The organism is Leptotrichia sp. oral taxon 498, assembly GCF_002240055.1.
Classification (GTDB): Bacteria; Fusobacteriota; Fusobacteriia; order Fusobacteriales; family Leptotrichiaceae; genus Leptotrichia; species Leptotrichia rugosa.
The window spans coordinates 1441786-1495543 of record NZ_CP016753.1; the positions used below are offsets into that span (position 1 = coordinate 1441786).

Genomic DNA, 53758 nt, shown 5'->3' on the forward strand with positions numbered 1-53758 from the left:
TTTTTCATAAGTTTTAAGAGTATCAATGAGTATTTCGATATCAGCATTTGCCTTTTTCTGTATTTTCTTTCTCTCATCACTTATTTTCTTCTCAAGTTTATTTAATTTAGTTCTTTCTGATTTAGCTATATCAATATCATCTTCAGTAACGATCCAGCCTTCGTATTTCTGCTTAACAATTTTCATAAAGCTTTTCAAGTCATCAATATTACTTGAAACTTTAGCTGGCACAAGTTCTGTCACTTCAAACTCAATTACTTGTAATTCCTGTGTTCCCATTTTTCCTCCTATATTACTAATCTTCTTTTTGATGGTGGCTCGATATCATTAAGTATAAACGAATTGAACCATATCTCTTTTTTTATAATTTCTTTTATATCTTCCTCATCACGTTCAATAAAATATTGTTTGATTTCATGTTTATTATTTGCAAAAGCTAATTTTATATCAGCATATAATATTGCATATTTCCAACCAGTTACGTATAGATAATGTTGAATTTGTAAATAATATTCAATTGGAATATCATTTTGCCATTTATCCTTGTAAATTTGATATGAATGGCATGTTGTCGTCTTAATTTCTAGAACTCCCATTTCTCCCTGTTCGTTTTTCAATGTTCCGTCAAGATTGGCACTCATAAAACCAAATTTAAGGCTCTCAAGCGTTTTTTCGAGTTTATCCACAGTATAATTAGGGTTGTTGATTTTAAAGTGTTCTATAAGTAAATTTTCACTTAATTTTCCACGTTGTATTGCCTTGTTATCGCTCAGATCTTCCTGTTCACGCCTGCCTGTTTTTTCTTCCCATAAAGTTACAAGATTTTTATATTCATTGTACCCCATTATAACACTTACATCGCTTCCGCCAATGTGCTTTTGCCTTATGTTATGCCATTCATTTTCATTTCTGTAACTTATTTCTTTGCATTTCATATTTCTCCTTTCCCCCGCCTATTTACAAGACCCTTTCATTTCTTTCAATTTTTTTATTAAATTATTTAATTTTTCAACACAATCGTCTTTGTCTAAATATAAATAACTTTCATTCATTTTTTTTCTTCCTTCTTCAGTTTTTATCCAGTGTTCCCACCCGCTTTCATAAGCGTGAACACAAATTTCATTTGTATGACCAGAAAACTCAACAAAAATTGTATTTTTTTCTCTTGAGTTTATTTCAAGAGCTAAATCCATTATTTTCATCACTTTTTCCTTAATTTCTTTTTTCATCTTATCCGCTAATCCTTTCGTATTTTTTTCTAGCTTTTAATGCTTCTTTTCTGCTATATCCTACCCATTTAATTTTGATTCCAGCTTCTTCAAAAGCTAGTAGGCTTAACGCTTCTTTTTCAAAGTCAATTTCCCCACTTTCTACGATGACCTCTTCCATTTCTTTGATTTTTTTATCTGTTTTTGTTATCAAAGTTTTGATATACATTCTATTTTTTTTATCAAAATCTTTTATTTTGTTGCAAATTTGTGCTTTAAATATGTTATAGTATGCAAATATTACAAGTATCTGTTTTAGCGCATTTTCTGTTTCTTTGTATCTAGTTTTTAGATATTTATCAAATTTAATTTTTAAATTTATTAATTCTTTTTGATAAATTTTTGAAAATTCGACGACTACAAATTCATTTTTAAAGTCTTTTATTTTTCGCTGATTTGGATTTTGCAAATCTTCATAATCATATTCCTCTATGAGTCTTGTCAATGTCCTGAAACTTCGTTGTATGATGTCCTCAAGTTCAAAGCTGCACCATAAAGTTTGTTCTTCCGACAGTTTTGATATTTTAGTATCACCTTTTACAAGATTTTTGTCTGTGATGTTTGGAATACTGAAGTAGTTTCTATAATATTTACACAAATTTGACAACGCCATCATCGAGAAAACTTTTGTCTTTTCGTTTTCATCTAGCACAAATTTTGTGTAATCCATTGCTTTTTCAGTTATTTCCTCTTTAAACTTTTTCTTTTTAATTTTTCTCAAACTGCTCATAATTTTCTCCTACTTTCTCAACATTTCTTTAACCATTGAAGGCAAAAGCCAAAACAGCATTCCGCACAGCGCTGGAATAAAAGTTTCTCCACCGCCAATCACTCCTAAAAAATACCCTCTTTCTATCGCAGCATATCTATAAGCTGCACTAGTTAATGCAATAGTTAAAATCACTTTTACAGTATTTTTAAATATTATCTTTTTCATTTTTCCTCCTAAATATATTTTTTGATTTCGTCAATTACATTATCGTAATATCTAAAACTTTCCACCTGCTTGTTGCTATATTTTGCTTTGTCGTAAGCCCAAAATCCAAATTCTTCTGTCTTTAAATTATGCTTTTTAGCTATGCTTCCGACTTTCATTGATGTAATTCCTAGCTTGTTGCCGACTTCTGTTGCTGTGTAGCTTTTCTTTTTAACAGCTGGAAGTTCTAAAATTGGTTCATCATAAAGAGCATTCGCACTATATATTTCCAAAGTTTGTTTATATTTGTCATTTGAAATACTTTGAGATAATTCTTTTAGAATTTTACTTTTTTCTAGTCTGATTTTGTCTTTTTCAATGTCGATTAAATCATTTTTAAATATATTTTCTTTAGTTTTAATAGTTTCTTTTTTTGTTACTTTCTCAATCAATTTGTATCTGACATCAGCACTATATCTTGCTCCGAGTTGTAAAACTCCTTGTATATTTGCGATAAACATTGGTCTATTTTGATTGTTTTTGTCTTTGTATTCGCCGCCCTGAAAAATTAGTGCGGCTCTTTCTGTACCTAATTTCTTAATTTCATCTCGTATATCTGCCAAAATATTATAATGTTCCTTACCTGTAATTTCTGCAATTTCCAATGATGTCATTGTTCCTTTTGATTCTAATAATTGCAATTCTTTCATTTTGCCTCCTGTTTTCCTTTATTTTCTATCAAATCAGTTCTTAGCTTCATTAATACAAAAAATGCTTCCACCTTAGTTTTAAAATAATTTCCTTCTTCTTTTCGCTCTTTATCTGATGTTCTGTCTTTATCCACAGTTGAAGAAATAACAAATCTGTTTTTGTGAAGATTAATAAACCAGTAAAGATTTTTATAGTCTTCTGAATAAACAAGGCTTAATTTATCATCTAAAATAATACGTATAATGCCTAGCATGCCATGTAAATTTTGCGATTCAGGATCTTTAAAAGTTTTTCCTTGTCTCATTAACAAATCAACTTCTCTGTGCAGTATTTCTTCCATTTCTCTAATTTGTTCTTCTGTTTTCATAAATTCCTCCTATTTTTTTATCTCAAACCAGCAATTCTAGACTTGCTTAATTGTTTAATTGATAAGTGCTTTTGTTACTCAGACATGTTATTTATGCTGATTTTAAGATATATTTTGTATTGACTTAATTGTGGTGCCTGCGAAAAATTGTAATAAAATATAATAAAATAACATATAACGGAGAATATAACTAATATAACTATATACCAGAAAGGAAACGCCTTGTGCGGTGTATATAGTCAAAAACAAGCACCACGATTAAATCAATACCGATATTTAGGTATAAAAAAATCACAGATATAAAATCTGTGATTAACAATCGTTATTCATCTTTTTTAGATTTGATATAGATTCCAAAACCTGTACCGCCAAGAAAACCTACAAATATTTTTAAAATATCAATCAGTATTTCTTTGTTACCAGTAAGCAAACACAGCGCAACTAGTATCAAGAAAAATATCATACTTAAGATAGAAACAATAAATATTTTTTTATCTCTATCTCTTGTGATTTCAGTTGAATTTTTTATCATCAAAAGTTCTTTTTGGTAATCTTTTGCTTCCTGATCAATATAATTATTGATAAGTTTCTCTTTATCTTCCTTTGATAAATTTCTTAATACTTCTTGCGGTAAAGGACCTGAAAATTCACTACGGCTCATTTGTGTCTGAGTTAATTGCGCCATTATCTCAGGGATGTTTTCAGGAATGCTTTCTGTCTCTTTTTTATTGGCTATATTCTTTTTATTATCTGACATTATTTAGCACCTCTTTAAAGGTATTTTGAAATTTGTTTCTAGTTCTATTTTCATATTTGTTCACAACTTTTAAAGTAGAAGTTTCAATGTCAACAATAACTTTAAATACAGAGAAACCAATTTTTTTGTTTAATTTTCTTGTCAATTCACTAACTCTAATGTACTCATCTAAAAAAGATTTTGTGTATAACCGTACTTTTCGTTCATAAATTGCCATTTTCTTTCCTCCATATATGCTACATAATAATTATACCAAAAAAGAGTATGAAAAACAATTATTAATCACAAATTATTTTATTGCCATTGTCCAAGATAACTAATATCTTATCCAAACTCACTAACTATCGCTAATGAGCTTGGTAAAACATCAATTACTTTTTAAATAATTTTTTTATTCTGTTCACTAACTTTTTGCTGTTTTCTTTTCTCACTTTACTGCTGTTATCATTTACTATTTTTAATGCTTCAAATTTCATCTCTCTACCTCTATTCTATAATTATTTTTCTTTGCTTCTTTTATTACTTCTTTTGTGCTTATCTCAAAAACACTTTTCATTCCTAGAGCTTTCAAGAGAAGCACTCTTAAAGGATAAAAATGTTTTCTTTGCATTACGAATTTATTATCTTTGTATAAAGTGAAGTTCATTTTACTTGCCTCCTACTTTCTTCATCTCGAAATAATTTATTCTAGTTTCCCCTGTGTCATACCAGTCAATTCCACCATTGCAGTCTTTATAAGGTACGCTGACTTCCTCTTCCTCTTCAAAGCTGTAATTCTTGAAACATTCTTTTATAACTTTCTGTTCTTCCGAATCCCATCCATTTTCCGCAAATTCTTGCAGAGTTTCTTCTAATTGCTCATCAGTAAATTCAATTGTACCTTCGTCGTAATTTTTGACGAGAACGCCATCTGTGATTTGTCTCTGTATCTCATCAGAGACAATGTTTTTTATTTCTTTTTTCGTCATTTTTATCATCTCCTATCGTTCACTTTTGTACCTTTTTTATTCTACAATTCATAGTACCATAAATAAGATACAATGTCAATAAAAATTTTTCTTTTTTAAAAAAATATTGTATAATATATTAAATACATTTATGGGAAGGTGATTTTTATGAGCTTTGGACAAACATTAAAAGAAATTAGAACTGCAAATGGAGATTCGCTAAGAGGCTTGGCAGAAAAATCAGGAATTTTTTTTACTTTTATAGATAAAGTTGAAAAAGGGAAAAGTGTGCCTTCCGAAACTATGATTGAAGGTTTATTTAAAGTGTACCCGTTATATAAAAAACGATTGTCAATAGAATATTGTAAAGCTAAGTTGCCGAATAGTATCTTGAGAGAATTAAATTTTGATGATATTACTGAAGATTTTTTAGATAGTATATTAGGATTAGTAAAAACTTTAGATACGAACGAACAAAAGAATATTTTGAATTTGATTATTGAAAAAATTGAATATATGAGTTTTAAAAATGGACATTATGACGAAGTAAAAGAAATGATTAGCGAAGCAAAAGATAAAATAAAAGAATTATAATATTTTAGAGAATGGAGGATTTTTGTGAAAGAAAATAAGGAAAAAGTTTTAGTATTTTATGTGAAAGGCTCTGGAAAAAAGCCTTATAGAGTTGCTTTTTGGAAGGAAGAAAATTCTAGAGATATACATAGTGGCTGCGGTTGCCCCGCAGGCAAAAGAATGCAATATTGTAAACACAGATTTCAACTAATTGAAGGTGATTTGACTAATTTAGATGATTCAACTGAAAATGCAAAAGAAAAACTAGAAATTTTGTATAATTGGCTTGAAGATAGTGATATTGGAGATTTTTTTGAAGAATTTATAATGGCTAAGACTGGTGAAAAAATACAAAATTTAGCAAATAAAGTCAACTTTATATACTCTAAAGACATGCTCAAGCGTGTAGAATATAAACATGCAATTCAAAAAAAATTATACACATTTGATCCGATTGAATTATCCTTAAAAAAGTTTTTAGAATTTTTAGAAAATGGATATTTAATAATTGAATCAAAAAATCATTACAATGTTTTTGATGTAAATGATGAGCTTTATTATGGCAGTTTTAAGGGTGATTTCGACTTATCTAAAAACACTAATCGTTTAAAATTAAATACTTATACTTGCTCCGAGTATTTGACGGAAGCATTTAATTATTTTAACATGATTAATATATCAGAAATTAATCAAAGAATGAAAGAAATCATGAAATAGCAGAAATGTGGTTCAAAAAGGATATTTTGATACTACAAGATGTTGATTTTAAAAAATATATGAAGATGATAACAAAAAATATTGATACATAATAAATCTAAGTAGGGTTAATTTTGGTTTCAAAATATAAAAAGACGGAGGAATCAAAATGAAAAAATTATTTGTAATTTTAACATTAGCATTTGTTAGTGCTAACACATTCACAGAAACATTACATTTTAAAAATTGTAAGGAAGCTAGATCGAAAGGGTATAAAAACATCAAAAAGGGTGAGCCTGGATATGCAAGACATTTAGATAGGGACAGAGATGGAATTGCTTGTGAAAGCAAATAAATTTTAATAAAGAGTTATTCAAAAAATTGGAATAGCTCTTTTTTTTGTAAAAAAAATCTTGACTTAGTAGATTAAATAAGGTACAATTAGTTGAAAAAATTTTAAATTTAAAGTATGCTAAATAAGGTACAAAAGGAGGAAAATAATGAATACTGGAAATGTGTATGAAATTTTAGATAACGAAATAAGGTTGAAGTATAATTCCAGAGCTGAATTTGGTAGAAAAGTTGGAATGACAAGACAAGGTGTAAAAGTATTTATGGATATTCTAAAAAATAACAACTCTGGAAATAGTTTCAATAAAATCTCAAGAATACTTGAAAAAGCTGGTTACAAAATTGAAATAAAAAAAATTATTTGATTGTTTTGATAATTTTTTTCATTAAATCAAATAATTCATCTATTTTTTTATCATTATTTTCCATAATAATTACTCCTTTCACTAAAGATGTAATTATTTTAATAATGATTGAATTACAATTCAAAAGAAAAGAGAGGAGGTGTGAGATGAAAATAAAAAAACTATGGATAAAGATTATATCCATAGTGGCTGAATTTTGGATTAATATATTGCTGTTTCATATACCTGTAAGATTTAAGAAGTTTTTCTTTGTAAATATCTACAAAATAGTGATAGCGAGTATATTAATCATTTTAGGAATTATATCGTTTTTTATTTTAAAATTCCTATTATAAATCCAAATAATGCTGAAGTACCTTGGTCAACAAGGAATTTAGCGAATTCTTCAGGATCTTGGAATTCATAATATTTTTGAATAGAGAGTTTCAAAACAGAACTTCCACACTTGTAAATGTATTTTGAAAATTGATTCAGGAAGACAACTAATTCTTCAGAATTAATCATAAAAATTACTGGGTATATTTTAATAAAAATATAACTCGAAATTGCTAATCGGAATGCGATTTCAATATTAATGCCTTGTTCGACATAAAACATAACAATTTCTTTTATCGTAGGTTTAATAATACTTACAGGAATATTTTCAATAACAACTTCAAATTCTTCTTCTTGAGTAGAATTGTAAGCACCAATAGCGGAATTTATAACATTATTCCAATGATTGTAATTTTTTAAATAAACTTCGGACAAAATTTTAATATTTGAACTTATAGACTCAAATTGTCTGTGAATATCAGGAAAATTAATTTGTTTTGCCTGGATGTTTAGATTATTTAAATTAACAAGATTTGTTTGTTGGTTGATTACATAAGCATTTCGAAATGCTGAATTATTAACAGCTTCTTGTAATTTTTGAACATTATTCATTGCTGATTGGATTCTTTGAATATTAGGATTATCCAGCAATCTTTGAGCAGCTTCCATAGAAGCAAACAAATTTTTAGGAATAAGCATAATAACACCTCCTTTCAGTTGTAAGATGTTTGGCGATATTATTATAACTCAAAAGGGGGTAAAAATGAAATAAAGGAGGTGGGAGAAATGGATAAGCTAAGTAAATGTCTAAAAGCAAAAGATAAAATAGAAAATGACAAAGCATTAAAAGGAGTTTGTGTTTTTATAGTTGATCCACAAGGAAATAAGATAGGTTATATCATGGTCAATGAAAAATTAGAAGTTATGGATAGATTAGAAAAAGGATACAAGGTAAACGGGGAATAGTTCTCCCCGTAAATTATTAAAGTTTTATTATAGAAACACTAGCTTTTACATTGCCGTTTGTTACTATTACGTACCAATGGTCATGATGTGGAATAGGAATTTTAACTGGAGACTGTTTATAATGTCCACCATAATATTTTACACTTCTTCTATTTTTATAATTTGATAGATTGGTGTAATTGACAAGCATAACATCACATTCTGTTCCTATTAGTCTGACTTCTACAATATTACCTTGAGATAAGTGTTTTAAATCAAAAAGTAAATATTTCAAAAGAATCTACTCCTTTCTGAATTATATATTTTAGAAGATACTGGCAAGTAAAACTGAAAATATATAATTTCAAATTTAATTTATTATACTTTGTTAGCACTCTTTAATATTTGTTGCTAACATAATTAGTGTATCACAATATTTGGTGTTTTTCAAGGAGAAAAAAATGTTTAAAGAATTTTTAGAAAAATGTCTAAGATATGGAAATTTGTATATCTTAGAAGAAACAGGGGACAGGAAAAAGGTTAAGAGAATTAGCAAGAGGCACGGTAAAGTAACTGAAGCAAGTGTACTGCTATTTGATTCAGGAACAAAAAGGACTACGGTAAATGAAATATATCTTAACAGTCAAGGATATTTTATAATTCGAGATCAGAAAAGATTGAAATTGGAAAGATTTAAGTAACAAAAAAGCACTCCAAAGAGTGCTAACAAAAATTTATAAAATACTACATCTTGTATTAATTATAACATAAATTGTTAAAAAACACAAGATGTAGGGAGAGGAAAAAAGATGAGGGATATAAGAAAAAAAGGCTGGTTCTGGGTTGAGAATGAACTAATAGATAGAACTGACTTGTCATTTGAAGTCAAATCAATGTATATGATTTTAGCAAGGTTTGCGGACGCAGAAGGAAAATGCTTTCCGAGCGTTGAGAAATTGGCTGAAATTATAGGAAAAGATAAAAGAACAGTAATAAGATATATGAAAAAGCTGGAAGAAAAAGGATTAATTGAGAAAAAGAGAAGATTCAATCAAACAAACATTTATTATCTAAAAAATGTTGCTCTTAATAGTGACAAAATTGATAATGACAAAAATGATAGTGACATAGTTGTCACTTCCCTAGATGACACAGGTGTCACTTCCGATAGTGACAAAAATGTAAATCTAAAAAAACACAATGAAAAAAACACAATTAAAAATACCCAATATAATATAAAAGAAAAAAGTAAAAAAGAAAAGACAAAAAGTAAAATTGAAGACTTTGTAAATAAACTTGAAAAATCAGATGAATACAAAGCCTTGATTTTAGAATACATAAAATATCGCAAAGAAATAAAAAAAACACTAAAGACAATAGCTCCTATTAGCAAATTATTGAAAGATTTTCCTGATTCCAAACGGCTTTCGGAAGCAATAGAAATCGCTAAAGAAAGAGAATGGACAGGATTAGAGCCTGAATGGGTAGAGAACTATAAAAATACAAAAAACGGAGGAAATAGCAATGCAAAAGGTGTCAGATATAATAAAACAGAGGGTAGAAAGAATAAAGCTGGAGAAAGAAAACCAAACTACGACATTGAGTTTTAGCAGTTTCCCATCATTTTCCGATGTTGACATGGCGGAAAACAAGAAAAAAGGAGAAATAAAATATTTTAAAAGATTATCGAGTTTGCCTAAAAAAATTAATAATTGCACTTTTGAAAAAGCAATTGTAAAAAGTGACAAAGAGAAAAAAATAAAAGTTATGCTTGAAAAATACTGCAAAAACTTTGAAATGGCTCTCAAGAACGGAATAGGACTGTATTTTTACGGTGTAAGAGGGACAGGCAAGACTTTTTATAGCTTGTGCATTTATAACAAATTATGCAAGAATTACAGAGTTTACCGCACAAGCTTGATGAACATTTACAAAAGAATAAAAAAAACTTGGAAAATGCAAGATCAGGATGAAGAAGATGTGCTTAATGACTTATTAAAAGCAGACTTGATAATTCTTGATGACTTAGGTAAAGAGTATTTAAGTCAAGAGTGGGGAAAAGAAAAACTGTTTGATATATTTAATATGCTTTACGAAAAAGAAAAATGCTTAATAATCTCAACAACGTTAGATCCTGAGCAGATGTCGGAATATTTAAGCATAAATGGCAGCGATGATGTTCTTGACAGGTTAAAAGAGAACTGCAAAGGTCTAGCATTTAATTGGGAAAGCAGAAGAAAAGAAGTGAAAAAAGAAATTTTTGAAGAAATTTTTGGGTAGGAGAATAAATGGAGAAAATACAAAGTGAAATAAAAAAACTGGAAACTGAAAACAAAAAGATGAGAACAGCTAACAAGAGAATGCAGAAAACGATAAATGAGAAAACAAAAGCAATTAACGAGAATGGAATTTTGATTGAAAAAAATAATCAGAAAATCAGTAAGCTGGTTAAGTTGCTGGAAAAGAGAGCGGAGAAATGATAAAACTCGAATTGTCAGTAATGCCGCCATCTGTAAATTCATTGTGGGTAAACAAACCAAATGGGAGATACAAGTCTAAAAAGGGCAAGATATTCGAGGAAACGGCTCGTAGTGAACTTAAAAAGCAATTTAGGTGTAAACCTTTGGCTAATGGTTTAAAAGTCCGTATACGGCTTTATTTCAAGGATAAAAGAAAAAGAGATATAGACAACTACAATAAGGCTATTTTGGATTCGATGACTAAAATTATTTATGAAGATGATTCGCAGATTGAAGAACTAAATGTGAAAAAGTTAGTTGGCTGTGGATTTGATAAAGTGGAAATAGAAGTGGAGGGAATTAAATAATGGATAAAATATTATATCTTGTATCATTTAAATATGGAGATAGATTTGGTGATACAAATTCTGGAAATTGCACGGTTTTTATTAAAAAAGGGGACTATTCGGAAAGCGAAGTTCTCGAAATGTTCATCAAGGGTATAAAAACAAGTTTTAGCTTTAGAAACGAACAAATAGTAATAACAAACATAATTAATTTAACAAAAATAAGAAGGGAACTGGAAGAATAATGGAACAATGGAATAAATTAGTTGAATTAGTAAAAGAATTTTATATTGTATTCGGACAGCAGGAATTTTTAGAAAAAGAAATGACTGACGAGAGAATGGGATTAAGAGAAAAATTATTTGATGAAGAATTGAAAGAATATGAAGTAGCAGAAAAAAATAATAACAAGGTTGAAATGCTAGATGCTGTTTGTGACATGTACTACATCTACATTGGAACGTTATTAGAACTTCATAAAGGCAATATTGGAGATGTTGCTTCAAGGATATTTTTTCTATCAGATGAAAAAACGGATTTTCTTTTTAAACTGGAAACGAAAAACGGATTTGATAAAATTTTATCTGAAGCATTCGAGGAAGTCCACAGAAGCAATATGTCAAAACTGGAAAATGGGAAAGCAATTTTCAGGGAAGATGGAAAAATATTGAAAGGTAAAAATTATTTTAGACCAAATCTGGAAAATTTTTTTTAATAACTTATGTATACACAAGTTAAAGTGCATAAGAAAAAATTAGGAGGAATATTAATGAATGAATTAATGAACATAGAAAGCAGAAACACATTGACAAGTTTGGAAGTGGCACAAATAGTAGGAAAAGAACATAAAAATATTTTAGCTGATATTAGAGATGAAATCAGTAAATTAGGAGAGGAAAGAGGTCGGCTAATTTTTCAGCCAACCACCTATATAGATAATTTTAACAGAAGTCAACCGATGTTTCTTTTGAATTACAAAGGAGTGCTACAACTTGGGGCAAGATATAATGCTGAAACAAGATTTAGACTTATTGAAAAGATTGAACAACTTCAAAAACCAATGACAATAGAAGATATGATCATATTGCAGGCAAATGAAATGAAGAGTGTTAAACATAGAATTGACGTTGTAGAAAACAAAGTTGACAATGAGATAAGAATAGACCATACGGAACAAAGAAAATTGCAGAAAACAATAGCAACAAGAGTTTATCAAAGACTAGATGTGATAGATGCTGACAGAAATTTAATGTTTCCAGCAATTTACAGAGATTTAAAGGACAGGTTTGGAGTTGCAAGTTATCGTGATATTAAGAGAAAGGACTTAACTGAAGCATTAGCATATGTGCAGAACTGGATAGAAAAAGCAGAATTGAGAAATTGAAATAGAAGAAATTGATTGGATTAATAAAAGGACAATGACAACTGAATAATAACTGTGATTTGTAATATTTTACTTTACAATGTCAAAAAAACTCTAAATTTTTGTTGCACTTTTGCTACTTTTAAGATATAATTTAATTGTCAAATGATAACAAGAGGAGGGTGGCAATATGGAAAAAATAATAAATGTTGCTCAATATATTTTTAATGAATATAAAAGAGTGACAGGAGAAATTATTGATGAAATGAAATTACAGAAGTTGCTGTATTTTTCCCAAAGGGAAACAATTGCTATTTTAAATGAACCTCTTTTTAATGAGATGTTTGAAGGCTGGAAGTATGGACCTGTATCAAGAGAGGTACGAACTTCTTACACAACAGATGGAATAAACTATGAAACAGAAGACATAAAAAGTGAAAGTAAATACATAATAAACAATGTAATTCAAGAATACGGAGCATTAGCATCGTGGAAGTTAAGTGCATTAACACATAAGGAAATTTCTTGGCTCAATTCTCGAAAAGGGCTTAAAAAAGAAGAAAACGGAAGGATTAAAATTCAAACTGAAGATATAAGAGAAGACGCAAAGAAAGTAAGACCTTATGATTATGTGTGGGATATGTACTATGATGAATTTGACGACTATGAAGCGGTGGTTTGATGGTAGGAAAAATAGTTAGATGTTTAACTCAATATTACGATACAAGATTACATAGAAATTCAATAAAATCAAGACCTGCTTTAGTATTAAGAAGTCCTGGAAATGATGATTATGTAGTTCTTCCTATTTCAACTATTCCAAACAGAATAAATGTAAATCCAGTATATGATATAGAAATAGATCCGTCAAAATTTCCTAAAATAAACTTGACTAGATTATCGTATATTAGGACACATAGAATGGTTTCGATACCAATGCAGCAGATAGATACAAGTGTTATAATAGGAGATTTGAAATCAGATTACGAAGAACTATTTTTGAAAATAGCGGAAAAAGTAGAGCAGTTTCATAATGAAGTTATGGAAGGGTTGTTAGAATAGCAATTAAAAATATTTAAAATCACAGTTATTAATTTAGCTGTGATTTTTTTATGCAAATAGTAAATAAAATATAAAAATAGCAAAAATTATATGATAGTATAAATTAAAACATATATAAAATATAAAAAATGATAAAATTATGTTTTAAAAATAGAGGATGGAGAAAAAGTGGATGAGAATGTATTAGAAAGAATGAAGTCAAGACTTTTAAATGGAATAAAAGTAAATGACAGCGATTTTAATTTTATGAAGTTAAATGCTAATTTGTTCAAGAATATTAAATTTATTAAGAGAAGGAAGGCTAAGAGAAAATGTCTAAAAGAATGAGCAGAGAAAACCAAAAACTAATTTACTGGTTTATAGACTGCTACGCCTACAAGCTAAAAGGAGTAGATATAAATTGGCAGACTAGCAAGCAAAAGCCTGCCATTTCAGATTATTTTTTATACAAGGCAAAGGAGGACTTGAAAAAACTTTATATCAGGCACAGCGGAATTAATTTGAAAGGTTACAAGCCTTTTAAAAATATAGAAGAAAAATTAAGAATCAGATTGAATGAAGTTTTGGATAAGAATTATACAAAGGAAACTAAGATAAATATTGTAACAAATGATTTAATAGATTTTGTCCGGGAAGAAATGCAAAGATTTTTATTAACTCTTACAGGCACATTTAGCCTAAAACTTGATATAATGAGCAATAAGGGGGCAATATCATTTACTAATTATTTATTTGATTATTTTCTTCAGAACGATATTGATATGTGGCAAGAGATACACGAACTATACAGACAACAGGAAAACAGGAACTGGGTGTACTGGATGTTAAAAAAGAAAATATGTGTTATTACAGGAAAGCCAAATGCACAATTAGCACATATTTCAAAAAGTGCTGGAGCATTAGGAGGCTACAAATATGACAAAGGGATAGGAAACAGTTATTTGCCTTTGTCAGCAGAGTGGCATATAGGAGTGGATCATGGAGTTGGTGGCGGCAGAAACAAATTAATGTCAAAACTGAAAGAGCTGAATATAGAGCCTTTTGAGATAAGGACTGAGGAAGAAGTCAAGGAATTAAAGAGAATATATAAAGGACATTTTAAAGGATTTAAGGAGAGATAAAATGGCAGAATTAAAAGAAGGTATTTTGAAACTTTTTAAGGAACATTATGGGATGACAGATGAAGAAGCTCAAGAATATTACAAGGAACAATTTGAAATAGTAAAGAAAACAGCAGTAAAAGAAGAAGTGGAAGGGTTAAGGCGAGAATGTATGGATGTACTGGATGAAGTAAACAAAACAGGGAAAGTTCCTGAACTTATATTTTAAAGTTCAGTCGCAGAAAGTCGTTTTAATTAGAAAAAAAATTAGGAGGATAAAATGAAAACACATGATTTAAAAATAGAAAAGAAATACTTTAACGATGTTATAGCAGAAAGAAAAAAATTTGAAGTAAGAAAAAATGATAGAGATTACCAAGTAAATGATATTTTATCTTTAAATGAATATGATAAAGATAAACAAGTATATACTGGTAGACATATTTCAGTCAAAGTATTGTATATTTTAGATGATAGCGCTTTTTTAAAAGAAGGATACGTTGTCCTTTCTATAGCTATTATAAAATAGATAATTATGGAGAGGATTTGGAATGAAAAAAATATTATTAGCAGGACTTTTAGTGATAACTATAAGTTGTAGTACATATTACGAGAAATTTCAACAAGAATGCAGGCAATATAAAGTTGTTAAAAAGTTAAAATCTAAAACAAGTAAAAAAATATATCTGAAATTTGAGAACGGAAGCATACATGAAGTGTCGCCGATATTGAAATATGAGGATATAGAAGAAAATCGTAAATTGGAGAAATGTGATTTTTAGAAAAAGTTTTAGAAATTAGGACAATGACAGTTGAATATTTTTGGTCTTGAGGTATAATATATATTATATTTTAGGAGGAAAAATAATTTATGTGGAAATTCTTAGGGACTCCAACTGTTCAAGGAGCAATTTCAGGAGCTATTGTTGCTTTAGTTGGAACTATTTTAAATAATTATATAAATGTAAAGAATAATAATAAAATTATAAAGAGTAATTTGGAAAATTTAGAAAAAACATTAAACCATAATAAAGAAAATTTAGAAAAAGAGCAAAAATTCAAAGAAAAAATTGAAGAAAAGAAGTTTTTGAGAGAGAAATTAGAAATTATAGCTGAAGAAATTGTAAAAGATCACAATAAAATAGGTGAAATTTTTGGACAATTAGCTAAAGGTGTTGACATTGAAAAAGTAAAAGAAAAATGTGAATATAAAAAAGAAATCGAAAACGCTTTTTTGTTAAGTTTATTATATTTTGAGGAATTGCAGAGGTTATTAAAACATTATAATTACAGAACGATAAAGATATACAAGTTAATGAACAACAAATTTTCAAAAGAGGAAGATGAAAAACTTTTAGTAGAAGTATATGAAGAGGAGTATCACGAGACGAGTGTTGAATTTAACTATCCTATTATAAAAAAAGGAAGACAAGGAGTATATGACAAAATACTAAAACAGTTAAAAATAGAAGCTAAAAAATTAACAGAATAATTTAAAGAGTCCAATTTTATTTGGACTTTTTTCGTGAGAAAATGAATAAAAGTAGAAAGGAAAATAGAAATAAATGAACGAAAAAGATATAGACAGAATAGCAGACAAAATAATAGAAAGAATGAAAAATGATAAAGAAATAAAAACAGAGAAACAATTAACACCATTTCAAAAGACAGAAAAGTTATTATCTGAATTATCACTATTGAAAGGTGCTATTGATTCTAAAAATATGCTTATAGAGGATTTGAAGAAAGAGGGAATATCAATTCATAAAAAGGAAACGGGTGTTAATGTACAAACTAGTAAGGTGTATCTATCTGAACTAGAAAAGGTTGAAAATAGGATTGAAAAATTACAGGAAGAAATCGTAAGAATAGAAAACGTTGTTAATATGGTTGAAAGAGCATTAGATACTATTAAAAATAATAAATATTACGATATAATAGAAATGAAGTATTTTGATGATTTAACATTTGAGTACATAGCAGAAAAATTGGATATAAGCGAAAGAACAGCTAAAAGACACAAAAATTATATGATTAGGCAATTACAGCTTATTATTTTTTCAGATGATGTATTAAAAAGCATATTGAATTAAAAATTGTCACTTTTTTGTCCTTGTATATAATTTTTAATATGTTATAATATGTCAAGATGAAAGAGTATGAGTTGAGTACTTGTTATTGAATCCTTGATTTTATATAAGGACAAGACAGTTTAAAAGCTGCCTTTTTTAATAAATACTTTTTGTATATCGCCTTGTGATTCGGCAGCCGCTTAGGATTGCAAGGTATTTTTATTTTTGAGGAGGCGGTAGCATTGAAATTAAATGCAAGGCAGAAAGCTTTTTGTGAATATTATGTAGCTTGTGGAAATGCTACTGAATCCGCAATAAAGGCTGGGTATAGTGAAAAATATACAAATAAAAATGTTAGTAAAATACGGCAAAATACGGCAGTACAGGAATACATAAAAGAATTACAAGAAAAAGCAAAAACGAGTAGAATAATGACAGCTGTTGAAAGACGAGAGTTTTTAACAGAAGTTATTAAAAACGGAAATGAAAAGGTACAGGATAGATTAAAGGCATTAGATATTTTGAATAAAATGGATGGTGAATATATTGAGAAAATGCAGCTGTCAGGACAGTTAAATACCAATCCTTTTTCTGGACTTACTATCAAAGAGCTAAGAGCGTTAGCTGGTGGTAAGGGTGGATAAGATGGAAGTGATACGGCTGGAAGCAACTAAGGAGCTTTCACGACGGAATTTGCGAGATTTCCTTATTTTTGATGGGAATGGAAGATATAAAAATTCTAGGCATATACAGTTTTTGAGTGATAAGGCCCAGCAGTTTTTGGAAGATGTGAAAGCTGGTAAAAGTCCAAGACTTTATATTTGTATGCCGCCACGACATTCTAAATCGGAAACTATGACGAAGAAATTTCCTGCTTGGATAATTGGGAATAATCCTGACTATGAGATTATAATTGCGAGTTATTCAATGGATTTGGCTAGAGATTTTGGGAAAATAGCGAGAGATACTTATAGGGAACACAGTAGAAATGGGACTGGGATTTTTAATAATATCATTGACAGGGATAAGAGTGCCGGTGATAACTGGGGAATTTCAGAACATCGTGGTGCTGTTGTGAGTACAGGTGTTGGAGGAAGTGCAACAGGTAAGGGGGCGCATATTGCGATTATTGATGATCCGTTTAAAAATAGGGAAGACGCTAACAGTAAACTTCAAAGAGACAAGGTCTGGGCCTGGTATCAGTCAACTATTCGGACAAGATTGGCACCTGGTGGCGGGATTATAATTATTCAAACCAGGTGGCATGAGGATGACTTGGTCGGTAGAATTTCTAAAGAGATGGAAAGCGGTACAGGAGAAGTTTTTGATGGTATTGTGCTTCCAGCGATTGCCGAAGAAAATGATATTTTAGGAAGAAATGTTGGAGAGGCGTTATGGGAAGAACGGTACGGATTGAAAGAACTTAAAAATATTAAAAAGGCGATAGGTAGCCGTGAATTTGCGGCACTTTATCAGCAGAGACCCCAAATTGAAGACGGCGGACTTTTTAAACGGCAGTACTTTAAATATTTCGATATTGATAATGACTTCATCAAAACTGCTGATAAAAATGTAAATGTGAAAGATTGCTTCTATTTTCAAACAATAGATACCGCTATGAGTACTCGAAAGAATAGTGATTATACGGCAATTGCCACTTTTATGTGCGACAGGGAATGGAACTTGTATTTAGTTGATTTAATGCTTGAAAGATTGGAAGTTCCTGACCAATGGAATGTGATTAAGGAATTTAGGAATAGATATAAATTGAGATTTCAAGCTATTGAGAGCAAAAGTAGCGGTATTGGGATAATTCAGCAGGCGAACAGAGAGGGAATGCCCTTAAAGGAGTTGAAAGCCGATACAGATAAAATGACAAGGGCCTTGAACATATCAGTTATGTTTGAAAATGGGAAAGTTTATTTCAATAAAAATTTAGATAAACTTTTTGAGCTTGAAGAGGAACTTTTGAAATTTCCAAATGCTTTGCATGATGACGCTGTTGATGTGTGCAGTTATGCGGGCATTGTTATAAATGATTTGATTCAAAATTCAAAAAGATATATTAGAAAATTTATAAGTGTATAGAAAGGAGGAAATGTGAGTATCAGGGAAAATGTAGTAAGTGCTTTGGTAAAAGAAATAATATCACTTGGTTCTGTTTCTTATAGCGGAGATATTGACGATGAAACATTGCAGAAGATGTTGGCTGATGTCGATGTGGCACAGGCTATACAGCTTATGACGCAAAGTGTAACATCTAAAGAGTGGAAAATTGAGACAGATGTTCCTGAGTATCTGGAAACGGCTGAAAGCATTCAAGAAAGATTTAATAATTTTAATATGGTTAAACTTTTGGAAAATGTGCTGAGAGCGGAAATATATAAGAAATCTATATTTGAGATTATTTATGGCAAAGATGATACAGGAGGGACAGTGATTGATGATTTGGTACTGTTGCCAAATAAATATATAAAATATAACAAGGATAACGGTTGGACGATTAAAACTCGTGATAGTGAGATTGTTATTGCGAAAGAACCCAACCGTTTTTTAGTTTGCGTTAATGAAGAAAGACTGGATAATTTACAGGGAAGTTCAGATTTGTTGCCTCTTGTTCCTGTATTCAAGGCTAAAGAGCATTTGGAGAGCAAGTTAAATGCGATTATAGAAAAATATGGGGACATTATAACAGTATTCGCTTATGAACCTGCTGTTGAAACAGATCCGCCAGAAGTTATTAAAGCTAGGCAAAAAGATGTGGAAGCGCAGGCTAAAGATTTAAAAAATGCTAAAGGTAAAGATGTGTTGGCAGTACCGAGTGCCGGGGAAAAATCGCTTGATGACTTCATAAAATTTATTAAATTAGATGACTTGAAACCTGAAATCTATCAGGAATTATTGAGTGAGAAGTCAAAAGCCGTGCAGAGATATTTACTTGGAAGTACATTAGTAGTTGGAGTGGATGGAAATAGCGGTAACAGGGCCTTGGGTGAAGTTCATAAGGAACAGCAAAATTATAAGATAGAATCTAAAGTCAAAAAGATTAGGGACTGGATTCAAAAACTTATCGAGCTGGATTCTGTCTTGTATGGGTACGACCCCAGCAAGTTTTATTTTAAGTTTGTCGAAGAGATTGACGAAAAAGAAACATTGGAGCTGGAAGATAAGAAAGCGAAAACTATGACTGAGAAAGTGAACTCTATAGTTAAAATTATGGAGAGCGGATATGCCTTTACTAAAGATAAGATAGCAGAAATGCTGGGTGTGGATGTGATTGACTTGGTGGAAGTAGAGAAGGCTGAAGTAAGTGAATTTGCTAAAGGTAAAAAAAAACTGAATATCAATAAAATAAATGAGAAACGAAAATTAATTGAAAGGAATCAGGCTAGATTTGACAGATTTGTTGAAAATAATTTTAAAAGATGGCAGAAGGATGTATTGAAAGCTGTACAAGAAAAGATAGAAAAAGCTAAAGATATTTCAGATTTCTATGACTTGAACTTTAACTATGAAAATATACTGGAAGACTTAATGCTGATGTCGACTTTGCAGGGATTTGACAATGCCGCTATGGTCGATAGCGGGGTAACAGAATTTGCAAATACTAGAACCAAGACAAAGAATGCCGCACTTGATAATTTCCTGAAAAAACATCCTGCCTTATACACTGATGTGGAAAAAGAAATGGATTATTCACGGCAAAAGTATTTTTGGATAAAGAAGGTTACAGATGTCAATGTGACAGAAAAAATATTTAAGCAGATGTCGAATACACTCGAGAATGGCGGAACATTTAAAGACTGGAAAAAAGATGTTGATAAAATACTGTCAGAGAGCGGATTAAAGCTAAATGAGGGATATTTAAAAACCGTATTCAGAACAAATATGAATCACGCCTATAACGCAGGTATTCATTTGAAAGTTGACAAGTACAAAGAGCGTTATCCATATTATCGCTACTGCGGTATTTTAGATGGAAGAGAACAGCAGCATACAAAGGAACTTGACGGGAAAATATTTAAAGTGGGAACGCCTGAAGCTGACAAATACTTTCCGCCAAATGGATTTAATTGCAGATGTTATACCGTATCCCTAACTGAAGATGAAGTAGATCCGAGTGAAGTTGTAAGCAGTGATGACATTGGTTTGGATGTGGGAAGTTTTGCGGATAATATAGGCGATGTTGGCTATATAGAAACACTTGAGAATAGTTATAGGCAAAAAGTTAAAATTGTTGAAGAAATTGAAAATGAAGTATTGCAAAAAGTTGAAAATAGAGTTAAAATTAATTATAAAGAAGCCGATGATAAAATTATTAAAAAATATGAGAATAAAACTTTTGAAGTCTTTGGATATAATCCAGGAGATGGAGAATTAACAAAGAAAGAAGTAGAGTCATTTAAAAGATACACAGGCGATGAATATACAAAAATAAATAAATATCTCCGTGGCGAAGTGAAAGATGACATGATTTACGATGAGTATTATGGAGATTACTATGGATTAGGTAATGTTACATCGGATATAAAGAGAGTTTTATCTAAACATAAACTAGAAGATGACTTAAAATTATATCGAGGTGTTAGTGAACCAGAATTTAACTATTTAAAAGAAAATAACACTTTTAATCAATTTATATCAACTTCATTTGATGAAAATATAGCAAATGATTTTATGGATGAAGTTGAAAATTCAAAAGCGTATAAAGTAATTGTAAATGCTCCAAAAGGGACTCAGGGTCTTTACATTAATGGTAAAGGTGCTTATGAGGATGAAAAAGAATTCATATTAAATGTTGGGCAAAAGTATAAGATTTTAAAATTTGAAGATGGTATTTTACATTTGGAAGTGATGAAAAATGAATGAAAAAACTAAATTGAAAAAGTTAAGAGAAAAATACAGTAATTTAGATCACCCACATTGGACAAAAGAGCAGTGGCTAAAAAAAATAGATGTTATCTTTAAAGAAGGTCATTGGAGTGAAAAATGGGATTTAAAAACACAGATTATAAGAGAGCTTGAAAAATGCTATACTGCACCTAGAAAGAGAGCTAAAGTATTAGAAAGTGAGTTAGCATATTTAGGGGATAAAGATGTTCAACGAAAAAGAGAAGTTGAGAGTATTTTAGAAAAGGAAAAGAAAAGCAGATGGAGCATTTTCAATAAAAGAGTAGATGATGCATTAAAATGGTACAACCAATTATAAAAAAGGTAAATTTATAGAAAGGTTGTGGAAAGAATGGAAGGAAAAAAATCATTAACCGAAGCTCTAAAAATATTTAAAGAAGGTATTTCTGATGACATGTTTGAACCTGAAGAAACTCAAGAAGAGAGAAATGCAAGATTTGCAAAAATGACGCCAAAAGAAAGAATAAAAGCAATAATTTCTGAGGCATTCGATTCGGCTAATGACGGTTTTTAACAGAGGAAGAAGAAAAAGAGTACGGGTACGAATAGCTACCGAAAACTGGTCACAGTTATTAATTTAGCTGTGATTTTTTTTATGAAAGGAAATATTATGAGAATTACTATAACAACCAATCTCGATAGTGTAGGTTCCAGTTTTAAGGAAAGACTTGGAAGCGTCAGTAAAGAAGAAATGTTTGACGAGATAGCGTTTTATATGGAAAATGAAATGCGAAAAAGGTTTGACAGCGGAACAGATTATCAGGGAAATGCGTGGGCCTCTTTGAAAATCAGAAAAGGGAAACCGCTTAATGACACAGGAATGCTTAAAGGCTCTTTGGGGACAGCTACGATAAAGGGAAACAGTATTTCAATATTCAGTAATTTAGTTTATGCAGGAATTCACGATAGAGGTGGAACTATAACGCCTAAGAATGCTAAAGTTCTGCATTTTAAAGTCGACGGTACTGATTACTTTGCCAAATCGGTAACTATTCCTAAGCGGCAGTTTAGCGGTATCAGTGATAAAAATAAAGAGGATTTGAAAAAAATTATTAATGATTATCTTGTTAATAAAAAATTATTTTTATAAATTATGATTCAGTTGTATGCTGAATTTTTTTTTATTATATAAATTTTTTAAAAGGAAAGGAGCAAAAAATATGTCTTTTGTGTTATTCAAAGCTGGAGATTATGGTAATAAAGGTAAATGGGATAACAAACATTTAGCTAATCTTATTAATAATAAAAAAGAGCTGGATATAATCCCTTATCATACAAGCGAGTTTACAAAACTTGGAGTATTGAGAAATGAAATTCCGGTTATTGGGAAGTTCAAAGATATAAATATTAAAGGCGATGAGATAGTTGCTGATAATGTTGAAATCTTTGACAGAAAAGAATTTAAGAACCGTAAGGTCGACAGGCTTTCTGTTGAGATTGAAAATGGGGAGATAACTCGTGTTGGCGCACTTCCTGTTGGGGTTGAACCTGCTGTCAGCAATAGCGGAAGTTTTGCTGAAGGAGAGTTTTCTCAAGGATTTGAGATGGATTGGATTAATCAAAATAATATAATTGAATTTAGCGACGGTGGAAGTGCCGAAGATAAAAATAATAATGGAGGAAAAGACGGAATGAATTTTGAAGAATTTTTGAAAAAATTGTTGGAAGCTGGAAGTGAAGACAAGATAAAAGCGGTCAATGAAGTATTGAAAACCTTGTCTGAAGAAGAATTGAAAAAAGTTGAGATTCCAAAAGACAAAGGGCCTGATAAAACTGAAGACGAAATTAGAGCGGAAGTTAAAAAAGAGTTTGCAAGGGAGCAGGAAATAAGAGAATTTATGTTAAAGAATTCTAACAAGATAACACCTGCCTTGAAAAAATTAGGGATCGAAGAGTTTATTAAACAATCTTTTGAAAATAATGACGGCGTTATTGAATTTTCTGTAAACGGCAATAATCAATCAGTTAAGTCGAGCGATATTTTATCTAAACTGTTTGAAAACTTGCCAAGTTTTGGTGGGCATAAGCCGCTGGAGTTTGGCGGCGATGATGATGAAGTTTCAAGACAGCAGCAAATGATAGCCGATGAAATAGCAGGATATAAAGCTAGAAACAATATTAAATAAGGAGTGGTGGATGTGAAAAATAGAGTTAAATTTTATGGTGAAGATAAGAAAAAGGATATTGTGCTAAATGAGTTTTTTCCAAGAAAAACGGTTACATTGGCACAAGGTGAAGTTATAAAATACGGTCAGGCATTAGTTTATGATACAACTACTGGGAAATATAAGAAATATGATTCCAGCACACCTGGAGGTAAGTTGCCAAAAACTTTTTATGTCGGTGCGGATGAAGATGTGGATGCGACAACTGAAGATGTTAAGATTCAAGTTGTAAGGGCTAGTGATATTGATGGAAAACTTGTTGTTGGTCTAACTGATACAGATTATGCGGCACTTGATAACCTGGATAAATACGGAATAAATGTAAGATTTGATAATATTGAAGCAAAATAACAGAGGAGATGATTATAGATGTTAAACGATATACAATTAAAATTAATGGCTTTATATGCGGTTGTAGAGCCAAAGGTGCAGACGCACTATCTGGACAGATTTGGAAATGCAAATCCTGAATATATGAGCGACAATGAAACTATTCTTTTAAAAGATTTGAATGATTACTTGGTTGAAGCAAGTATTATTGAGCGTGGGAGTGAAATTCCTTTCATAAAGGTAAATGGTATGGAAAGTATGGCAATTACGCCTGATATTGTGGCTGCTTCTTATGAATTAAAACCTATTATGAATGGTGGAACTGCTACCTTTATTAATGGTCAAATGGTTGATCCGCAAAAATATCAGGAAGACAGATTGCTTTTAAAATTGAAAAATGCGATGTTGAAAACTAAGGAAAAAATGGCTGCTAATGCTTTCTTGCAAGGGAAATATGTTCAAGCAAATTCTCAAACTGAAATTGATTTTAAATTCAATAACCCGATTGCAAAAGATGCCAAGAAAATTAATAACTGGGTTACTTTTTTCTTTGACATAATTGATGACTATGAGAAAAAAAATGGGGTAATGCCTGACAGAATTGAATTAGGGAGAACTTTATTTGATAAGTTAATCAAAAACAATGAATTCATTGAAGTTGCAAAAGCCTATTCCAATTCAATTGGATTATCTGCTGATGAAAAACAAGTTTATTTAGACTTGCTAGGACAAAGAATTTCTAAATTGAGAACAGCTCAAGACTTTAATGGCAGAGATATTGCAACTGACAATATGATTTATTTATCAAATGACAATGCTTTAGTTCCTGTATTTGCGGCACTTGAAGCGGTGGATGCGACAGGAAAACCTTTTGTATTTGTTGGACAGGAAATACTGGATGAAACAGCTGCCAATAAAGAGACTGCAAGAGCTAAAATGTTCTGCAAATCAGCATTTGCTCCAGTAGTTGCTATTAAAGATTTTATTGTCAGATATGAAATTTCTAATGTGGACAGCATCGCCATTGTTCCCAACTCAAAATAGGAAGTGATTGATTATGCTGGAAAAGGTGGGAGGGACTTCTGAAAATGGAGCTGCTCCTGAACTTGATGAAAAGTTGTTAGAAAAAATATCTTATATTCCTAAAGTCGTATCTATTGAAGTTTGCAGATATTCCAAAAGGACGGCTCAAGAATTCATTGATTATATAAATAATCAGCTTGTCCCAGATTGTAAAATTTTTGTAACGATTTTTATAGGCGATGAGAAATATAAATTTTTGGATTCCGAAACAAAAAGAGTATTAAATGAGCTTTATGTGGCTTGGAAAATATATGAAAGCCTAGAGAAAGAAAAAATTTCAGAAGATAAGAGAGATACACTCTATAAGCTGCTGGAAAGTTTGAAAGGGAGTTCTGAAGATAGCAGCGGTTCAAGTCTTTTGAACGACAATAGATATGGACGGATTTATAGATTTTAGGAGCTGATGTGATGTTTGACATAGTATTTAAAAAATTTAAGGAAGAGCTGGAAAAAGATTATCCTGATTATGCGTTTTATATAACAGATGACTTGGAAGCCGAGGATTTTGTGATAAATTCAGTAATTTGTGAAATAAACGGAATTATTGTGAAAAATGCTAAAGAATACAGTGCTATACTGAATTTTTATATTATAAAGCCTAAAGTACAGGATGACTTGGGGAACTTTATTTTACAGGCGCTGGATATTCAAAAGAAAATACAAGATTTAGATGAGAACAGGAGAATATTCTTTTCTGAAAAAATGAGTTTACAATTTGGAGAACTGAAATCGGTAGAAGCAAAAGAAACTTTGAGGATATGTCTTATAACTGGGACATTTGATACAAGTTTTCCAATAAAATATGCAATTGACAATATGAAGGAATATAGTCCAGCTAAGAATATATATTTAAGTAAAAGGAGTGATGAATAATGAACGGGAGTCCAAAATTTGTTTTGGAAATCGAAGAAAGAGCAGGAACTGCCATTGCCAGAAGTGAGCAAGGAGTCATAGGAGTAGTGCTGTTTGACAGTACAAAAGATGACAGGGATTACACTTTTAACAGCAGAGGGGATGTGCGACAGACAGACTGGAGTACTGAAAATTTTAACTTGTTAAAAGATTTGGCATTTGTTGGAAGCCCTTATAAAGTTATTGTTAAAAGAGTAAAGGAAGATGAAAGGGAATCAATAAAAATAACAGATGTTTTGAGCGATTTGGAAAATAGAGTTGACAGTATAGTTATACCAAGTGCAACAGAAAGCGAGACAGATAATTTAATAAGCTACGCTAAAAGTAGACATAACACAGAATTGGGGAAATTAGCACTGGATTTTGACCAGGCCCACTTTTTTGTATTTGTTGCTTCGGATAAAGTACCGGATCATCACGCAGTGGTAAATTGCGGCATAACAGGAGCAACTGTGAGCGGTCATACATATAGTGATAAAGAATTTGCGCTCGCTATTGCTAGTATGGAAGCGGGATGTCCTATTTCAAGAAGTATTACAAATATGAAAATGGGATTCTTGGAAAAATGTGATGTTCCAGCAGAACCGGGTAAAATAACTAAACAAGGAAAAATAGCGGTCAATGTTCAAAAAGATGACAGCGGAATCAGCTATTATGTGATTAATCGTGGAGTTACTTCATTTATAACGCCTGATACTACTAGACAGCGTAGATTCAGCAAGGTTAAAGTCGTAAGAAGTTTATTCACGATAATCGAGGATTTGAAAAAGTCTTGGAATGACTATAAAGGTGCAAGATTAAATGGCTATTTAAATAAAATAGCTTTTCTAAATGCGGTCAATGCCTACACTCAAAGTCTTATGAATCAAGGAATATTAGACCCTGATTATTCAAATTCTTTTGATATTGATGTGGAGCGGCACAAATTATATTTGATGACAGAAAAAGGTATATCGAAGGAAGAAGTGGATAAAATGAGTGAAGCTAAACTTCGTAGAATTAATACGGTTGATGTAGTTTATGCAAGATGTGATGAATTAATGCCGCTTGACTGTATGGAAGACTTTTTTGGAAAAGCTATAATTCAAAGTTAAGAAAGGAATGATAAGGAATGGATATATTTAAGGCGAATCAGGTAATCTCTGGATCACATGGAACACTTATGATTGATGGTGAAGTATTTGCGGAAGTATCTGAAGTGAAAATAGAGACTAAAATAGAGAGAAAAGAAGTTTGGCTTCCTGGAGGACAGAAAGGTAAAAAGATTGTCGGTGCTAGTGGGGAAGGCACTATTAAAAGATATAAGTTAAATTCAAACTGGTTTAAGAAATTTACAAAATTAGCTAAGGGAAATGAAGTGTATTTTGAATTATATTTCCAAGTTGACGACCCTGATGTTGCGGGTGCTGAAGCAATTAGAATTACTGACTGCTGGAATGAGGATGGGTTTTCTATAGAAGCTAAGCGTGGGGAAGAAATGGACGAGGAATTGAAAATTGGTTATCTTCCAAAAGATCTTAAAGCGGTTGAATTAATTTAGAAGGGAGAAGTGATTCAATATGAATTTAAAGGAATTATTGAAAAGGCGTGAGGAAGCGAATAAAATTCGTGAAGAAAAATCATTGGTAGAATTTACTTTAGAAAGCTACAAAGACACTGTCTTTAAATTAAAAGTTCCTGACTTTAAAGCCTTTATAGAGCTTTGCGGTAAAATTGGAATTACGGATTTTACTATTTCAAAAAAAGAAATAGAACGAATATTTGCCGAAAAAATTACAAAATCAAATGCTGTTATTTGCGATTATTTATTTGATACTTTCGTGGAACCTAATTTTACAGATTTGGCAGGGGAACTGATGGTGGAACTAAAAGCACAAAGCAGAGCAGGGATTATTAAAAGTTTTTTTACTGACAACGAAATTATGGAAATATTAATTTTAGTTATAAATAAACAGACCGCTCTTTTTGAAAGCAGTAAGAATCCAAATGTTGTAGAATTAAAAAAAAAATAAATCAAAATATTTTTGATTCTGAACTTAATGCAATTATTTACTATATGCAAAAGGGCTGGACACCTGCTGATTTTAATCAAATACATGACGGCTATATTTGGGATTATTACATAGCGGCTTATGAGATTTTACAGGAAAAAGAAAATGAGAGATTTTCCGAATACTCTAAAATGGGGGTGATGTTGTATGGCGGATAGTGGAAATGTCGTGGCTATGGAAGTCAAGGTTGACGGGATAGACGAAGCTATATCAAAATTCAGTTCACTTGCAAAAAGTTTCGGAGAATTGTCACAGGCGGCTGAAACGGGCTCAGCTAGTAATGAAAAATTAGGAGAAAGTTTATCAAAAGCGGCGGACAGTGCCAACTCTTCAGGAGAAAAAGTAAAAAAACTAGGGGATGACGCACAAAAGACCGCAACAGATACAGAAAAACTTTCCAGTAATTCTAAAAAGGCTTCCGATGATGTGAAAAAACTGGGGGACGAAGCGGGAAAAAGTGGAGAGCAAATCAAGAAAGTAAAACCTGCTGCCGAGGGAACAGGAAATTCACTAATGAAAGCTTTTGGTGGTAAAGTGGCTTCGCTTATAAGTGTGATAGGCGGAAAACTTAAATTTTTAATAGAACCTTTGAAAAAAATAGGAAGTCTTGGAAAAAAGGCTTTTTCTTTTTTGACTGGAAGTCTTGGTGGGAGTATAGGAAATTTTGCCACTAAATTAAAAAATATTGCGAAGGCATCGGCTGAAGCTGGTGCAAGTGGTGGTGGAGTAGGAGCATTAGGTTCTGCATTAAAAGGAATTGCAGGACTTGCAACTGGTCCTGTTGGAGCAACTGTTGTTGCGATTGGTGCTCTTACTGCCGCAACAGCAGGTTTTGCTGTAAAAGCTGTACAGGCTTCTGGAAATTTTCAAAAAGGAATGAACATGGTTTACACGATGTTGCCGAATGCTTCACAGCAAACTAAAGATAAATTAAGCAAAGATGTATTGGATTTATCTCAAAAGTATGGACAAGCGGCTGATAATATTTCCGCTTCGATGTATCAGGCTTTATCCGCTGGTGTTGCGGCTAATGATGTTAAGGGATTTTTGGATGTAGCACAGCAAGCAACTATAGCCTCTGGTCTGAATGATACAGCAATTGCTGTGGATGGTATAAGTTCGGTTGTAAACGCCTTTGGTGCTAAAAATATAAGTGCCAAAAAAGCAAGTGATTTAATGTTTACGGCGGTAAGAAAAGGTAAAACTACTTTTGGCGAAATGGCGAGCAGTATTGCCCAAGTTTCCCCTGTAGCAAGTAGCTTAGGGGTACAGTTTAGTGATTTGACTGCTGTAGTAGCAACTATGACAGCAAAAGGAACACCTACAAGTGAGACAATGACACAAATGAAGGCTGCATTTAGTGAATTTTCAAAAGGTTCATCAACAGCTTCTAAAGAATTTAAAGCCGCAACAGGTAAATCGTTTAAAGATTTTATAGCACAAGGCGGAAATTTGCAGACTGCTATGCAGGCATTGGATCAGCATGCACAAAAAAGTGGTAAGAATATTAATGAATTTTTTGGAAGTGTTGAAGCGGGGTCATTTGCCTTGTCTGTTACTGGAAAAAATGCTAAAGATTTTGCAGAAAATATGAAAGAAATGCAAAACTCTGATGGTGCAACTGAACAGGCGTATAAGCAAATGGACCAAGGAATAGGGCCTTCGATTAATCGGATGAAGGCTTCAATGGCAAAAGGAATGATAGAAGCAGGACAAGCGATAACTCCAATGGCGACACAAATGGTTCAAAGTTTTGAAGGAGCTCTTCCGGCAATAGGGACGGCTTTTTCGAGTATAGGTCAGTCCTTTATGCCGTTAATTAGCAGCTGGTCAGGTGTAATTGGTGGGTTTTTCCAAACAATTCAAGCAAATGCAAGTCAATTTGGGGCATCTTTTCAAGGGCTTGGAAGTGTATTAACGGCGGTATTTTCTGGAATTGGAGCTGGAATATCAATATTAGGAGCTGTTTTTAATGCAGTTTTTGCAGTTATCATTAATCTTTTTGGAAGTTTTGCAAGTGCAGCAGGACTTGCTGGAGCACAGGGGCAAACTTTTTCCGCCACTATATCAGGTGCCTTCAGCACAATAGCTAGTGTAGTTGGAGGAGCCTTGCAATTCATAATGCCTCTTTTAGTTGGTTTGGCACAAATAATTGGTACTGTACTTGGAGGTGCAGTAAAAGCGATTACACAAACTTTTTTATTTTTTGGGAATGTTATTTCTAAAGTTGGCGGCTTCTTTAAGAAGTTATTTGGAAAAGATGATGCACAAAAAGCTACTGAAGCAATAAATGAGGTCAAAAAGGGTATGGAGGACTTGAATAACGAAGCATCGAAACCCACTCAAAACAGGTCGATATAAATGCTCAAATTAACACCCAAATGGCGCAAATGGGTGCTAATGGTCAATTAGCAGGTATGCAGATGCCACAAATTCCACAGCAGCAACCCATGGCAAATACACAATTACAGACAGTAAAACTTGATCCAACAGCAAAGGTTCAAATCGACCCAATGTCGCTTTCAGGTACGCAAATGAAAATAGATCCCGCGGCTTTTAATAATTTGCAGCAGGCGGTAAGACAATTGAGTTCAGATATTAAAGGAAATCCGCTTGATACAACTAGAAACAGTATTCTGGGAGAAATCAAAGGTCAGATTAGCGCATTGAAAGGTGAAATCGCTTCCACTAGAAGTTCAATTGTTGGAAAGTTAGGAGAAGTTGTAGGAGCAGTAAGGGCTATTAAAATTAATGTTAATGTTCCAGCGGCTCCAAGCGGAGATGCGATAGCGAATAAAATTGCAGCAAGTTTGCAGAAAGGATAGGTTATGGGACTACTGGATTATAAAATATTTATTAAATTTGACGAGAATGTTGATTATAAGGAGCTGGAATTTTTAGGAAATAAATCATTTAACACAATGGATTTTTTATCTCAAAAACTTGGTGACAATAATTTCATTGAAAAAGCGAAAGGAATGTTGGCAGGTGGTCTGAATGATCTAAAAGGAAAAGTTGACAGTATAGCAGGCGGAAATGCCTTATTTTCACAGATAAATAATAAGCTATCAGAATTGAAAGAATTTTATCTTTTCCCAGTTCCGCCTAGTGAAATGAAATTTAAAAGTATCGGTGGATGGGAAAGTATAGATACCGTAAATGGCATATTAAAACTTAAAAATAAGAAGAAATTACAGTCTCTAGCTTTTAGTTCTTTTATTCCGGAACAAAAATATAAATTTGCGGCGCACCATTTGCTTGACCCGTTTACAACATTTTTATTATTTAAATCACTGGAAATATCTGATAAACCAATACGGGTTATTTTAGTAGGGAAATTAGGGAAAGGAACTCTTAGTTCTATTTTAAATCCTGTTGATTTGAATTTTCTTGCAACTGTGAATAAATTTGAGTGCAGTTTTGACGCTATCGGAACACTAAATTTTGATATTGAATTTGAAGAGTTTCCAGAGTTTTCGGATATAGAAGAAGTTGAGGCGACTGAAGAAAAATTATTTTACAAGGTAAGTGGTAAAGATGAAAATAATAGTAACTGATCCGGACAGTAAAAGATATGATTTGACAAGCATTGTAAAAGATAATATTCAGTTATCAAGCAGTATCGACAATATTACAGCACAAATGGAGTTTGAACTCGCTTACAATTATAGGGAAGATATGCCATATCACACAATTGATTTGGATGAAGGAGCTTATTTTGTGGAACTTTATGACAATATGGAAACTCTGATATTTCAAGGGATAATTCCTAAAATTAGTGTAAACAGCAAGGCTCCTAAATTTACAGCTTATGACCCCGCTTTTTATATTTCAAGAATATCTGAAATCTTTCAATTTGATAATTTAGAAGCGGACAAATGTGTAAAAAAGATGTTAAATGAATTTGATATGCCTGTTGGAACTATCGAACCCTGTAGTGTGAAAATTGATGAATATTATTACAAGGAAAGTATCGCCGATATTATTAAAAAAATAATAGAAACTATAAAAGAGGATTCCGAGGAAAATTGGTATTTTTATTTTGCAGATAATGCTTTTCATTTTGCTAAACGAAATAGCGACAAATATTTAGATGGCAAAATACAGCCCAAAGAATATAAAATTTCTATTGGTGATGGATTTGTAAATATTTTTAATTTTATAAAAGATCCTAATTATTCAGTAAGTTTTGAAAATATGAGAAATAGTGTCATTGTCGTAGACGGAGATGATGAAAAAATGAATAAAGTTGATACAGCGAGAGATGAAGAAAATATCAAAAAATATGGATTGCTACAATATATGGTTAAACAAGAGAAGAACAACCAGGATAAGTCAGCTAAAAAAGGTAGAGAAAAGACCAAAGGCAATAAAACTGATAAAAAAGAGAATAAGAAAAATAATAAAAAAGCTGAAAAAACTAGGGTTAAAACTTCTAAACGAAATAAAGTAAGGGGTAAGAAGTAATGGCTAAAAACACAAAAAGAAATAAAAAAAGTAGCAAAAGTTCTAGTAAAAAAGATAATAAAGCTAATAAAAAATCTGGTAAAAGTGCAAAAGATAGTAAAAAATCGAAAAAGAAGCAAAAAGAGAAAAAACCCATAAAAGCTGTAAATGTTTTAAAAGAAAAAAATAAACTTGAGAAAACATTTACTTTGACAGTTCCTGGAGTACCAGTTTTAAGAGCAGGAGATTTGGTTAAGGTTCCTAAAAATAGCACCGGTATTGCTGGAATTTTTGAAGTTAAAAGTGTGAATCATAATTTTAGTCAAAAATACAGTTTTTACGGAATGGGGATATATTTTATGAGCTTAACTTTAAATTTAATAGCAGAATTGGAAGAAAATGAAGAAGAAAGCGAGTGATTTTTATGGATAAAGAAATGTTGCAACCTGAAGAAGCAAAACATTCAGAACCTAATAAGGCATTTGATAATTTAGCTCGGATTTTAAGGAAAAATTTTGGCAATCCTGATTGGAATGGACCTTTTTTGGGAAAAGTTGTAAAAGCACCTCCAAATTTAGAAGTTCAAATTGATGAAAGAATAATATTAAAGGCGGATAGAATTGTTGTAGCTTTTGAAAAAGTAGCAGGATATACCAGAGAATTTGAAGTTGAAGGGAATATTGAAATAGATGTGACTGATAGTGAGAACAAGGATTCTGGCGGAAACACACATAATAAAATAGCAGCAAAAGGGACATATAAAGCTAGTGGAACAAATAAGTGGACTGATGAGTTAAAAGTTGGGGATGAAGTCATCTTAAATGAATTTAAAAATCAGAAAAAGTTTTATTTGGTAGACAAGGCTTATTATTATAAGGCAGGTGGATAAGATGTTACCTAATTCAGCGATTACAGCTCTTGATGTGTATTCTAGTACTAAAAATTTGGAATACGACAATTCTGAAGTTTATCTTGATTTGAAATGGGATTTTAAAAAAGGTGATTTTGTTTATGAAAAAGGAACCCCGGTTCTTTTAACAACAAAAAAGGAAATTGTCAAACAATGGGTTATTAAATGTTTGATTGTTACTAAAAATGCTTGGAGAGTGTACTATAAGGATATATTTCCATTTGGTGTAGGAATTAACAAGTACAAAGGCATAAATCCCCTGTATCAAGATTATGCTCAAAGTGAGATTAAAAGAGAGATAATATCTGCATTGAAAGAACACGATTATATAAAATCAATTATAAATTATTATTCTGAATTTAAAGAAGATAAACTAAGTTTTGAGTTCGATATAGTGTTAAAAGGCGGAGAAAAAGAAATGCTCAACATTTCTGAAACAATTGAATTTAAAGATTTTTAATCGGAAGAAGGTGAAGAAATGGTAACTAGAAAAGATATAGATATTTATGAAAATGATATAAACAGTTTAGTATCGGATATATTTAATGGTGAATTTATGATTAAGTATAGTGACACCGCTGGAAGTTTTACGGCAGATATTGTGAGAGCATTTTCAACAGAATTAATTGTGCAACAGAAATTATATAATGAAATGTCAAAGAACTACAATGCCGATACGGCTGAAGGCATTTATCTTGACAGTATTTGTAAAGAAGACTATATCTTTAGGAAAAAAGCAACTACGGCGACTGGAATAGTTAGAATTTATGGGACAAGTGGAGCATTGATTCAAAAAGGAATGCTAGTAGCAAGTAATAATTGCGTATACACTATTGCTGAATCGAAAATAGTAGCATACAAAGAAACTGGAACAGTTGGATATAGTGATGTTAATGTTGTTGCAAATATCGCTGGAATAATTGGAAATTGTGGAATCGGGGAAATAAATAAATTCCCTGAAAGTTATGTCGGACTTGAAAAAGTAGAAAATCTTAATATTATTTCGGATGGAACAGATGAAGAGAATGATGCAGAATTGCGAGAGAGAAGAAGAAAAATATTATCGGTCCCAAGTGTAAATTACAACACAAATATGATTAAAGAAATGATATTAAATAAATTTAAGAATGTGAAGAAATTAAGAGTAATTCCAAGATGGAATGGTAAAGGGACAGCTAAAATTATTGGAATTGGTGAAGCTGGGATGAAATTAAAAGATGAAGAGCTGAACGATATAAAAACATATTTGGATAATGAAATTATAACAGACGCGGAATTTACGGTAAAAACTATCAAAGAGAAAAGTATAAGTCTCACATTTGAAGCTATATTAAACAAAGAATACAATGAGCAAAGTGCGATTGAACTTACAAAAAATATTTTAAATCAAGTGTTTTTAGATAAATTGTTTGAAGAGAATAGAATTTATTATGCGGAAGTAATTGATAAGTTGTTAGAAATAAAAGCATTTAAGAAAATTTCAAATATAGATATTAATAACACTAAAGAGGATATTATATTGGAAGATGAAGATTTAATAAGTGTTTTAAATATAACACTGAAAACTTTAGATTAATTTTAGGAGGAAAAAATGAGCGGATTCACATTAGGGGCAAAAGCTAAAATATTGAATACACTGTTTGAAGGCAAAACATATTATGCTGGGCTTTTGACAGCAGTTACAACGGGAGAAAATGGAAAAGAAAATGCTACGGAGCTTGTTTCAGCTTCGTATACAAGAAGGGCTATAAATTTCGGGTCAACAACATCGAATGAAACAAGTAACTTGGCTTCAGTAAAATTTCCTGAAGCAAGGGAAGACTGGGGGCGTGTAATAGGAATTGGAATTTATGATTCAATAACTGATGGAAATTTAATAAATTATGCTACTTTTGACGCAAGAGATGAAGTTATAATTCATGCTTTAATGCAATATGAGATAGCCAAAAATTTTTATGTGATTGGATTTAGAAACTAATGGCAAAAAATGTACACCAAAAGTCAACTGAATATATTAAAGATAATTTTAATGAAAATGAATTATCAAATTTCTATGTGAGGGATTTTGTAAATGATGGTAGAGATAAAGAGGTTGCTACGATTAAAAGTAATCCCAAAACAGCTAATTTTGTTAAACATACTAAAAAATTATCTGAAATGACAGCGTTAGAGCTATTGAATTATACAGTAAGCGATTTTTCATTCTTTGTAGGATTAGATGACTATGTAAATTTCAAGCAAAAGATTACTGAAAAGCAATTCCCGGTACTCTTTGTATATGATGACGATTATGCGGATGTTATGTATAATCTTGCTAAAAATGATTATTATAACAGTATGATAAAATCGCTTCCAGGAGCACTCAGAAATTCATCTCTCATTCAGGATATATTTCATTTTGCAGATGTTGAGCTAAAATCATTGGAATTTAAAATAGGAACTTTAATAAAAAACAGAAGATTTACAACGGCAAGAAGCGAAATTTTGGAAAAATTAGAGGGAAAATATGGATTAGTCTCAAGTAAAAATTTGGCAACAATATTTAAAATAAACAGAATTATAGCAAAAAGAATTTTAAGGCGATCGACCACTCTAAAGTATTTTGAAGATACAATGAAGCTGTATTTTATTTTCAATGATAGTGTAACAATAACAAACGATAAGAATAATTTCCAATATGTAGTAAATTTCCATTCATCCGTTGTAGATAAAGAATATTTAGAATACTGGCTAGAATTGATTTATGAAGTCATTCCAGTTTGGTATGATGTAAAAATTGTGTATTAGTTGAAAGGAGATAAAATGAAACAAGCGACATTAGATTTAATAAAAAATGTAGATGAAAATACTTTTATACCGGCAAATACTAAAAACGAACTTTTTGAGCTATTTCAGTTAGACACGGTTGCTGATTTGAGAAAAGTATCAAGGAATTTTATGAAGTTGTATGAGATATTGGAACATCTCGATGATCAAACTTCGAGCGCAACAACAGAAAAAGCAGGAATTGTTAAATTCGGCATAGAAACAGGAGACGTGATAGATGCAGAAACTTGGAAACAAGCAATAGGACAATCTTTAGGTGGATATATAAGTAAAGTTGAAAGCAAAGAAGCTGGGAAATGGTACATAAATGATTTGACAGATGGGAAAATTTATAAATGTATCCAAAATCATACGAGTAAAAGTTTTGACATTACTAAATTTGTGGATATTACAAACGTTGGTATTTCGGACAAAGTAGAAAATTTGTTTGAATTTAAAAACGGACAGTTTAAAATTGGAAACATAATTTTTAAATTTGGAATTACAAATTATTATGCAAGAGACGGAATTAGAGCAACACCATTTTCTTACAGCGTGCCGTTTCCTAACGCCACTATTTTTCTTTCAGCAACAGATATAGGCGGTGGAGCAAATTCAGTAAGTCTTAAAAATGACGGAAACTTCGGATTCAGCTCGTGGGCAAAAAAAGATGGAATTTTTTCTGATACAACATTCTGGTGGCTTGCTATAGGATATTAAAATCCAACTGCCAGCCAGCGAAATCCAGTTTTCGTGTATTTTAAACTGCCAGGGTCTGTTCCAAATAGTCTGAAAACTTCATTGGTAACAGGAACTGTTCCAATTACATGTGTTCCGGGACCGTCATCAGACACAACAATCTGATAATCTGTTGACTCAAAAGGTGTGTTTAGATTTATTAAATCATTTCCATTCGGTGCTGTATTAGCTCCCCATTGTATCGTTAGCCCAAAAGGAAATTTTATCCAATTTTTTCCAAATGTGAATAAATTTTCTATTCTATAATATTAGTAAATATTATAGAGGAGATGATAAAAAATGGAATTGAAATTAATCAAAGGGAGAAATGCACAGATATATTTAGAGTATCTTAACAGTAGCATAGCAAAGAACGAAGCAACTAAAAACACGACTTACAAGACATATCTTAACAACATGAAACAGTTTGTTAAGTATATCAAGAAGTATGAAAACAATCGTTACTTGCTTAGTAAAGATACTTTGAAAATTATTGTGAGCGTATTGGAACGATATATTCGTTATTGCAGGGAAGTGAAAGGGAATAATGCTAGAACTATCAATAATAAGATAACAGCGATTAGTAGCTTTTACATTTGGTCAGTTAAGCGTGATTTAATAGCAACACATCCGTTTAGGGATAAATTGGATAGATTGAAGGTTACAGATGTGGAGAAACGGAGAAATAGTTATTATTTGAGCAATAAAGAGATTATTGAAATTAATGTCAAAATGGAAATGGATAAAAGATTTGATTTGCAAGACAGAATCATATTTAATTTGATTATTGACACGGCTTGTAGGATTTCGGCATTGCATTCGATAAAATTGGGAAATATTGACTTGGAGAATGGGATAATAAGTGGAATCGTGGAAAAGGAACAGAAGATTGTGGAGTTTGCAATATTCGAGGAAACAACAGAACTGATAAAGGAGTGGTTGAGATGTAGAAATGATAGTGTTGAATACTTACTAGTGACTAAATACAACGGAGTATTTAAGCAAATGAGCAAAAGCACAATAAGAGATAGAGTTAGAAAAATTGGAAAGTTAGTCGGAATAGATAATTTATATCCGCACTCACTAAGAAAAACAAGCATTAATCTTATTGCAAAAACAGCTGGGATTGACCTAGCCAGTGAATTTGCAAATCATAGCGGAACAGATGTAACTAAAAAGCACTATGTTAAGAAAACAAGTGCGAGAGATAGAAAAAACAAACTATTAGAAATTCGCAAAAAAGCAGGATTTTAACAGTAAAAAGTAAATAAATTTATGAATTTGTGCAGAATTTTAAAAAATATTTATTGATTTTATTGACTTTATGCATATTTTAGATTTTAATAATTTAATAAAAATGCATGCAAGCATAAATTAAAATCATTTCAAAGTCTTTAAAAATCAGTATTTGTATTTTTAAATTTCGTGCAAATTCATAAGTTAGCACAAAATAAAATTAAAGAAATGGAGTGATAAGAATGGAAGGATTTAGAATATATTTATACGATAAAAATGGGAATATAATAGGTATATTTCTAGCACCATCACAGAAAGAATTTGAGGTTGATAAATTGAAATATTGTAGTGAATATATAGAAGGGGAAAATTTTATATCCTACACAGAAATTAAAAATCCAATCTTGGACAAAAAAACTGGAGAACTTAGAGAAATGACTATTTCAGAACGAGTTCAAGCAGGAATATTAATTTTATCAGACGGAAGTTATTTGGATGAGGTTAATGAAACAATTGTTACTATTGCAAAACCAAATGAGTGGAGCATTTGGGATAAAGACTCTCACACTTGGAAAGTTGACAATGATTTATTAAATGCAAAATTAAAAGAATTAAGAGAAAAAGCATTAAAAGACTTAGCCGAAGCTAAATCAAGCTTTTTGAACCAGCCGCTTGAAATCGAAAAAGATAGCAAAAAATATACTTTTGAGAACAACGAAAGAAACAGAAACAGTTTGTCTCTTAAAATATCGCTAATGTGGGCTTTAGAGCAAGAAAAAATTGAAAAAGTAAAAGTCTTAAATGAGCAAAAAATGGTTGAATTTATTGAGTTGAACAGAACGGAATTAAAGGGTTTGGCTAAAAAGATTCAAGATATTATTGAGATTGCAGATGTAGCAGAACAAATGGCAGTAGCGGGAATCAGCAGATACACTATTGAACAGATGTTAGAGCTTAATGTAAGTGATTTTTTTCAAAATTAATTAAAAGGAGTGATTTAAATGGACAGATTTGAGAAAATATTTGATTATTTGCTGAAAGTTGAGGGTGGATACTCAAACGACAAAAATGATAGAGGAGGTAAAACAAAATATGGAATTATAGAATCAGAAGCTAGAAAATATGGATACAAAGGTGAAATGAGAGATATACCGCTTGAGATAGCAAGAGATATTTATAATAAGAAATACTATCATAGAAATGGGCTTGATACTTTAAAATCAGACAAGATAGCTTTATCAATTTGCGACTTTGTAGTAAACGCTGGAAAATGGGGAGCTAAAAAAGCACAGGCTGCACTTAATGAATTAGGATTTGATTTGAGAGTGGACGGAATTTTAGGAGAAAAAAGTTTAGCTGCGTTAAATGAAGTTGATGAAAATAAATTTTTGGAAAAATATCACGATTTGCAGAGAAGATATTATAAAGTAATAGCAGCAAACAGACCATCACAAAAAGTTTTTTTGAAAGGGTGGCTTAACAGAGTGGATAGAAAAGAAAATTATTTAAAATCAATCTAAAAACAGCTTTGATATAAGCCAAATAAGAGCATAAAAGGAATACTTTTGATGTTGAAGTTACCTAATGAGTTGATTTGTCTTAAAACGCTTGTTAGGTGGCTTAGAATGAATATTAAGAAAGATAAGGAAAAGGGAGCAATAAAAATGAACGATTATAAATCAAGATTAAGAAAAGAACTGGAAGATTTGAATTTTAAAATCGAAAAATTGAATAACTTCATTGAAAAAAATGATATTTTTAAAACAATAGATTCGGAAGAACAAGAATTGTTAAAAGAACAAAGGGAAATAATGACTAAATATGCAAACATTTTAAGAAAAAGAATAAAATAGGAGATGATAAAAATGGATAAATTAGCAGCAAAAATATATTTGACAGGAAAAATTTTAGAATTAGGAAAGACTTTAATCTATAAAACAGAAATAGCTGCAAAAGGAAAAGCTGGAGCAGAAAAATTTAAGCAGGTATATGAAGGCTTCTGGGATAAGCTGGAAGATCTGTTAAAAAAAGAAAAATCAATTGACAGAAAATGGATTCCTGACTTTGCAGAAGAAATTGGTGAAGAAGTTCTAACAGAAGTTTTAAAAGAAGCCAGAAAGACGTTTGACTTAAAAGTTATACTGCAACAAATTTTCGATGAGGAAAAAGCAGGGAACAAAAACATATTGTAGGAGCATAAATGATAGAGGACTTAAAAATAATAATTGACAATCACGGACTTTTCTTGATCTTATTTTTTAGCGGAGTATTATTTGGTGTAGTGGCTCAAAAAATGGTTGACAACAAGCCTGTCAAGCCATATTTGAAAAGAATAGCAGTTGCTGGAATGACTATGTCAATAACATTGTCTTTAAACAAGATAATAGGACATTTTTCGGCAGAATACTTATATCCGTGGAGTCCAGTTTTTGGATTTTTTGGAGAGGCATTGCTGGAAACGATAAACCAAAAAAGATATGGCATTAGTACAGGCTTTTTAGAATTGCTGCTGGAAAAGCTGGGGTTTGTCAAAAAGGATAAAGGTGATGATAATGGAAAAGCATCGCAAAAGTAGAAAATTAGCGTTTATTATGCTAGCCGTTATATTTTTAAATTCGGTTTTGACATTGAAGTTAAGAAATTATCAAAGACATCAGAACTTGAATTTATTAAGAAGCAGGTTAAAAAGTGAAAGCAATAAAGAGATTTTTGATAATATCGAAGAAAAATCAAAAAAAGAGGATATGTTGCTATTAATCGGAACAAATATGGCGGCATTGATAATTATTGCTGGATTTGATAGGCAAAGAATGGTTGATGAAGATAAAGAGAAAAAGATAGTTGTCAAAATATTCGGAAGATAGCCAGAAATGGCTATCTTTTTTTGTGGAATGAAAAAGTCACAATATTTTTTAAATAAAGTGATGAAAAAATACGAAAATTTAAAATCTCCTACATCATTAAAATACCTTATCTATATTTTATAAAAAATTGTTGGTAAAATATAAAACATGTTGTATAATAGTCTTGTGAAAGGAGAGGAAATGAGAAAAATAAAACAAAAGAACAGTTTTACAAAAAAGGATTATAGACATTTTTTAGTAAGCGAAGTAAAAAAGGAATTTGGAAATGATGCTAAAAAATATGTAGACTGGGAACTAGGAGTGCTGGAAACAGGATTAAAAATGACAGGAAGTATTGAAATGTTAGATATTTTAAATAAATATAGAAACGATTTAATAGAAACAATACTATCTAAAGATAATGAGATTATACAAACTGTAATGGCAAATACTTTAAGTGATTATAGAGAAATGAAAAAAAACAGAAACTAAATATGATAAAATAAAAATTGACAAATAAGAAAATAATGTTATATTTTTAATAGAAAATACAGGATAAAGTAAAAGAGACTGAAATATGCCTCTTTTTGAATTTTAGTACCTTTTTAGTACTTTTATACTTTATAAATACTTTAAAAATCCATAAATGAAATGTTTAGATTAAATCCAACTATTATAGATGATGTACCGAAGTGGCTGGGCTGCTAAACAAGGACAGGAAAGAATACTGGCAATTGACCTGAAAAGGAAAGGATTTGATGAAATAGTAAAAAATGCTGTACTTTCATCTTTTAGAGAAGTTTCTGATTTATCTAAGGAAGAATGGAAAGAAAAACTGGAAAATTCAGAAGTAAGATGTCAATGGGATCCAGATAGAGATATTTATGGCAATCCAATAGGAAGAAGAGCAATACAGTTAGGTATAAAGGGAGAAACAGTAAAAAAATATATAAATGACTGGATTGTAAATATAACGGATATAACTGATAAAGTTATTGAGATGAGAAATAGAATTCAAAATGGAACTTTTTCGGAGTCTATACTTCCTCAAGAGAAAAGATATATATTGTTTAATTATACTTCCAAATAATCGTTGTTGTAAAAGACAACGGTTATTTTTAAATATTGATTTTTTAAAATAAAAATTTTAAAATATTGAAATTTTCCTTAAAAAAGGATTTTTAAAGGTTGAGTGAAAACTTTTTGATGGGAAAAATTCAAATGAAATGTATAATATTGAACTAAAACAATATATTTCATAAAAAATGACATTTACTCTTGCATATTTTATCCATATATTAGAAAAAATATTTATATTTGATACTAGATGTGGTATAATAATTAAAATATGTAAAACGTTATCAAAAATTAATAAATTTATTTAAGAATTTTTTTCAAAAGATAGGAATTTTTTGCTATAATAGAATTGAGAGTGAAAACAAATTTAATTAAAAATTTGAAAGGAAAGTAAAAAATGGAAGAAATAAAAAAAGAACTTATTATAATAACAGGAATGAGTGGAGCTGGGAAATCGGAAGTAATTAACTTTTTTGAAGACAGAGAGTATTTTTGTATTGACAATTTTCCTATAAATCTTTTTCAATATTTGAATGAAATTTTCTTAAGCAGCAAAAAAAGAAATAAAGTTGCTGTTGTGATAGATGTGAGAAATCAGGAATTTATGGAACAGCTTACAGAGCAGTTGAAAATATTAGACGAAGAAGAAATATCCCATACGATGATTTATTTGGATGCAAGAAACGATGTGCTGCTTAGCAGATATGAGTTGTCCCGAAGAAAACATCCGTTAAATTTGTACGATACTTTGCTTTCTAATATAAAGGCAGAGCGAAAAATGCTTAAAAATTTTATGTCTTTAGCGGATTTGGTAATTGATACCAGCACTCTTAAAGTAAAAGATTTACAAAAACTTTTGGAAAAAGAGTTTTCAGGAAAATTGAAAAAAATAAATATAAATTTAACTTCGTTTGGATTTAAGTATGGAATACCGCTAGATTTACATTTGATGTTTGATGTGAGATTTCTTCCGAATCCTTATTATATTGATAATTTAAAGAAAAAAACTGGAAATCATATAGATGTTCAAAATTATGTGATGGGACTTTCTGAAAGTCAAAAATTTTATGAGATGCTATTGCAAATGCTTATTTATTTGATACCTTGCTATGAAAAAGAAGGAAAATCACATCTTAGAATAGGAATAGGATGTTCGGGAGGGCAGCACCGTTCTGTAACTTTTGTAAATAAACTTTTTGAAGATCTTACAAAAAGAGAAGATTATAAAATTGGTAAATACCATAGGGAAGTTGGGGAAAAAACAGAAATTGAATAAATTTTATAATAAAAAATTCGGATTAAAATTTAAAATTAAATTTTAGTTGTGGTTTTGTAAAAAATTTTTTTAAAATAAAAAATGAAAAAATTTGATATTTTTTAGTGAAGAAATCGGGGGATTATCTGGGAATGAAATAAGTTTATTTGAAAAATTGGAAAGGCAAAAGATGGAAGAGATAACTTCACCTGTAAGATATAAGGATATTCCTAAAAATCCTGGAGTTTATTTGATGAAAAATTCTCGGGGGAAAATAATTTACGTCGGAAAAGCAAAAAATTTGCAAAACAGGGTAAAGTCATATTTTATGAATATTAAGTCGCATAATGCGAAAACGCTGGAACTCGTGAAAAATATAAAAGATATTGAGTTTTTTATTTGTAAAACTGAAGTTGAAGCGCTTATTTTGGAAAATAATCTTATAAAGAAAAATATGCCAAAATATAATATTTTGTTAAAAGATGAGAAAACTTATCCATACATAAAATTTACAAAAGAAAAATTCCCTAAAATAGAAGTCGTGAGAAGTACAAGAAAATTAAATGAAAATGCAAAATATTTTGGACCATATCCAATGGGAATTTATTTTGCGCTAAAGTCTTTGATAAAGATATTTCCTGTAAGGGATTGTGCTAGAAATATGGACAAAGTAACTAAACCATGTTTAAAATATCATATGAAAACTTGTCCTGCTCCCTGTAAATTTAAAAATATTTCTTCTGAGTACAATACAAATGTTAAAAATTTTCAAAATTTTCTTTCTGGAAATAGTGATGAAGTATTAAAAAGGCTAGAAAATAAAATGAATGAGCTAAGCCAGAATATGGAATTTGAGCGGGCAATTGTCGAGCGGGAAAAAATAACCGTATTAAAGAAAATGCTGCAAACTCAGATTATTGAATACAGCCGTGAAATAGATGAAGATATATTTGTATTTACACAAAAACTGGAAAATATATTTTTGTGCGTGTTAAATGTGCGGGATGGTAAGATTATTGGGAAAAATCATATTGTTATAAAAGAAGTCGCAGGAAATCAAGAAAATATTTTTGAGCGCCTGATTACAGCTTATTATGAAAAAAGAAATATTCCAAAAAATATTATTTCTGATGAAAAATATTTGGAAAAGGAAGAACTTATTAAAGAATGGGCTAAAATTGAGAAAAAGAAGGAAATTAAGATGTATTTTCCAAAAATTCAAAGTCGCAGAAAACAGCTTTTGGAAATGGGATATTTGAACTTGGATGAAGAAGTGGAAAAGTTTTTCAGAAAAAAACGGTTAGTGCATGAAGGATTGTTAAATTTAAAAAGAAAACTTAGATTAAAAAAAATGCCACATAGGATTGAATGCTTTGATATTTCCAATATTCAGGGAGTTGATGCTGTTGCTGCGATGACAGTTGCGATTGATGGAGAAGTTACGCCAAAGGAATACAGACATTTTAAGATTACAGTAAAAGATACGCCAGATGACTTTGCTATGATGAGAGAGGCTCTTACAAGAAGATATTCTAAATTAGGCATGGAAGAATTGCCTGATTTGATTTTAATTGATGGGGGAAAAGGACAGCTGGGAATTGCGGTAGATGTTTTGGAAAAATTGAAAAAATTTGAATATTTGGATATAATCAGTATTGCAAAAAGAGAAGAAGAAATTTTTAAAAGTTATGAGAGTGAGCCATATATTTTTGAGAAAAGCGATGAAACTTTGAAAATTTTACAAAGACTTAGAGATGAATCACATAGATTTGGAATAACGCACCACAGAAAATTGCGAAGTAAAAGAAATGTTAAAAGTGCGCTAGATAGTATTTTGGGAATTGGACCGAAAAGAAAAAAAGAATTGATTAAAAAATTTGGATTAATAAAAAATATAAAAAATGCGAAAATTGAAGAACTTATGGAAGTTGTTCCAGAAAATGTGGCAATTTTGATTAAAGAAAAACTGTAATTTTTGAAAATTTTAAAAGGAGGAAAAATTTTGAAAAAAGGAATAATTCTTATGCTTTTAGGCTGCAGTCTGATTAGTTTTTCAATGTTTGATAAAATAAAAAAAGAAATTAAATGGGCTAGTGAAGAAGAACCTAAATTTAAAAAAGTAAAAGTCAACATTGATGGAGAAGAAAAAATGCGAAAAGTGATTCCTGGAAGATATGAGATAAAATTATTTGAAATAACATATCCAAGTGATTTATTTGGGAAAAATAGATTTTTTAATGAATTTAATACTTTTTTGAAGGGGATTGAGCCGATTAAAACGAAGAGCGGAGAGCCAAAAGTTGTAAATATAAGAGCAACTAGAAAATATTCGTTACTTTTAGAAAGCCGATTTTATGAAGAGATGCAGCAAATAAAAGAAGATCTTTTATCTGATGAAGAAAAAATCTTAGAACTTCCAGCGTCTTCATTGGAAGACTATTATAGACAGCAATTGACTTCAATGTCAGGTAGAATGGGTGCAACTGAATACGCTGGAACTGATCAGGAATTTTTAAATAGACAAATTTATGTGTTATATCAGCTTTTGGATAAACCTAAATTTAATCCAAACAATGTCTATTCTGAGCTGGACAAGGAGTTTTTGATTGAAGAGCTGAAAAAAAATCGGAAAGAAGTTGTTGAAAATTTTGAAAAGTCAAAAGTGGAATATTTTATAAAAGAAAGTTATGAAAATTCAGGAATTGGAAAGTTGCAAGATGACTCAATTTATAAGTTTGATAAAGATGTTGTGATTTCGGATAAATTGGAAGATCAGGCAATTTTGCCAGAGATGGAAAAAAATGTCTATTTGACGGGCTTTCCTGAAAATATTATAGAAGAACTTGCAAAAAATAAGCTAAAGTTGAAAAGAACGCCGTTACTTTTGGAAAATAGTGATTATCATGGGTATATGTTTAATGAAGATAACACAGTCGTGTTTATTGGTGGAAAGGAGCCGAAATATTATTACAAAGACTATAAAATTAATGTTGTGAAAAAACCAATTGAAGTTTTGGATTTGCTGAAAACTGATTCTAATTACTATGTTTCAGATTTTTTCTAAAAAATAAGTAAATTTTGTGAATGAAATAATTTTAACAGGAGGAAAAATGAGTGATTATATTTTGGAAATGAAAAATATTCGAAAGGAATTTTTGGGTGGAAAAATTGTTGCAAATGATGACATTACCTTGAAGGTTAAAAAAGGGGAAATTCACGCAATAGTTGGAGAAAACGGAGCTGGAAAGTCAACACTTATGAAAATATTAAATGGGCTTTATGCACCGACTTCAGGTGAGATTTTTTACAAAGGGAAAAAAACTGAAATAATTAGTCCAACAATGGCAGCAAAACTTGGAATTGGAATGGTTTATCAGCATTTTATGCTAGTTGACACTTTAACGGTTGCAGAAAATATGGTGCTTGGATTTGAGCCAAAAAAAGACGGAATATTTTTTGACTTGAATAAAGCTAGGGAAAAAGTTCGGCAAGTTTCTGAAAAATATGGTTTAAATATTGATCCTGACGCAAAAGTTTCAGATTTATCGGTTGGAATTCAACAGAGAATAGAAATTTTGAAAGTTTTGTTTAAAGGAGCAGAACTTCTAGTATTTGATGAGCCAAGTGCCGTACTTACGCCGCAAGAAGTAAAAGAGCTTTATGAAATTATGAAAAATTTGGTAAAAGAAGGAAAAACTATAATCTTTATTTCGCATAAATTGCAGGAAGTGCTGGATTTGTCGGATAATATCACGGTTATCAGAAGAGGAAGCGATGTTGGAAGACTTGCAACAAGTGAAGCAACTAAAGAAAAAATTGCAAATCTTATGGTTGGAAGAGTCGTTTTGTTTGAAGTAAAGCGTCCTGAAGTAAAACTTGGGAATGTGCTTGTAAAAGTTGAACATTTAACTGTAAAAGATAAAAAGGGCGGAAAAGATGGAATTGAAAAAGTCAGCGATGTTTCTTTTGAAATAAGGGAAGGAGAAGTTCTAGGAATTGCAGGAGTTCAAGGAAATGGACAAACTGAGTTAATTGAAGCTCTGGCTGGGCTTGTAAAGATTGATGATGGAAAATATTCGATAGGAAATAAGAGTTTGGAAAATCAGACACCAAAGGAAATTAAAAACTCGGGATTTGCACATATCCCAGAAGACAGACATAAAAGAGCCGCAATTGACAATTTTACCATGGAAGAAAATATGGCGCTTGGACTTCAAGATGAATATTCAAAAGGGTTTTTGATGAATTATGGAGAAATTGAAGCTAAAACTAAAAAATATATTGAAAAATATGATATTCGTCCGAATAATGGGAAAATTAAATTTGGCGGACTTTCTGGAGGAAATCAGCAAAAAGTTGTAGTTGCACGGGAATTAGAGCGGGAAAATAAGTTTATAATTGCGGCACAGCCAACCCGAGGAGTCGATATTGGTGCGATTGAAATGATACACAACACGATTTTGCAGGAAAAAACTAAAAAGAAAGCAATCTTGGTTGTTTCAGCTGAATTATCGGAAATAATGGCATTAAGCGATAGAATTGCAGTTATGTATTCAGGAAAAATTGTAGGAATTTTGAACAGAAGTGAAGCAACAGCGGAAAAAATTGGGATATTAATGGCAGGAGGGAAATTAAATGATGAAAAGTAATGAGATAAAATCAAAAATAATAGATTTTATTCCAACAATAGTTTCAGTTTTTATTGCTCTAATTATCGGTGGAATAATAATGATTTCAAAAGGATTAAATCCATTTGTGGCATATTTTGATATGGTAAAGGCAGCTTTTTATCAGAGTTCACCTCGTTCACCATTTTTTAGTGGACTTGCCAAAACTTTATTTATAGCGACACCGCTTATTTTTTCGGCACTGTCGGCAATGGTAGCTTTTCGTGCAGGGCTTTTTAACATAGGAATGCAAGGGCAAATGATTGCTGGAGGACTGACTGCAGCATTTTGGGCTGTTGCGTTTAAAAATCAGTTTTTGGGAAATGTTGTAATTGTAATAATTGTTGCGATGGTTGCAGGATTTATTTGGGCGGGGATCGCAGGGTTTTTAAAATCTAGATTTGGCGTAAATGAAGTAATTAGTACAATAATGTTAAATTATATAATTGTTGAAATTCAGAATTTTTTGATAAATGGACCGTTAAAAGATCCGTTATCACAGATTCCTCAAACTGTAAAAGTTGTGAAAAATGCAAGACTTCCACTGCTTTTTGCAAAAGTTACAAAACAAAATTTAAATTTTGGATTTATCTTGGCAATCTTATTAATTATCGCACTTTACTGCTTTTTCAAATATTCGAAAAAAGGTTATGAGATAAAAGCTGTTGGACAAAGTGAAACAGTCGCTGAAAATGCTGGAATTAATCCAAAGAAGATAATGTTTTTAGCAATGGGAATTGCAGGAATTTGTGCTGGACTTGGTGGTGCGGAAAGAGTTTTAGGTGGAGCATCCCAGTATGCCTATACAGAGTTAATTATGGGAGACTACGGTTTTACTGGACTTGCGGTGGCTTTACTTGGAAAAAATAATCCTTTTGGAATTTTAGTTGCGGGAATTTTTTATGCGGCGCTTGAAGTTGGTGGACAGATGTTGCAGCAAAGATATCAAGTTGATAAGGACATTGTATATATAATTCAAGCATTAATTATTATATTTGTAGCATCAGAAAATTTATTTAAGTTTTTTATAAAAAAAAAGAAAAAGTAACTAAAAATTTTAAATATTAAAATTTAAATTTAAAAGGAAGGAAAAAATAAGAAAAATGAAAGAAATAGGGAATTTAATACAGCAAACAATAATTATTGCGCCACCAATTTTAATAACAGCGGTTGGAGCGTGTATTTCAGAACGAAGTGGTGTTGTAAATATTGGTCTTGAAGGAATTATGTTAAGTGGAGCTTTTGCCGCAGCAGTTGTAAATATAGCCACAAGTAATCCATATTTAGGAATTGTGGCAGGAATGGCCGTAGGGGTTTTAATCTCGTTAATTCATGCAGTAATTAGTATAAATTTAAAAGGAAATCAGATTATAAGCGGAGTTGCAATAAATTTATTTGCAGTCGCAGTAACTTCATTTTTAATAAAGGCACTATATAACACAGCTGGAAGTACTCCAATGGCAAAAGATGCCGCTGGAAATCCAATTCTTGCAAACCAGCCTCTGATGTTAATTATTATTTATGCAATCGCAATTTTGACACATTTTTTTCTGTATAAAACAGTTTTAGGACTTAGAATAAGAACGGTTGGAGAGCATCCACTTGCAGCGGATACAGTTGGAATAAGTGTCTACAAGATAAGATATATAAGTGTACTTTTGTCGGGAGCACTCGCAGGACTTGGTGGAGCATATTTGACAACTGTACTGCTTCCATCATTTTCAAATAATATGTCAGCAGGTCGTGGATATATCGCATTGGCGGCGATGATTTTTGGAAAATGGAATCCAATTGGAGCAATATTAGCAAGTTTACTATTTGCCTTTGGTCAAGCATTTGCTGATTATGCCAAAGCGACAAGAATTCCAATACCTCAGCAATTTTTGACGATGATACCGTACATTTTGACAATATTGGCATTAGTAGGATTTGTTGGAAAAGCTAGAGCGCCGAAGGCATCTGGTTTGCCGTATGAAAAATAAAAAATAAATTTTTAGAAAAGAGGTTGAAAAATGGGATTATTTGATAATGGAAAAAAGGTAAAAGAAAAAAATTTAGAGTCTGTAGCTTCAAGTTCTGTCACTTCAGAAGAAGATGATTTAAACGGAGTGAGTATAATATCGATGGAAACTTCAATAAAAGGAACAATTGAGACAAATTCAATGTTTCAAATCGATGGAGTTTTAGAAGGTGATATTAAAGCTGGAAGTTTAGTTCATGTAGGAACAGAAGGAAGAGTTAAAGGGAATATCACAGCAAAATCAGTTTTTATTGAAGGCGAAGTTTCTGGAGATATAGTTGCTGATAAAGTTGAAATTGGTTCAAAAGGAAAAGTTCGATCGAATATTACTTCATTAACATTAGTTATTCAGGAAGGTGGAATGTTTGAAGGAAGCAAGAAAATGAAAGTAGCTTTAGTTAAGGATGAGCCGAAAGTAGAAGTTTTAGAAGATAAAGAATTATAAGGAAAGTATTTTAGTAAAAATATTGTGATTTAAAAAATCTGTTTCATAGATTTTTAAATAATTTATGGGACAGACTTTTTTGTGTAAAAATTTTTATAGACTGGAGTATAAAAAAATGGTAATATTAGATGATGAAGAATATGATAAAGTTTGGGATATATGGAAAAAAATTGATTGAAGAATTTAAAAAAGCTGATTTAGAGGGATTTAAGTTAATTGAGGAGAAAAATTAGAGAGGAACATTGAAGAAAATGAAAGACAACAAAATAAAGATTACTGGAGCTAGAGAGCATAATTTACAAAATATTGATATTGAGATTCCAAAGAATGAACTGGTTGTAATTACTGGGGTTTCAGGAAGTGGGAAGTCTTCGCTTGCGTTTGATACGATTTATTCAGAAGGGCAGAGAAGGTATGTTGAGAGCTTGTCGGCTTATGCGAGAATGTTTATTGGGCAGATGCAGAAGCCTGAATTGGATAGTATTGAAGGGCTTTCTCCTGCGATTTCGATTGAACAGAAAAGTGTGTCAAAAAATCCTCGTTCGACTGTTGGTACAACTACTGAAATTTATGACTATATGAGGCTTTTGTGGGCACATATTGGAGAGGCACATTGTCCGATTTGTCATAGAAAAGTGGAAAAACAGTCGATTCAGGAAATTGTCGATAATTTGATGAGTTCTAGGAAAGAAAAGGATAAAATGATAATTTTGTCGCCAGTTGTGATTGATAAAAAGGGAACTCATAAAAATTTGTTTTTGAATTTGCAGAAAAGAGGGTTTCAAAGAGTTCGAGTGAATGGCGATATTCTTGACTTGAGTGATGAAATTGTTTTGGATAAGAATAAAAGGCATCATATTGAAGTTGTTGTTGATAGAGTTGTGTTTAAGGCGGATAATAAGGAGTTTTTGAGTCGATTGACAGAGGCGATTGAAACTGCGAGTGAGCTTTCTGATGGAAAAATAATTGTGAATATTAATGGAGAAGATAACAAATTTAGTGAGAATTTTTCTTGTCCAGACCATCCAGATGTTGTATTTCCAGATGTTGTACCAAGACTTTTTTCGTTTAATGCACCTTATGGAGCTTGTGAAATTTGTAATGGACTTGGTTCAAGGCTGGAAGTGGATGAAAATAAATTAATTGTAGATGAAAATTTATCAATTAATGAAGGTGGAATTGTGTTTCCAGGAGCGACTACGAAAAAGGGCTGGAACTGGGATTTATTCACGGCGATGGCAAAAGCACATAAAATCGACTTGGATAAAAAGGTGTCTGAATTGACCCGGAAAGAGAAGGATATAATTTTTTATGGAAGTAATAAGAAATTTAAGTTTTCTTGGAGCGGAGATAGTTTTAGTTATAATGGAAATAGGGATTTTGAGGGAATTGTGAATGGTATTGAGCGTCGATATAGAGAAACTGCTTCGGAGTCGGCAAAAGAAGAGATGGAAGCCAAATATATGACAGAGAGAACTTGTAAAACTTGTCACGGGAAACGGCTTAAAGATGTTGTATTGGCGATAACGGTTAATGGCAAGAGTATTATTGACTTAACTGAAGTGAGTATTGTTGATGCACTTGATTTTTATGAAAAAATTCAGCTTACGGAAAAACAAATGCAGATTGCAGCTGAAATTTTGAAGGAAATAAAAGAGCGGCTAAAATTTATGATAAATGTCGGACTTGATTACTTGAGTCTTGCTAGAATGACGAAAACGCTGTCTGGTGGGGAATCGCAGAGAATTAGACTTGCGACTCAGATTGGAAGTAGGCTTACTGGCGTGATTTATGTGCTTGATGAGCCGAGTATTGGACTTCATCAAAGGGATAATGACAAGTTACTTGCGACTTTGAAGGATTTGCGTGATATTGGGAATAGTCTAATTGTCGTGGAGCATGATGAGGATACGATGAGAGAAGCTGATTATTTGATTGATATAGGACCAGGTGCTGGAATTAATGGAGGAAAAGTTGTAGCACAAGGAACGCCAAAACAAGTTATGAGAAACAAAAAATCATTGACAGCACAATATTTGAACGGAAAAATTAAAATTGAAGTGCCTGAAAAAAGAAGGAAAGCAACAAAAGAGATAGTTTTGAAAAATGCAAAAGGAAATAATTTGAAAAATGTGACGGCACATATTCCACTTGAAGTTTTAACGGTTGTAACGGGGGTTTCAGGAAGTGGGAAGTCGACATTGATTAATCAGACATTGTTCACGGAGCTTCACAACAGGCTGAATAAAGGGAAACTGTATCCGCTTGAAAATGGTGGAATTGATGGACTTGAAAACTTGGAAAAAGTGATCGATATTGACCAGTCGCCAATTGGAAGAACTCCGAGATCGAATACTGCAACATATACGAAAATTTTTGATGATATTCGTGATTTATTTTCACAGACAAACGATGCGAAAGTGCGTGGATATTCGAAAGGAAGATTTTCATTTAATGTAAAAGGTGGACGATGTGAAGCGTGTAGCGGTGCTGGAATTAATAAAATTGAAATGAATTTTTTGCCAGATGTTTATGTGGAATGTGAAGTTTGTAAAGGAAAACGATACAATCGGGAAACACTGGAAGTTCAGTACAAAGGCAAAAGTATCGCAGATGTGCTAGAAATGACAGTTGAAGAAGCATACGAATTTTTTAAAAATATTCCATCACTTGAGAGAAAACTGCAAACATTGATGGATGTAGGAATGAATTACATTCAATTAGGGCAACCTGCGACAACTCTTTCAGGTGGAGAAGCTCAACGGATAAAACTTGCGACTGAATTATCAAAAATGTCAAGAGGAAAAACCATTTACATTTTGGACGAACCTACAACAGGACTTCACTTTGAAGATATCAGAAAATTATTAGAAGTATTAAATAGATTGGTTGATAAAGGGAATACAGTCTTAGTAATTGAGCATAATTTGGATGTAATCAAGGTTGCGGATCACATTATTGATATAGGACCTGAAGGTGGTTATAAAGGTGGACAGATTATTGCAGAAGGGACTCCTGAAGAAATTGCAGAGAATGAAGGGTCTTGGACTGGGAAATTTTTAAAGAAGTATTTGTAGTGTTTAAAAAAGATAATACATATTTTTTTTCATACTATTTTAATTGTTGTGTGATATAATAAACAAAGATAAACGTTAAAAAGGAGATGTAAAAATGGGAAAAAAGAAAAACAGTTTTCTAAAAAAAATTGGCATTAATCATGATTCTAGTATTTGTAGTTGCATTAGGAATA

Annotated in this window: 80 protein-coding genes (2 of these 80 running past the window's edge); 66 read left to right on the forward strand and 14 right to left on the reverse strand. The window is 31.3% G+C overall.

All coding sequences use genetic code 11. The features are described 5' to 3' along the window. From BCB68_RS07140 to BCB68_RS07185, 11 genes are all read right to left on the reverse strand, one after another. On the reverse strand, nucleotides 1-279 hold the 5' portion of the coding sequence (locus BCB68_RS07140) for a DUF1351 domain-containing protein (protein WP_094080148.1). It extends 642 nt beyond the left edge of the window; only the first 279 of its 921 coding nucleotides appear in the window; its start codon is at nucleotides 277-279; its stop codon lies off the left edge, out of view. Between the two features lie 8 nt (nucleotides 280-287). Next, nucleotides 288-935 carry a YqaJ viral recombinase family protein gene (locus tag BCB68_RS07145; protein WP_094080149.1) on the reverse strand — a complete coding sequence of 216 codons (648 nt, stop codon included), beginning with the start codon at nucleotides 933-935 and terminating at the stop codon, nucleotides 288-290. Between the two features lie 18 nt (nucleotides 936-953). Next, on the reverse strand, nucleotides 954-1229 hold the full coding sequence (locus BCB68_RS07150; protein ID WP_094080150.1) for a hypothetical protein: 276 nt from the start codon (nucleotides 1227-1229) through the stop codon (nucleotides 954-956). Between the two features lies 1 nt (nucleotide 1230). Next, nucleotides 1231-1998 carry a hypothetical protein gene (locus BCB68_RS07155; protein WP_094080151.1) on the reverse strand — a complete coding sequence of 256 codons (768 nt, stop codon included), beginning with the start codon at nucleotides 1996-1998 and terminating at the stop codon, nucleotides 1231-1233. 9 nt (nucleotides 1999-2007) lie between these two features. Continuing rightward, entirely contained in the window at nucleotides 2008-2205 is a 198-nt protein-coding gene (locus tag BCB68_RS07160) for a hypothetical protein (RefSeq protein ID WP_094080152.1), read from the reverse strand. A gap of 8 nt (nucleotides 2206-2213) precedes the next feature. Then, entirely contained in the window at nucleotides 2214-2894 is a 681-nt protein-coding gene (locus tag BCB68_RS07165) for a Rha family transcriptional regulator (RefSeq protein ID WP_094080153.1), read from the reverse strand. Next, entirely contained in the window at nucleotides 2891-3262 is a 372-nt protein-coding gene (locus BCB68_RS07170) for a hypothetical protein (protein ID WP_094080154.1), read from the reverse strand. The genes BCB68_RS07165 and BCB68_RS07170 overlap by 4 nt, the downstream gene beginning before the upstream one ends. A gap of 322 nt (nucleotides 3263-3584) precedes the next feature. After that, on the reverse strand, nucleotides 3585-4019 hold the full coding sequence (locus BCB68_RS07175) for a hypothetical protein (protein WP_068157150.1): 435 nt from the start codon (nucleotides 4017-4019) through the stop codon (nucleotides 3585-3587). Beyond that, on the reverse strand, nucleotides 4009-4236 hold the full coding sequence (locus tag BCB68_RS07180) for a hypothetical protein (protein ID WP_068157154.1): 228 nt from the start codon (nucleotides 4234-4236) through the stop codon (nucleotides 4009-4011). Before BCB68_RS07180 ends, BCB68_RS07175 begins: the two co-directional genes overlap by 11 nt. 255 nt (nucleotides 4237-4491) lie before the next feature. After that, nucleotides 4492-4665: a hypothetical protein gene (locus tag BCB68_RS10565; protein ID WP_157697366.1), complete on the reverse strand. Its 174-nt coding sequence runs from the start codon at nucleotides 4663-4665 to the stop codon at nucleotides 4492-4494. Between the two features lies 1 nt (nucleotide 4666). Further along, complete coding sequence (locus BCB68_RS07185; protein WP_094080155.1) at nucleotides 4667-4987, reverse strand: hypothetical protein; 321 nt, start codon at nucleotides 4985-4987, stop codon at nucleotides 4667-4669. 147 nt (nucleotides 4988-5134) lie between these two features. Between BCB68_RS07185 and BCB68_RS07190 the strand changes: the two genes are divergently transcribed. From BCB68_RS07190 to BCB68_RS07205, 4 genes are all read left to right on the forward strand, one after another. Next, a complete protein-coding gene (locus tag BCB68_RS07190) occupies nucleotides 5135-5560 on the forward strand; it encodes a helix-turn-helix domain-containing protein (protein ID WP_094080156.1) in 426 nt (141 codons plus the stop codon). A 24-nt stretch (nucleotides 5561-5584) separates the two neighbouring features. Then, nucleotides 5585-6256 (forward strand): hypothetical protein, encoded by a 672-nt coding sequence (locus BCB68_RS07195; RefSeq protein WP_094080157.1) that lies wholly within the window; start codon nucleotides 5585-5587, stop codon nucleotides 6254-6256. Nucleotides 6257-6404: 148 nt separating this feature from the next. Further along, nucleotides 6405-6590 carry an excalibur calcium-binding domain-containing protein gene (locus BCB68_RS07200; RefSeq protein ID WP_068157166.1) on the forward strand — a complete coding sequence of 62 codons (186 nt, stop codon included), beginning with the start codon at nucleotides 6405-6407 and terminating at the stop codon, nucleotides 6588-6590. Nucleotides 6591-6735: 145 nt separating this feature from the next. Continuing rightward, entirely contained in the window at nucleotides 6736-6951 is a 216-nt protein-coding gene (locus BCB68_RS07205) for a hypothetical protein (RefSeq protein ID WP_094080158.1), read from the forward strand. Between the two features lie 312 nt (nucleotides 6952-7263). On the opposite strand, the gene BCB68_RS07215 is transcribed toward BCB68_RS07205, so the two are convergent. Continuing rightward, nucleotides 7264-7965, reverse strand: a complete 702-nt coding sequence (locus BCB68_RS07215; RefSeq protein WP_094080160.1) for a hypothetical protein — start codon at nucleotides 7963-7965, stop codon at nucleotides 7264-7266. A gap of 87 nt (nucleotides 7966-8052) precedes the next feature. Here BCB68_RS07215 and BCB68_RS07220 point away from each other — a divergent pair, with 87 nt between their 5' ends. After that, nucleotides 8053-8232: a hypothetical protein gene (locus BCB68_RS07220; protein ID WP_094080161.1), complete on the forward strand. Its 180-nt coding sequence runs from the start codon at nucleotides 8053-8055 to the stop codon at nucleotides 8230-8232. A gap of 16 nt (nucleotides 8233-8248) precedes the next feature. Here the strand turns inward: BCB68_RS07220 and BCB68_RS07225 are convergent, their stop codons facing one another. Beyond that, nucleotides 8249-8506 carry a DUF1883 domain-containing protein gene (locus BCB68_RS07225; protein ID WP_157697367.1) on the reverse strand — a complete coding sequence of 86 codons (258 nt, stop codon included), beginning with the start codon at nucleotides 8504-8506 and terminating at the stop codon, nucleotides 8249-8251. A gap of 166 nt (nucleotides 8507-8672) precedes the next feature. Between BCB68_RS07225 and BCB68_RS07230 the strand changes: the two genes are divergently transcribed. The 43 genes from BCB68_RS07230 to BCB68_RS07430 all read left to right on the forward strand — a co-directional run bounded on the left by BCB68_RS07230 (nucleotide 8673) and on the right by BCB68_RS07430 (nucleotide 36947). Beyond that, a complete protein-coding gene (locus tag BCB68_RS07230; RefSeq protein WP_094080163.1) occupies nucleotides 8673-8912 on the forward strand; it encodes a hypothetical protein in 240 nt (79 codons plus the stop codon). A 108-nt stretch (nucleotides 8913-9020) separates the two neighbouring features. Then, nucleotides 9021-9821 carry a helix-turn-helix domain-containing protein gene (locus tag BCB68_RS07235; protein ID WP_094080164.1) on the forward strand — a complete coding sequence of 267 codons (801 nt, stop codon included), beginning with the start codon at nucleotides 9021-9023 and terminating at the stop codon, nucleotides 9819-9821. Then, a complete protein-coding gene (locus tag BCB68_RS07240) occupies nucleotides 9736-10491 on the forward strand; it encodes an ATP-binding protein (RefSeq protein ID WP_094080165.1) in 756 nt (251 codons plus the stop codon). Before BCB68_RS07235 ends, BCB68_RS07240 begins: the two co-directional genes overlap by 86 nt. An 8-nt stretch (nucleotides 10492-10499) precedes the next feature. Then, the gene (locus BCB68_RS07245) at nucleotides 10500-10691 is read left to right on the forward strand and encodes a hypothetical protein (protein WP_094080166.1); all 192 of its coding nucleotides are present in this window, start codon (nucleotides 10500-10502) and stop codon (nucleotides 10689-10691) included. Beyond that, the gene (locus BCB68_RS07250; protein WP_094080167.1) at nucleotides 10688-11038 is read left to right on the forward strand and encodes a RusA family crossover junction endodeoxyribonuclease; all 351 of its coding nucleotides are present in this window, start codon (nucleotides 10688-10690) and stop codon (nucleotides 11036-11038) included. The genes BCB68_RS07245 and BCB68_RS07250 overlap by 4 nt, the downstream gene beginning before the upstream one ends. Further along, entirely contained in the window at nucleotides 11038-11262 is a 225-nt protein-coding gene (locus tag BCB68_RS07255; RefSeq protein ID WP_094080168.1) for a hypothetical protein, read from the forward strand. The genes BCB68_RS07250 and BCB68_RS07255 overlap by 1 nt, the downstream gene beginning before the upstream one ends. Further along, nucleotides 11262-11732 (forward strand): nucleoside triphosphate pyrophosphohydrolase family protein, encoded by a 471-nt coding sequence (locus tag BCB68_RS07260; RefSeq protein ID WP_094080169.1) that lies wholly within the window; start codon nucleotides 11262-11264, stop codon nucleotides 11730-11732. Before BCB68_RS07255 ends, BCB68_RS07260 begins: the two co-directional genes overlap by 1 nt. A 54-nt stretch (nucleotides 11733-11786) precedes the next feature. Further along, nucleotides 11787-12401 (forward strand): Rha family transcriptional regulator, encoded by a 615-nt coding sequence (locus tag BCB68_RS07265; RefSeq protein ID WP_068154623.1) that lies wholly within the window; start codon nucleotides 11787-11789, stop codon nucleotides 12399-12401. A gap of 169 nt (nucleotides 12402-12570) precedes the next feature. Beyond that, nucleotides 12571-13062, forward strand: a complete 492-nt coding sequence (locus BCB68_RS07270) for a Panacea domain-containing protein (protein ID WP_094080171.1) — start codon at nucleotides 12571-12573, stop codon at nucleotides 13060-13062. Continuing rightward, complete coding sequence (locus tag BCB68_RS07275; RefSeq protein WP_094080172.1) at nucleotides 13062-13442, forward strand: type II toxin-antitoxin system PemK/MazF family toxin; 381 nt, start codon at nucleotides 13062-13064, stop codon at nucleotides 13440-13442. Before BCB68_RS07270 ends, BCB68_RS07275 begins: the two co-directional genes overlap by 1 nt. A gap of 168 nt (nucleotides 13443-13610) precedes the next feature. Then, complete coding sequence (locus BCB68_RS10570) at nucleotides 13611-13769, forward strand: hypothetical protein (protein ID WP_157697368.1); 159 nt, start codon at nucleotides 13611-13613, stop codon at nucleotides 13767-13769. Beyond that, nucleotides 13754-14563, forward strand: a complete 810-nt coding sequence (locus BCB68_RS07280) for a putative HNHc nuclease (protein ID WP_094080173.1) — start codon at nucleotides 13754-13756, stop codon at nucleotides 14561-14563. The genes BCB68_RS10570 and BCB68_RS07280 overlap by 16 nt, the downstream gene beginning before the upstream one ends. 1 nt (nucleotide 14564) lies before the next feature. After that, the gene (locus BCB68_RS07285) at nucleotides 14565-14771 is read left to right on the forward strand and encodes a hypothetical protein (protein ID WP_094080174.1); all 207 of its coding nucleotides are present in this window, start codon (nucleotides 14565-14567) and stop codon (nucleotides 14769-14771) included. A gap of 51 nt (nucleotides 14772-14822) precedes the next feature. Further along, nucleotides 14823-15071 carry a DUF3850 domain-containing protein gene (locus BCB68_RS07290; protein ID WP_094080175.1) on the forward strand — a complete coding sequence of 83 codons (249 nt, stop codon included), beginning with the start codon at nucleotides 14823-14825 and terminating at the stop codon, nucleotides 15069-15071. Nucleotides 15072-15093: 22 nt separating this feature from the next. After that, the gene (locus BCB68_RS07295) at nucleotides 15094-15324 is read left to right on the forward strand and encodes a hypothetical protein (RefSeq protein ID WP_094080176.1); all 231 of its coding nucleotides are present in this window, start codon (nucleotides 15094-15096) and stop codon (nucleotides 15322-15324) included. Nucleotides 15325-15413: 89 nt separating this feature from the next. Continuing rightward, nucleotides 15414-16034, forward strand: a complete 621-nt coding sequence (locus BCB68_RS07300) for a hypothetical protein (protein WP_094080177.1) — start codon at nucleotides 15414-15416, stop codon at nucleotides 16032-16034. Nucleotides 16035-16107: 73 nt separating this feature from the next. Continuing rightward, nucleotides 16108-16635, forward strand: a complete 528-nt coding sequence (locus BCB68_RS07305) for an RNA polymerase sigma factor (RefSeq protein ID WP_094080178.1) — start codon at nucleotides 16108-16110, stop codon at nucleotides 16633-16635. A gap of 221 nt (nucleotides 16636-16856) precedes the next feature. Beyond that, on the forward strand, nucleotides 16857-17258 hold the full coding sequence (locus BCB68_RS07310) for a terminase small subunit (protein WP_094080179.1): 402 nt from the start codon (nucleotides 16857-16859) through the stop codon (nucleotides 17256-17258). 1 nt (nucleotide 17259) lies between these two features. Next, nucleotides 17260-18702 carry a phage terminase large subunit gene (gene terL / locus BCB68_RS07315; protein ID WP_094080180.1) on the forward strand — a complete coding sequence of 481 codons (1443 nt, stop codon included), beginning with the start codon at nucleotides 17260-17262 and terminating at the stop codon, nucleotides 18700-18702. A 12-nt stretch (nucleotides 18703-18714) separates the two neighbouring features. Then, nucleotides 18715-21483 carry a phage portal protein family protein gene (locus tag BCB68_RS07320; RefSeq protein WP_094080181.1) on the forward strand — a complete coding sequence of 923 codons (2769 nt, stop codon included), beginning with the start codon at nucleotides 18715-18717 and terminating at the stop codon, nucleotides 21481-21483. After that, nucleotides 21476-21823 (forward strand): hypothetical protein, encoded by a 348-nt coding sequence (locus BCB68_RS07325; protein ID WP_094080182.1) that lies wholly within the window; start codon nucleotides 21476-21478, stop codon nucleotides 21821-21823. Before BCB68_RS07320 ends, BCB68_RS07325 begins: the two co-directional genes overlap by 8 nt. A gap of 24 nt (nucleotides 21824-21847) precedes the next feature. Then, nucleotides 21848-22039 (forward strand): hypothetical protein, encoded by a 192-nt coding sequence (locus tag BCB68_RS07330; protein ID WP_157697370.1) that lies wholly within the window; start codon nucleotides 21848-21850, stop codon nucleotides 22037-22039. Nucleotides 22040-22135: 96 nt separating this feature from the next. Beyond that, nucleotides 22136-22615: a phage virion morphogenesis protein gene (locus tag BCB68_RS07335; RefSeq protein ID WP_157697371.1), complete on the forward strand. Its 480-nt coding sequence runs from the start codon at nucleotides 22136-22138 to the stop codon at nucleotides 22613-22615. Between the two features lie 70 nt (nucleotides 22616-22685). Then, nucleotides 22686-23651, forward strand: coding sequence for a hypothetical protein (locus BCB68_RS07340; RefSeq protein WP_094080185.1), 966 nt, complete (start codon nucleotides 22686-22688; stop codon nucleotides 23649-23651). Nucleotides 23652-23663: 12 nt separating this feature from the next. Then, nucleotides 23664-24041 carry a head decoration protein gene (locus tag BCB68_RS07345; protein WP_094080186.1) on the forward strand — a complete coding sequence of 126 codons (378 nt, stop codon included), beginning with the start codon at nucleotides 23664-23666 and terminating at the stop codon, nucleotides 24039-24041. An 18-nt stretch (nucleotides 24042-24059) separates the two neighbouring features. Next, nucleotides 24060-25064: a major capsid protein gene (locus BCB68_RS07350; protein ID WP_060917196.1), complete on the forward strand. Its 1005-nt coding sequence runs from the start codon at nucleotides 24060-24062 to the stop codon at nucleotides 25062-25064. Nucleotides 25065-25077: 13 nt separating this feature from the next. After that, the gene (locus BCB68_RS07355; RefSeq protein WP_094080187.1) at nucleotides 25078-25500 is read left to right on the forward strand and encodes a hypothetical protein; all 423 of its coding nucleotides are present in this window, start codon (nucleotides 25078-25080) and stop codon (nucleotides 25498-25500) included. Between the two features lie 11 nt (nucleotides 25501-25511). Further along, nucleotides 25512-25976, forward strand: a complete 465-nt coding sequence (locus tag BCB68_RS07360; protein WP_094080188.1) for a hypothetical protein — start codon at nucleotides 25512-25514, stop codon at nucleotides 25974-25976. Then, complete coding sequence (locus tag BCB68_RS07365; protein WP_094080189.1) at nucleotides 25976-27109, forward strand: phage tail sheath C-terminal domain-containing protein; 1134 nt, start codon at nucleotides 25976-25978, stop codon at nucleotides 27107-27109. The genes BCB68_RS07360 and BCB68_RS07365 overlap by 1 nt, the downstream gene beginning before the upstream one ends. A gap of 17 nt (nucleotides 27110-27126) precedes the next feature. Further along, nucleotides 27127-27555 carry a phage tail tube protein gene (locus BCB68_RS07370; protein ID WP_094080190.1) on the forward strand — a complete coding sequence of 143 codons (429 nt, stop codon included), beginning with the start codon at nucleotides 27127-27129 and terminating at the stop codon, nucleotides 27553-27555. Between the two features lie 19 nt (nucleotides 27556-27574). Beyond that, on the forward strand, nucleotides 27575-28027 hold the full coding sequence (locus tag BCB68_RS07375) for a hypothetical protein (RefSeq protein WP_094080191.1): 453 nt from the start codon (nucleotides 27575-27577) through the stop codon (nucleotides 28025-28027). A gap of 44 nt (nucleotides 28028-28071) precedes the next feature. After that, nucleotides 28072-28224, forward strand: coding sequence for a hypothetical protein (locus BCB68_RS10575; protein WP_157697372.1), 153 nt, complete (start codon nucleotides 28072-28074; stop codon nucleotides 28222-28224). Beyond that, nucleotides 28214-30427, forward strand: coding sequence for a phage tail tape measure protein (locus tag BCB68_RS07380; RefSeq protein WP_094080192.1), 2214 nt, complete (start codon nucleotides 28214-28216; stop codon nucleotides 30425-30427). Before BCB68_RS10575 ends, BCB68_RS07380 begins: the two co-directional genes overlap by 11 nt. A gap of 62 nt (nucleotides 30428-30489) precedes the next feature. Beyond that, the gene (locus tag BCB68_RS07385; RefSeq protein ID WP_094080193.1) at nucleotides 30490-30891 is read left to right on the forward strand and encodes a hypothetical protein; all 402 of its coding nucleotides are present in this window, start codon (nucleotides 30490-30492) and stop codon (nucleotides 30889-30891) included. A gap of 3 nt (nucleotides 30892-30894) precedes the next feature. Further along, complete coding sequence (locus BCB68_RS07390; RefSeq protein ID WP_094080194.1) at nucleotides 30895-31623, forward strand: hypothetical protein; 729 nt, start codon at nucleotides 30895-30897, stop codon at nucleotides 31621-31623. Continuing rightward, the gene (locus BCB68_RS07395) at nucleotides 31604-32533 is read left to right on the forward strand and encodes an XkdQ/YqbQ family protein (RefSeq protein ID WP_094080195.1); all 930 of its coding nucleotides are present in this window, start codon (nucleotides 31604-31606) and stop codon (nucleotides 32531-32533) included. Before BCB68_RS07390 ends, BCB68_RS07395 begins: the two co-directional genes overlap by 20 nt. After that, on the forward strand, nucleotides 32533-32931 hold the full coding sequence (locus BCB68_RS07400) for an XkdQ/YqbQ family protein (protein WP_094080196.1): 399 nt from the start codon (nucleotides 32533-32535) through the stop codon (nucleotides 32929-32931). The genes BCB68_RS07395 and BCB68_RS07400 overlap by 1 nt, the downstream gene beginning before the upstream one ends. Nucleotides 32932-32936: 5 nt before the next feature. Continuing rightward, nucleotides 32937-33401 (forward strand): DUF2577 family protein, encoded by a 465-nt coding sequence (locus tag BCB68_RS07405; protein WP_157697374.1) that lies wholly within the window; start codon nucleotides 32937-32939, stop codon nucleotides 33399-33401. A 1-nt stretch (nucleotide 33402) separates the two neighbouring features. Beyond that, complete coding sequence (locus BCB68_RS07410) at nucleotides 33403-33882, forward strand: DUF2634 domain-containing protein (RefSeq protein ID WP_094080198.1); 480 nt, start codon at nucleotides 33403-33405, stop codon at nucleotides 33880-33882. An 18-nt stretch (nucleotides 33883-33900) separates the two neighbouring features. Then, complete coding sequence (locus BCB68_RS07415) at nucleotides 33901-34998, forward strand: baseplate J/gp47 family protein (protein WP_094080199.1); 1098 nt, start codon at nucleotides 33901-33903, stop codon at nucleotides 34996-34998. A gap of 15 nt (nucleotides 34999-35013) precedes the next feature. Beyond that, on the forward strand, nucleotides 35014-35400 hold the full coding sequence (locus tag BCB68_RS07420) for a phage tail fiber protein (RefSeq protein ID WP_094080200.1): 387 nt from the start codon (nucleotides 35014-35016) through the stop codon (nucleotides 35398-35400). Further along, nucleotides 35400-36209: a hypothetical protein gene (locus BCB68_RS07425; RefSeq protein ID WP_094080201.1), complete on the forward strand. Its 810-nt coding sequence runs from the start codon at nucleotides 35400-35402 to the stop codon at nucleotides 36207-36209. Before BCB68_RS07420 ends, BCB68_RS07425 begins: the two co-directional genes overlap by 1 nt. A gap of 15 nt (nucleotides 36210-36224) precedes the next feature. Beyond that, nucleotides 36225-36947, forward strand: coding sequence for a hypothetical protein (locus tag BCB68_RS07430; RefSeq protein ID WP_094080202.1), 723 nt, complete (start codon nucleotides 36225-36227; stop codon nucleotides 36945-36947). Here BCB68_RS07430 and BCB68_RS11060 read toward each other — a convergent pair. Beyond that, nucleotides 36944-37225 carry a gp53-like domain-containing protein gene (locus BCB68_RS11060; protein WP_442915279.1) on the reverse strand — a complete coding sequence of 94 codons (282 nt, stop codon included), beginning with the start codon at nucleotides 37223-37225 and terminating at the stop codon, nucleotides 36944-36946. The genes BCB68_RS07430 and BCB68_RS11060 overlap by 4 nt on opposite strands. 40 nt (nucleotides 37226-37265) lie before the next feature. On the opposite strand from BCB68_RS11060, the gene BCB68_RS07435 reads away from it, so the two are divergent. From BCB68_RS07435 to BCB68_RS07520, 18 genes are all read left to right on the forward strand, one after another. Beyond that, a complete protein-coding gene (locus BCB68_RS07435) occupies nucleotides 37266-38219 on the forward strand; it encodes a tyrosine-type recombinase/integrase (protein WP_094080203.1) in 954 nt (317 codons plus the stop codon). A gap of 224 nt (nucleotides 38220-38443) precedes the next feature. Next, nucleotides 38444-39184 (forward strand): hypothetical protein, encoded by a 741-nt coding sequence (locus tag BCB68_RS07440; protein ID WP_237048591.1) that lies wholly within the window; start codon nucleotides 38444-38446, stop codon nucleotides 39182-39184. Nucleotides 39185-39202: 18 nt separating this feature from the next. After that, nucleotides 39203-39721, forward strand: coding sequence for a glycoside hydrolase family 108 protein (locus BCB68_RS07445; RefSeq protein ID WP_094080204.1), 519 nt, complete (start codon nucleotides 39203-39205; stop codon nucleotides 39719-39721). Between the two features lie 105 nt (nucleotides 39722-39826). Next, entirely contained in the window at nucleotides 39827-40054 is a 228-nt protein-coding gene (locus tag BCB68_RS07450; RefSeq protein ID WP_216639342.1) for a crAss001_48 related protein, read from the forward strand. 12 nt (nucleotides 40055-40066) lie between these two features. Further along, on the forward strand, nucleotides 40067-40393 hold the full coding sequence (locus tag BCB68_RS07455; RefSeq protein ID WP_094079876.1) for a universal stress protein: 327 nt from the start codon (nucleotides 40067-40069) through the stop codon (nucleotides 40391-40393). An 8-nt stretch (nucleotides 40394-40401) separates the two neighbouring features. Next, nucleotides 40402-40776 (forward strand): hypothetical protein, encoded by a 375-nt coding sequence (locus tag BCB68_RS07460; protein WP_068154687.1) that lies wholly within the window; start codon nucleotides 40402-40404, stop codon nucleotides 40774-40776. Then, nucleotides 40754-41065, forward strand: a complete 312-nt coding sequence (locus BCB68_RS07465) for a hypothetical protein (protein ID WP_237048592.1) — start codon at nucleotides 40754-40756, stop codon at nucleotides 41063-41065. The genes BCB68_RS07460 and BCB68_RS07465 overlap by 23 nt, the downstream gene beginning before the upstream one ends. A 180-nt stretch (nucleotides 41066-41245) precedes the next feature. Then, nucleotides 41246-41536, forward strand: a complete 291-nt coding sequence (locus BCB68_RS07470; RefSeq protein ID WP_094080206.1) for a hypothetical protein — start codon at nucleotides 41246-41248, stop codon at nucleotides 41534-41536. Between the two features lie 187 nt (nucleotides 41537-41723). After that, nucleotides 41724-42134: a DUF4291 family protein gene (locus BCB68_RS07475; protein WP_237048593.1), complete on the forward strand. Its 411-nt coding sequence runs from the start codon at nucleotides 41724-41726 to the stop codon at nucleotides 42132-42134. A 384-nt stretch (nucleotides 42135-42518) separates the two neighbouring features. Beyond that, entirely contained in the window at nucleotides 42519-43397 is an 879-nt protein-coding gene (gene rapZ, locus BCB68_RS07480) for an RNase adapter RapZ (protein WP_094080207.1), read from the forward strand. Between the two features lie 169 nt (nucleotides 43398-43566). Next, complete coding sequence (gene uvrC, locus BCB68_RS07485) at nucleotides 43567-45348, forward strand: excinuclease ABC subunit UvrC (RefSeq protein ID WP_094080799.1); 1782 nt, start codon at nucleotides 43567-43569, stop codon at nucleotides 45346-45348. 30 nt (nucleotides 45349-45378) lie between these two features. Next, entirely contained in the window at nucleotides 45379-46440 is a 1062-nt protein-coding gene (locus tag BCB68_RS07490; protein ID WP_094080208.1) for a hypothetical protein, read from the forward strand. A gap of 46 nt (nucleotides 46441-46486) precedes the next feature. After that, nucleotides 46487-48025, forward strand: coding sequence for an ABC transporter ATP-binding protein (locus BCB68_RS07495; RefSeq protein WP_094080209.1), 1539 nt, complete (start codon nucleotides 46487-46489; stop codon nucleotides 48023-48025). Then, nucleotides 48012-49091 (forward strand): ABC transporter permease, encoded by a 1080-nt coding sequence (locus BCB68_RS07500; RefSeq protein WP_231724692.1) that lies wholly within the window; start codon nucleotides 48012-48014, stop codon nucleotides 49089-49091. The genes BCB68_RS07495 and BCB68_RS07500 overlap by 14 nt, the downstream gene beginning before the upstream one ends. Before the next feature lie 55 nt (nucleotides 49092-49146). Further along, nucleotides 49147-50025 (forward strand): ABC transporter permease, encoded by an 879-nt coding sequence (locus BCB68_RS07505; protein ID WP_068157324.1) that lies wholly within the window; start codon nucleotides 49147-49149, stop codon nucleotides 50023-50025. Between the two features lie 30 nt (nucleotides 50026-50055). Further along, a complete protein-coding gene (locus BCB68_RS07510; RefSeq protein WP_094080210.1) occupies nucleotides 50056-50508 on the forward strand; it encodes a bactofilin family protein in 453 nt (150 codons plus the stop codon). A 251-nt stretch (nucleotides 50509-50759) separates the two neighbouring features. Then, a complete protein-coding gene (gene uvrA / locus BCB68_RS07515) occupies nucleotides 50760-53585 on the forward strand; it encodes an excinuclease ABC subunit UvrA (protein WP_094080211.1) in 2826 nt (941 codons plus the stop codon). A 140-nt stretch (nucleotides 53586-53725) separates the two neighbouring features. Then, nucleotides 53726-53758 carry the start of a DUF1439 domain-containing protein gene (locus BCB68_RS07520; protein ID WP_094080212.1) on the forward strand. It continues 483 nt past the right edge of the window, so the window shows 33 of its 516 coding nt (coding positions 1-33); its start codon is at nucleotides 53726-53728; the stop codon falls past the right edge of the window.

What these genes read in the sequence shown, in the direction of transcription:
- BCB68_RS07260 (WP_094080169.1), top strand. Translation starts at nt 11,262, where the DNA reads ATGGAACAATGGAATAAATTAGTTGAATTAGTAAAAGAATTTTATATT.
- BCB68_RS07470 (WP_094080206.1), top strand. Translation starts at nt 41,246, where the DNA reads ATGAGAAAAATAAAACAAAAGAACAGTTTTACAAAAAAGGATTATAGA.
- BCB68_RS07405 (WP_157697374.1), top strand. Translation starts at nt 32,937, where the DNA reads ATGGATAAAGAAATGTTGCAACCTGAAGAAGCAAAACATTCAGAACCT.
- terL (WP_094080180.1), top strand. Translation starts at nt 17,260, where the DNA reads ATGGAAGTGATACGGCTGGAAGCAACTAAGGAGCTTTCACGACGGAAT.
- BCB68_RS07230 (WP_094080163.1), top strand. Translation starts at nt 8,673, where the DNA reads ATGTTTAAAGAATTTTTAGAAAAATGTCTAAGATATGGAAATTTGTAT.
- BCB68_RS07385 (WP_094080193.1), top strand. Translation starts at nt 30,490, where the DNA reads ATGCCACAAATTCCACAGCAGCAACCCATGGCAAATACACAATTACAG.
- BCB68_RS07445 (WP_094080204.1), top strand. Translation starts at nt 39,203, where the DNA reads ATGGACAGATTTGAGAAAATATTTGATTATTTGCTGAAAGTTGAGGGT.
- BCB68_RS07430 (WP_094080202.1), top strand. Translation starts at nt 36,225, where the DNA reads ATGAAACAAGCGACATTAGATTTAATAAAAAATGTAGATGAAAATACT.
- BCB68_RS07240 (WP_094080165.1), top strand. Translation starts at nt 9,736, where the DNA reads ATGCAAAAGGTGTCAGATATAATAAAACAGAGGGTAGAAAGAATAAAG.
- BCB68_RS07190 (WP_094080156.1), top strand. Translation starts at nt 5,135, where the DNA reads ATGAGCTTTGGACAAACATTAAAAGAAATTAGAACTGCAAATGGAGAT.
- BCB68_RS07325 (WP_094080182.1), top strand. Translation starts at nt 21,476, where the DNA reads ATGAATGAAAAAACTAAATTGAAAAAGTTAAGAGAAAAATACAGTAAT.
- BCB68_RS07235 (WP_094080164.1), top strand. Translation starts at nt 9,021, where the DNA reads ATGAGGGATATAAGAAAAAAAGGCTGGTTCTGGGTTGAGAATGAACTA.
- BCB68_RS07390 (WP_094080194.1), top strand. Translation starts at nt 30,895, where the DNA reads ATGGGACTACTGGATTATAAAATATTTATTAAATTTGACGAGAATGTT.
- BCB68_RS07280 (WP_094080173.1), top strand. Translation starts at nt 13,754, where the DNA reads ATGTCTAAAAGAATGAGCAGAGAAAACCAAAAACTAATTTACTGGTTT.
- BCB68_RS07360 (WP_094080188.1), top strand. Translation starts at nt 25,512, where the DNA reads ATGTTTGACATAGTATTTAAAAAATTTAAGGAAGAGCTGGAAAAAGAT.
- BCB68_RS10575 (WP_157697372.1), top strand. Translation starts at nt 28,072, where the DNA reads ATGCAAAAGGGCTGGACACCTGCTGATTTTAATCAAATACATGACGGC.
- BCB68_RS07335 (WP_157697371.1), top strand. Translation starts at nt 22,136, where the DNA reads ATGAGAATTACTATAACAACCAATCTCGATAGTGTAGGTTCCAGTTTT.
- BCB68_RS07380 (WP_094080192.1), top strand. Translation starts at nt 28,214, where the DNA reads ATGGCGGATAGTGGAAATGTCGTGGCTATGGAAGTCAAGGTTGACGGG.
- BCB68_RS07415 (WP_094080199.1), top strand. Translation starts at nt 33,901, where the DNA reads ATGGTAACTAGAAAAGATATAGATATTTATGAAAATGATATAAACAGT.
- BCB68_RS07285 (WP_094080174.1), top strand. Translation starts at nt 14,565, where the DNA reads ATGGCAGAATTAAAAGAAGGTATTTTGAAACTTTTTAAGGAACATTAT.
- BCB68_RS07350 (WP_060917196.1), top strand. Translation starts at nt 24,060, where the DNA reads ATGTTAAACGATATACAATTAAAATTAATGGCTTTATATGCGGTTGTA.
- BCB68_RS07220 (WP_094080161.1), top strand. Translation starts at nt 8,053, where the DNA reads ATGGATAAGCTAAGTAAATGTCTAAAAGCAAAAGATAAAATAGAAAAT.
- BCB68_RS07495 (WP_094080209.1), top strand. Translation starts at nt 46,487, where the DNA reads ATGAGTGATTATATTTTGGAAATGAAAAATATTCGAAAGGAATTTTTG.
- BCB68_RS07300 (WP_094080177.1), top strand. Translation starts at nt 15,414, where the DNA reads ATGTGGAAATTCTTAGGGACTCCAACTGTTCAAGGAGCAATTTCAGGA.
- BCB68_RS07205 (WP_094080158.1), top strand. Translation starts at nt 6,736, where the DNA reads ATGAATACTGGAAATGTGTATGAAATTTTAGATAACGAAATAAGGTTG.
- BCB68_RS07505 (WP_068157324.1), top strand. Translation starts at nt 49,147, where the DNA reads ATGAAAGAAATAGGGAATTTAATACAGCAAACAATAATTATTGCGCCA.
- BCB68_RS07340 (WP_094080185.1), top strand. Translation starts at nt 22,686, where the DNA reads ATGTCTTTTGTGTTATTCAAAGCTGGAGATTATGGTAATAAAGGTAAA.
- BCB68_RS07425 (WP_094080201.1), top strand. Translation starts at nt 35,400, where the DNA reads ATGGCAAAAAATGTACACCAAAAGTCAACTGAATATATTAAAGATAAT.
- BCB68_RS07290 (WP_094080175.1), top strand. Translation starts at nt 14,823, where the DNA reads ATGAAAACACATGATTTAAAAATAGAAAAGAAATACTTTAACGATGTT.
- BCB68_RS07265 (WP_068154623.1), top strand. Translation starts at nt 11,787, where the DNA reads ATGAATGAATTAATGAACATAGAAAGCAGAAACACATTGACAAGTTTG.
- BCB68_RS07455 (WP_094079876.1), top strand. Translation starts at nt 40,067, where the DNA reads ATGGATAAATTAGCAGCAAAAATATATTTGACAGGAAAAATTTTAGAA.
- uvrA (WP_094080211.1), top strand. Translation starts at nt 50,760, where the DNA reads ATGAAAGACAACAAAATAAAGATTACTGGAGCTAGAGAGCATAATTTA.
- BCB68_RS07175 (WP_068157150.1), bottom strand. Translation starts at nt 4,019, where the DNA reads ATGTCAGATAATAAAAAGAATATAGCCAATAAAAAAGAGACAGAAAGC.
- BCB68_RS07370 (WP_094080190.1), top strand. Translation starts at nt 27,127, where the DNA reads ATGGATATATTTAAGGCGAATCAGGTAATCTCTGGATCACATGGAACA.
- BCB68_RS07155 (WP_094080151.1), bottom strand. Translation starts at nt 1,998, where the DNA reads ATGAGCAGTTTGAGAAAAATTAAAAAGAAAAAGTTTAAAGAGGAAATA.
- BCB68_RS07200 (WP_068157166.1), top strand. Translation starts at nt 6,405, where the DNA reads ATGAAAAAATTATTTGTAATTTTAACATTAGCATTTGTTAGTGCTAAC.
- BCB68_RS07165 (WP_094080153.1), bottom strand. Translation starts at nt 2,894, where the DNA reads ATGAAAGAATTGCAATTATTAGAATCAAAAGGAACAATGACATCATTG.
- BCB68_RS07160 (WP_094080152.1), bottom strand. Translation starts at nt 2,205, where the DNA reads ATGAAAAAGATAATATTTAAAAATACTGTAAAAGTGATTTTAACTATT.
- BCB68_RS07365 (WP_094080189.1), top strand. Translation starts at nt 25,976, where the DNA reads ATGAACGGGAGTCCAAAATTTGTTTTGGAAATCGAAGAAAGAGCAGGA.
- BCB68_RS07465 (WP_237048592.1), top strand. Translation starts at nt 40,754, where the DNA reads ATGGAAAAGCATCGCAAAAGTAGAAAATTAGCGTTTATTATGCTAGCC.
- BCB68_RS07275 (WP_094080172.1), top strand. Translation starts at nt 13,062, where the DNA reads ATGGTAGGAAAAATAGTTAGATGTTTAACTCAATATTACGATACAAGA.
- BCB68_RS07475 (WP_237048593.1), top strand. Translation starts at nt 41,724, where the DNA reads ATGATGTACCGAAGTGGCTGGGCTGCTAAACAAGGACAGGAAAGAATA.
- BCB68_RS07245 (WP_094080166.1), top strand. Translation starts at nt 10,500, where the DNA reads ATGGAGAAAATACAAAGTGAAATAAAAAAACTGGAAACTGAAAACAAA.
- uvrC (WP_094080799.1), top strand. Translation starts at nt 43,567, where the DNA reads ATGGAAGAGATAACTTCACCTGTAAGATATAAGGATATTCCTAAAAAT.
- BCB68_RS07440 (WP_237048591.1), top strand. Translation starts at nt 38,444, where the DNA reads ATGGAAGGATTTAGAATATATTTATACGATAAAAATGGGAATATAATA.
- BCB68_RS07180 (WP_068157154.1), bottom strand. Translation starts at nt 4,236, where the DNA reads ATGGCAATTTATGAACGAAAAGTACGGTTATACACAAAATCTTTTTTA.
- BCB68_RS07510 (WP_094080210.1), top strand. Translation starts at nt 50,056, where the DNA reads ATGGGATTATTTGATAATGGAAAAAAGGTAAAAGAAAAAAATTTAGAG.
- BCB68_RS07185 (WP_094080155.1), bottom strand. Translation starts at nt 4,987, where the DNA reads ATGACGAAAAAAGAAATAAAAAACATTGTCTCTGATGAGATACAGAGA.
- BCB68_RS07150 (WP_094080150.1), bottom strand. Translation starts at nt 1,229, where the DNA reads ATGAAAAAAGAAATTAAGGAAAAAGTGATGAAAATAATGGATTTAGCT.
- BCB68_RS07460 (WP_068154687.1), top strand. Translation starts at nt 40,402, where the DNA reads ATGATAGAGGACTTAAAAATAATAATTGACAATCACGGACTTTTCTTG.
- BCB68_RS07305 (WP_094080178.1), top strand. Translation starts at nt 16,108, where the DNA reads ATGAACGAAAAAGATATAGACAGAATAGCAGACAAAATAATAGAAAGA.
- BCB68_RS07500 (WP_231724692.1), top strand. Translation starts at nt 48,012, where the DNA reads ATGATGAAAAGTAATGAGATAAAATCAAAAATAATAGATTTTATTCCA.
- rapZ (WP_094080207.1), top strand. Translation starts at nt 42,519, where the DNA reads ATGGAAGAAATAAAAAAAGAACTTATTATAATAACAGGAATGAGTGGA.
- BCB68_RS07250 (WP_094080167.1), top strand. Translation starts at nt 10,688, where the DNA reads ATGATAAAACTCGAATTGTCAGTAATGCCGCCATCTGTAAATTCATTG.
- BCB68_RS07170 (WP_094080154.1), bottom strand. Translation starts at nt 3,262, where the DNA reads ATGAAAACAGAAGAACAAATTAGAGAAATGGAAGAAATACTGCACAGA.
- BCB68_RS07215 (WP_094080160.1), bottom strand. Translation starts at nt 7,965, where the DNA reads ATGCTTATTCCTAAAAATTTGTTTGCTTCTATGGAAGCTGCTCAAAGA.
- BCB68_RS07145 (WP_094080149.1), bottom strand. Translation starts at nt 935, where the DNA reads ATGAAATGCAAAGAAATAAGTTACAGAAATGAAAATGAATGGCATAAC.
- BCB68_RS07410 (WP_094080198.1), top strand. Translation starts at nt 33,403, where the DNA reads ATGTTACCTAATTCAGCGATTACAGCTCTTGATGTGTATTCTAGTACT.
- BCB68_RS07270 (WP_094080171.1), top strand. Translation starts at nt 12,571, where the DNA reads ATGGAAAAAATAATAAATGTTGCTCAATATATTTTTAATGAATATAAA.
- BCB68_RS07435 (WP_094080203.1), top strand. Translation starts at nt 37,266, where the DNA reads ATGGAATTGAAATTAATCAAAGGGAGAAATGCACAGATATATTTAGAG.
- BCB68_RS07400 (WP_094080196.1), top strand. Translation starts at nt 32,533, where the DNA reads ATGGCTAAAAACACAAAAAGAAATAAAAAAAGTAGCAAAAGTTCTAGT.
- BCB68_RS07375 (WP_094080191.1), top strand. Translation starts at nt 27,575, where the DNA reads ATGAATTTAAAGGAATTATTGAAAAGGCGTGAGGAAGCGAATAAAATT.
- BCB68_RS07395 (WP_094080195.1), top strand. Translation starts at nt 31,604, where the DNA reads ATGAAAATAATAGTAACTGATCCGGACAGTAAAAGATATGATTTGACA.
- BCB68_RS07255 (WP_094080168.1), top strand. Translation starts at nt 11,038, where the DNA reads ATGGATAAAATATTATATCTTGTATCATTTAAATATGGAGATAGATTT.
- BCB68_RS07355 (WP_094080187.1), top strand. Translation starts at nt 25,078, where the DNA reads ATGCTGGAAAAGGTGGGAGGGACTTCTGAAAATGGAGCTGCTCCTGAA.
- BCB68_RS07295 (WP_094080176.1), top strand. Translation starts at nt 15,094, where the DNA reads ATGAAAAAAATATTATTAGCAGGACTTTTAGTGATAACTATAAGTTGT.
- BCB68_RS07450 (WP_216639342.1), top strand. Translation starts at nt 39,827, where the DNA reads ATGAATATTAAGAAAGATAAGGAAAAGGGAGCAATAAAAATGAACGAT.
- BCB68_RS07420 (WP_094080200.1), top strand. Translation starts at nt 35,014, where the DNA reads ATGAGCGGATTCACATTAGGGGCAAAAGCTAAAATATTGAATACACTG.
- BCB68_RS10565 (WP_157697366.1), bottom strand. Translation starts at nt 4,665, where the DNA reads ATGAACTTCACTTTATACAAAGATAATAAATTCGTAATGCAAAGAAAA.